Source organism: Paenibacillus sp. Paensp38 (genome assembly GCF_059491915.1).
Window position 1 is genome coordinate 230,200 of the sequence record NZ_CP168516.1, and the last position, 57,671, is coordinate 287,870.

The following is a 57,671-nucleotide window of genomic DNA, read 5'->3' on the forward strand; positions in this document are numbered from 1 at the left end:
GTTCACTTGAACTTATTTTAAGAACTTAAAAGAAAATATACAAGGTTCATATGGAATCGTAGCAGGTCGCCTACCTCCAATTTACACAGAAAATAAGGCATAATAGAACCCGCACGTCTCATTGCTTCACTTTACAAGCCTAGTTTGAGGGCGTATGATGAGTTCAAATGAACTTGAAATGTAATAAAGGGAGGAAAGCAGATGGAGTCTTTTACCCTTACTCGTCGTGATATGGCCCATTTGCTGCTGGCCATGGAAGGTCGCCGCGAATTGCAGCCTTTGGCCGTTCTGCAGGACGCCTGGAGGCGCACTCATAGCCATCTCGCCCGCTCCGGGAGCGCGATGCCGACATTTTTATACACCGATGTGACACCTGTGCTAGATAAAATCATCAAGGGAAAGCACAGCGCAGCCTTTTCGCTGCAAGAGATTGTTTCCCTGGGGCAACTGGTCGAGTACAGCCATGTCTCACTGGCATCTATGCAAAATTGGGTCAAACGCGACTTCAAGGAATTTCTCGGCGCTCCGAAGATCGGCAAAAAATACTCGGTCAACCAGGCAGCTATATTGCTCATTGTAGAAGATTTAAAATCATGTCTTGATTTTGAATCCATTCGTCAGCTATTTCATATCCTGTTCCAACAACCCGAAGATGATACGGACGATCTGATTCAGCCGGTCGATTTGTACGCTGCCTACTCAACTTTGTTTGAGGAGCTGGATGCGAACGGAGACCAACTGCTCGATGTTGCTGGTGCAGGCTATGTAAAGGATAACGGAGATTCCGTTACAGTACAGCAGCGTCAGGAAGGTGCGACAGAGGAGTTGCTGGTTCAGGCGGCTGATCAATACACCAGTCGTTTACAGCATTTGACCCCTAACCAGTGTGAAGCAGTGCGTAATACTTTGCTGGTGGCAGCAGTAGCGGTGCAAAATAGTTATTTTTTGTCCATGGCACGTCGGTATGTGAATGCGACGTTGTTTCTGGACTTCCAAGGGTAAATCAGGATTGGCATTAGAAGCCAATCCTATTTTTTTACTCTTTTTAGAGGATTGTCTACCCTTTTGGAGACTGAAAAAGTATACAAAAGAGGTATATACACTAAAACGCTGTCAAAGATACAATAAACATATATAATCCAGCAATTGGAAAAACTTTGAATATCTCTTCCAAAGCATCTGGATACACACACAGGAGGTAATGGCATGTCCGATGTCTCCATCATCATTTGTACCCGCAACCGGATCGAAGACCTGACACGCTGTATACAATCTATTGCAGTACAGCAGCAATTGGAGCATACGGCTGTAGAACTGCTGATTGTTGATGACGGCGATATTTCTGACCAACAGATCGAGCAGTACCGTCACATGGTATCCGGATTGCCTCAAAGCGTTTTGAAATATTATAAAAAAAGTCGTCCCGGCGTTTGGTTATCTCGCTATGAGGCCTTGTCCCTTGTGCGGTATGATATTGTGCTGTATTTTGACGATGATGCAGAACTGGACGATAAACTCTATATCCGGCGCTTGCTCGATACCTATGATCAGGATAAAACGATTGTGGGTGTTGGAGGGATTGCAAAGGGATTACATTCGAGCCGGGCAGGAAAGCTGCTGGGCGTTTTGACATTTCAGATGTCTTCATCCCTCGGCAAGCTCTCGCCTAGTAGTCTGGCAGGTTCTTTGCTGCGTTGGGGCGAAGCAACTGAGGTTTTCGATACAGAATTCTTTCATGGCTGCAATATGTCCTTTCGTAGGGATGCGCTTCGGGATATGAAGCCGTATCCGTGGATGACCAGTTATGCTGTGGCTGATGATTTGTACATGTGCCAGTTGGCGAGCCGTTACGGCAAATTGGTTATCAATCCTGACTTAACCATTATTCATCATGAATCTCCAAGCTCGCGCGATAAGGCGGGCAAAGTAGCCAAGGCTACAGCGATTAACCACTATTATTTTCTTGCCTTGAAAAAGGCTGGAGTGATTCAGTATGGAGCCCTTTTATGGACCTTATCCTACTTGATGCTCAAAGAAACGCTGCGTCGCAATTTTAATGCCGCAGATGGATACAAGCAGGGGGTGTTGTTCATTCTGAACCCGCGCAAGCAAAAATATAACGAATATTTAGGCCCGGCGGTTCAGTAATCTGTTTTTTTACACATTGACAGGATAAAGGGGGAGTATGATGTTAAGCTTGTCCATTGCTCTGTGCACCCGAAATCGGGTTGACGATCTGACCCGATGCATCAATTCAATTGCCATTGGGGGAGCACCGGAGGCATGTGAAACCGAGCTATGGATTATTGATGACGGAGAACTGCCGAAGCATGTGCTGGAACGCTATGAGCGTCAGTTGGGCAGAGCAGGAATTACCTACCGATATCATCGTAAGGAGCAGCCGGGATTATGGTTATCTCGTGTAAAGACAGCTGAACTTGCGCAGGGTGACATTATTTTGTTCCTTGACGATGATGTTGAGTTGCCGAGCAACTATTTAAATGAGTTGATGCGTACCTATGAAGCTTACCCGCAGGCTGCTGGTGTCGGCGGTATTGCACAGGGAATGAGTAACAGCTTCATGGGAACGATTCGATGCTTGCTGTCATTCCAGCAGTCTTTGTCCAAAGGGAGGTTGTCCCTCAGCGGTCAGTCCGGCTCGATGTATAACTGGCATAAGGCCAAGAAGACGTTTAGAACCCAGTTTTTTCATGGCTGCAATATGTCATTTCGCCGTGAGGCGATTCGCAGTCTGGAGCCGGTACCTTGGTTGCAAAGCTATAGCGTAGGCGAGGATCTGTTACTTTCGCGCATCGCAATGAAAAGCGGTCCGTTATACATTAACCCGGCGCTTACGCTGCTTCATCACGAATCGCCGTCCTCACGCGACAATATGGAGCAGGTTACTTATATGCGTGTGATGAATCATATTCATTTACTGCGTGATGAGGGATCTGGGCCGATTGGTTATGCAGCGCTATACTGGACGACGTTGTATCAGATTTTGAGAGAAAAGCCCAAGAAAAATCATACTGCCATTCAAGGCTATAGAAGAGCGTTGAAAGCAATCTTTTCAAGTCCAAAGGAGCTTGTTGGCGGGGGGCAGTTGCCTGAACGCAATTCCAAAAAAACGGTAGGCTGATGGAGGTGCGTCAAAAGACGCGATGCGAGCATAGAGACGAGAGGCTTAATAAGGAACAGGAGTTGGACGTAACATGAGCACATGGACAGCAGCAAGGAAAGTATTCACGGGTGACAGTCTCGCCAAAACGATCATGCGCACGAGCTTTAACAATTTTTTTGTGCTAATCGTCACGACCCTGACTTCCATCCTGACCGCACGTATGCTCGGAGTAGAGGGGAAAGGAGAACTGGCGGCAGTTCTGTTCTGGCCTACGCTGATCGGCAGTGTGTTGAGCTTCGGGTTACCAACGTCGTTAATTTATAACATCAAGAAGAAAACAGGCACGACGGAAGAATTGCTGGCGTTGTCGCTCTGGATTCAGTTGCCTGCCAGCTTGTTGGCAGGAGCGGTGGCCTGGATATGCATGCCGCTGTGGCTGAATGGTTATGGTGCGGACATCATCCAACTGTCCCAGCTTTATTGTGCGGCAGCCATACCGCTGGCAGTGCTTACAGCGCTGACGACAGCATTGTCGCAAGGGCTGGATCGATTTAGCGTATATAATGGTCTGTTGTTTTACTACCCACTACTGAATTTCATCGGTCTGGTGACACTGTGGCTGATGGGCTTGCTCAATGTGCAGCTGGCAGGAGCAGTGAATTTTGCCGCGAGTTTCCTAGCACTAGTGTGGGCGTTCCTCCGTTTGCGCAAGTATATGAATTTGCGTGCTTTCCGCCCATTTACCAGCCGCCAAGTGCTTCGTCCTTATTATAGCTATGGAGCGAGGGTTTACGGGATGGAGCTGATGGGGACGCTGTCCACACAAACGGACAAAATCGTTATTGTGGCGCTGCTATCACCCAAAGCGTTCGGTCTGTACTCTGTCGTCTACGCCTTGTCTCGTGTGTTCAATGTGGTGCAAAATGCCGTCACAAACGTTACCTTTCCCAAGGTGACGGGGATGGAGCACAGCAAGATTGTCGAAACGGTAGGTCGTGCTTTTCGCATCTCTATGGCTGCGATGCTAATCGTCATTGTGCCTGCTCTCTTCATTGGACGATACATGCTGGGTTTGCTGTACGGCCCCGCTTTTCTGGAAGCATCGCTAACGTTCTACCTGCTGTCACTGGAATGTATCATTGGTGGCGGCTCATGGATTCTGGCTTCGGCCTTTAACGCGCTGGGACGTCCGGGACTGGTATTGTTCCGGCAAATTGTAGCCTATGCGATCACCGTTGGTCTATTTTTTATTTGTACACCAATCTTTGGTCTGGACGGCATTGCGATTGCTTTGCTTGTAGGCGCTTGTGTACGGTTGGCGTTCTCACTGTTCTCGTTCCCCATGTTTTTCAATGTTCCGCTATCACGGATCATTTTTGATAAAAGTGATATTACATTTGTCATTCAGACTATACAAAAGAAGCGCAGGAAGGGAGAACTGAAAGATGCCGAATTTGCATCCCATGGCTAAACTGAAAAACAAGCTGAGCGTCATTCTCGACGTAGTCCCCCAAGGTTCGAATATCATTTATGTCGACTATCCCGTCTATAATAACGGTGGGGATGTACTCATCATGAAAGGCACTGAGGCGTTCTTCAAGGATAATGGCATCCGTGTCCGTGCCCGTTATAGCGCCATGGATATTCCCGATCAGCTTCAAATCCCGGGTGACTGGATTATCGTGTGTCACGGCGGCGGCAACTTCGGCGATCTCTATTCAAATCACCAAAATTTGCGGGAACGCATCGTTCGCGATTTCCCTAACCACCGAATTGTGATTATGCCGCAAACGATCCACTTTCAATCTGAACAGAAGGCTAATGAGGTCGCTGCCCTGTTTAATGCTCACCCGGATCTACATATGTTTGTGCGGGATACTCGCTCTTATCAGTGGGCTAAGGACAAGCTGAACCAGTGCAGTATCACACTATGTCCTGATATGGCTCACCAGCTCTGGCCATTGAAGCCGACTACGGAAACCGTGAAGGATGTATTGTATTTCCTGCGGACTGATATTGAAACGGTGGGTGGACAAAAGAAGTTCGATGACGAGGCAGATGCCGCTCACCGTCTGGACTGGGATACTTTGTTCACTCCGCTGGAAGTGAAGGGAATTGTCTATTTCCAGAAGTTTTACCGACTGGATAAGAAAATCGGCGGCCCGTTGCCCACGCGTACATTCTGGTACAAGTACACAGATCATCTCATGAACAAAGCGGTTACCCTGTTCAGCTCTTATCGCGAGGTTCGCACTTCACGGCTACACGGTCACATTCTGGCCTGCCTGCTTGATATGCCGCACGTTGTCATTGACAATTCCTACGGCAAGAACTCGCAATATTATAATACCTGGACACACCCGAATCCAAAGGCGAAGCTGTTTAGTGAAGCTCCAAGTGCGTTGGAGCAGCCATCTTAATAGTAAGAAAAATTATTTTCAAAAGCCTCCTGATCATTGAAATGATTTAGGAGGCTTTTATATAGAGACAAAATCATTTAATGTGATAAATAATAAAGGCAGTGTATATTTAATGACTTAATCTAAAAGAGTAGGACGCCCCCGTAGAGGTCTTTATTGCGCCAATTTCCCCCCCAAAAAAACGTCGCTTTATTTTGACAATTCATTTCATGAATAGATATAATTTATGGGATAAAACTTGCAGAAAACCGGGAAATCCCACAGTTTTTGCACCGCATCACATATTACATGGCAGTACATCACATGAAAATATATTTATTTTAATGAATCGAGGCTGACGAATGAGTAATCAATCGATGGACATGCTTCTCACGAAGGATATCGTGCGTGAAGGGGAGTCTATTTTGCGTACGAAGGTTGATCCGGTATGCTTGCCACTATCTGAAGAGGATCTTCAACAGATGCAATGGATGCTGGATTATCTGAAAAATAGCCAAAATGAAGAGCTGGCTACCCGCTATGAACTGCGCCCGGGTGTGGGGTTATCTGCAAACCAGGTAGGTTTGAACAAAAGAATGTGTGCTATTTATTATGAAGATGGGGACAAAACGGTAGAGTATGCGTTGTTTAATCCGAAGTTAGTCAGCCACTCCACGTCCATGATTTATTTGGAACAGGGTGAGGGGTGCCTGTCTGTAGATCGGTACGTAGCCGGATATGTACCGCGTTACGAAAAAATTCGTGTTAAGGCCAATTTACCAGACGGAACACAGGAGCTATTGACTTTCAAAGGTTATGCAGCGATTGTAGTACAGCATGAAATGGACCATTTGGACGGCATTATGTTCTATGACCGTATCAACCCGGAAGATCCGCACAAGCTGCCGCAGGGAGTGCATATCGAACCTTTTGTACGTAAATAGTTTAGGAATCGTAAAGTGTGGTGACTCTGTTCGCCACATTTTTTAAATTTTCTAAAAATATAGATATAGAGGTTACGAAGCATTAAACTGAAAACATGTTGATCGAGATGGAGGATGTGAAAATACACAAAAATGTAAGCGCTTATTTTAAGGGGGGGATGGCATGAATCGTGGAGTACGGCTTCTGATGAATAATATGCGTATGCGGAATAAGTTGCTGTTCTCCTACGTACTAATTGTCATGATTCCGGTGCTGGTGGTTGGCGGCTGCGTTACTTTTTATTTGCGAGAGCAGGCATTGAATAGTGCAATTGCCCAGACGGTAAACAATGTGGAAAAGATCAAGAGCCAGACGGCAAATTTACTGCGTGTGCCAACGGATATTTCAAATGGGCTCATGTTCGATAAAAGGCTGAGGGAGATGGCGAACCGACGGTATCCGGGTATGGTAGAGCTGATGAATGCGTATCATCAATACAAGGATTTTAATGAGTATACTCAGCAATATAGAGAAGTTGCTACCATCCGGTTCTATTCGTACAATCCGACGCTTGTCAATAATCTGGAGTTTATTCCAGTGGACTCTAACATTGAGCGGCAGCAGTGGTTCCAGACGGCCTTGAAGGGGACGGCGATTAACTGGTTTTACATTCAGGATAAGGAAGATAACCCGATTAATCGCCTGAGCCTGGTACGGCAAATTCCATTTCCCGAATACAATACCAAGGGAGTTCTGATGATATCGCTGAGCCAGACCGAGTTGAATCATATGCTGAGCAAGGAGCCTTTTGAAACATTGATTGCGGATCGTAACGGGATTGTGGTCGCAGCTACTCGTCCGCAGTCGGTGGGGCAGACGTTGGGCGATTTACATTTGGGCTTTGATGTCCAGCGTGCGGGTAAGGGGATATATGAAGCGAAAATCAACGGAATACCCTCCAACATCATCGTGGATGAGCTGCTGCCCGCCTCCAGTGTGAGCGGATTTACGATTATTTCAGTGTTTTCAACGGAGCATATTGTACAGGGAGCCAATCGAATCAGTCTGATTGGTGCTTTATGTGTCCTTGCAGTGCTGATTATGGCACTGATTCTGATCACCATCATTTCCTGGCTGATTACCAAACGCCTACAGCGGTTGAGCTATGAGCTGGGTAAGGTAGCCGCGGGCGATTTTCATGTGGTATCGAGTGTGGAGGGAAGGGACGAGATCGGGGATTTATCCCGCCGTTTCAACTATATGGTGAGTAGTATTCGCCAACTCATGGCGCAGGTCTATGAGACGAGTGAGCACAACAACAGGCTGGAATTGGCACAAAAGGATATCAAGTTAAAAATGATGGCCAGCCAAATTAATCCACACTTTCTGTTTAATGCATTAGAATCTATTCGAATGAAAGCACATCTGAATGGGGAAGCGGAAATTGCAACGACGGTGCGTTTGCTTGGCAGGCTGATGCGCCGGAATCTGGAGATTGGCAGTGGTAAAACGACGGTACTACAGGAGCTGGATATGGTGCGATCCTATTTGCAAATTCAGCAGTTCAGATTTGGAAATCGCTTGATCTATGAAGTGAATTTGGAAGAAGATGCGACGGACATGTCGATTCCTCCCTTAATCATACAACCGCTGGTGGAAAATGCGGTCATTCATGGACTGGAAAATAAGGAAGAGCCGGTTACCGTGAAGGTAAATATTGCAATAGAACAAAGAAAGTTGAAAATTAAAGTAGAAGATGACGGGATCGGCATGGAAGCTGGGCAACTGACCCGTCTGCTAGCTCGGATCAGGGGGACGGATGAGCCAGAAGGGAGCAGTATTGGCCTGCGTAATGTACATCAACGTCTGACATTGATGTATGGTGAACGTTATGGATTGCATATTGAAAGCGCATTACAAGTAGGAACAACCGTATACTTTTCCATACCAAGGGAGGAAGAGTCGAATGTATAAAGCGATGATTGTAGATGACGAGCCAGCGATTCGTGAAGGATTGTCCTCCATTATTGACTGGGGGGATTGTGGCTTCCGTATTGTCGATACGGCAGGGAATGGACGCGAGGCTCTGGATAAGTTCGGAGAGCATCGGCCGGAGCTAGTCATTGTAGATATTCGTATGCCCGGGATGAGTGGACTGGAGGTTATACGTAGTATACGTGAAAAGAACGGGGAGCCGTATCATTTTCTCATATTAAGCGGATATGCAGACTTTGATTATGCACGGCAAGCCATGGGCTTCGGAGTAGATGGCTATCTACTGAAGCCAGTTGATGAGGAAGAAATGACGACAGAGTTGAAGCGGGTACGGCAAAACATTGAGGATGAGAAAGAAGTCGGCAAATGGGGAAGTCCGCCTTCTCATGAGCGTAATTGGATCGAAGCTCTATTGTTTCCGGTTCATCGAGAGTATACTCGTAATGCTGTAGAAAGCAGCGATTCTCTGCACAGAGCATCCAAGCAGGCTGAACATCAAAGCGGTAACGGAAAACATGGACAACAGCCAGCGTTACCAGCATTGGACTGGAGTAGCTATCAGATTATTCTGATAGATTTACGTATACCTGACTGGGATCGGCAAGCCCGGCAGTCGGCAGCAAAGCAGCGGCTAACAGAATTGTGCCATGAGCAGGGTAGAGGTATCGTGTTTGAGGCGGGAATATATGTGGGCCTTTTGCTTCCCGCCACGTTAAAAACGGAGAAAGATGCTGTTCAGCTACTGGCTGTTTGGCGACAGGACCTAAAGCCGTGGGCAACGGAAATTTATGCGGCTGCCGGTGATCCTGTAGCCATTCTTAACGACATTCCCAGATCTTTTGAGCAGGCACTGCGATTATTGGAGCGTACGTTTTTGTTCCGGGCAGAAAGAGTCATGCTTCCTGGAGACCTACACGAATTGGAGACAGTCGAGACTGAAATGAGTGGAGCGTCTGATAGTGCCACAGATGATCCCCTACGTTATGCAGAAAAGCTGTACTATGCGCTAGATATGGCTAATAGTGAAGCTGCAACCCGTGTCATTAAGGAAATGGAAGTCCAATTTCCGCGGATTTATCGCACAGAATCCGCAATCAAGGCGGCATTCGCCCAAACATTCACACTGGCGTTGAACAAGTATGCAGCCGGACAGGATCACAGTCGAACCGTGCTGGAGGAGCACTCCAGCTTTATAACCGATGTATATGCTTATTCCACATTGGGCGAGCTGGTGGATCACTCGCTGGAGCATGTGTTGCAATGGATTGGACAGACTGATCCCGGTGGCAAGGACATCATCATGAAACAAATGATTGACTTTATACATGGTCATTACGATGAAAATTTGCGACTGGAGTTACTGGCAGATATGTTCAATTACAATAGTGGCTATTTGGGCAAGCTGTTCAAAAGTCATACTGGCGAGGCCTTTAATGTCTACCTGGATAAGGTGAGGATTGAGCGAGCGAGGGAGCTGCTTGCACAAGGAATTAAGGTACACCAGGTGGCGGAACGCGTAGGGTATGCGAATGCAGATTATTTTCATAGTAAATTTAAAAAGTATGCTGGAATGTCACCTTCCTCCTATCGTAATCGGGTTCAAAAGAACGGAGGAACAGATGGCTGTTGATAGAATCCCTAGGTTTAACGCTATGAAGTCTCTCTTACAGATGTCGGAGGTACGACCTCCGAACGAAGAGAGGCTTTTTTGCATGATGAAAAAAGATAGATCAATAGGAAATGTCACATTTATTATGGGATTTAGGCTGTTTTCATCAAATCGCCATCGTTATGACACAGCTTTGACACGATGTTCACATTTTCGATTCTATTTCATTTAAATTTATTCTATATAATGGGGATAATCTGAAGCCGGATCATGACACCATGGTGAAGGTAGTTGAGTGAGTCATTTTCTAAAAGGTGACCGCTGCATATGTAAGAATGTGAATACTGTCACAAATGTAGAAGACTTCAGATTACAGACACTATAAATCAATGTTAAGAGAAGTACAGGGGGAGGAGCAACATCATGGACGTATTGGATTTGGCACGGTTGCAGTTTGCAACCACAACGATTCTTCACTTTGTTTATGTGCCGATCTCCATTGGATTGTCGTTATTGGTGGCAATTATGGAGACTATGTATGTTATTAAGAAAAATGACTTGTACAAAAAAATGGCTCAATTCTGGGGAACGTTTCTGCTGATTAACTTTGCACTGGGCGTAGTCACCGGGATTTTGCAAGAATTTCAGTTCGGGATGAACTGGTCGGACTTTTCCCGTTTTGTGGGTGATGTATTTGGTACGCCGCTGGCGATTGAAGCGCTGCTTGCATTTTTCCTGGAATCGACCTTTATCGGATTATGGGTATTCGGTTGGGAAAGATTGTCCAAAACGGTCCATTTAATTTGTATGTGGTTGGTATCGATCGGTACGATGTTATCGGCATTATGGATTCTAGCTGCTAATTCCTTCATGCAGCGTCCAGTAGGCTATGAGATTCAAAATGGACGTGCAGAAATGAAAGATTTTGCTGCTCTGCTAACGAATGAACAACTGTTATGGGAATTCCCACATACATTGTTTGCTGCTTTTGCGACAGGAGCATTTCTGATCGCGGGTATCAGTGCATGGAAGCTGATGCACAAAAAGAATCTGGACTTTTTTAAACCTTCTTTCAAATTGAGCATTATTGTTGCATTAATTAGTGCCATTGCTATTCCGTTGTTTGGTCATGGACAGGCTCAATATTTAGTGAAAACACAACCGATGAAGATGGCTGCCAGTGAGGGCTTATGGGAGAACAGTGGTGACCCCGCTCCTTGGACCGTTATCGCATGGATTGATCCTGAAAAAAAGGAAAATACCTTTGAGATTAAAGTTCCTTTTGCTTTGAGTTTTCTATCCTATAGTAAATTTACTGGCTCTGTGCCCGGTATGAATGAGCTTCAGGCAGAATATGAGAAAACCTATGGTCCGGGCGACTATATCCCGCCAGTACGTACCACGTTCTGGAGCTTCCGTATTATGATTGCGGCGGGATGTGGGATGATTGCACTCGCTTTATACGGAGCTTACCTGACGTTCCGTAAAAAGCTGGAAGGTTCACATCGCTGGTTCTTCCGTCTTATGATATGGGGGATATCCCTTCCGTTCATTGGAAATACTTCAGGTTGGATCATGACTGAAATAGGTCGCCAACCGTGGACTGTATTTGGTTTGCTTCAAACGAAAGATTCTGTTTCGCCTACAGTTGTGGCAGGAGAAGTGCTATTCTCGTTCATCTCATTTACCACATTGTATTTAATTTTAACAGGTGTGCTGGCGTTTCTGTTTTACCGTACGGCTCGCAAAGGTCCAGATATTGAGCCACATCAGCAAACGGTAATTCATGATCCTTTTGCTCAAGGGGGTGACACCATTGTCGCTAAATGATTTATGGTTCTTATTGATCGCTGTGCTGTTTACGGGCTTCTTTTTTCTGGAGGGCTTTGATTTTGGCGTAGGAATGGCTACGGGATTGGTGCCGCGCAATGACCAACAAAAACGTTTGATGATCAATACGATTGGCCCATTCTGGGATGCCAACGAAGTGTGGCTGATTACAGCAGCAGGTGCAATGTTTGCCGCTTTTCCGCATTTTTATGCGACTATGTTCAGCGGATATTATCTCGTATTTGTGTTTATTTTGCTAGGTTTGATCTTGCGTGGAGTTTCTTTTGAGTTCCGCGGCAAGGCTGAAGGAAAATGGTGGACAGGAACGTGGGATGCCTGCATTCTGATTGGCAGCTTTCTACCACCGATGCTGTTCGGTATGGCTTTTGCGGCTTTGGTGAAAGGTGTACCTATTCAGCAAAACATGGATTTGAAAGCTGGATTTTCTGATGTATTCAATGGATACACCGTATGGATTGGGCTGACAGTGGTCGGGATGTGCCTAATGCACGGACTGACGTTTATTTCTCTGCGGACGATTGGAGAAGTACGGGATCGTGCTCGCGTGATGGCATCCAAATTTCTTCCGGTATTGGGCATTTTACTCGCTGGCATGGTGGTATGGACTTATTTGGCAACGGATTTATTTGCACGTCGCGGTCCCTTTATGTATGCTGCGGTAGCAGTCGGAATTGTCGCCTATGTGCTGACGTGGTACTTCCTGAAGCAGCGCCGCGAAGGATGGGCCTTCGGGATGACAGGTGCAGTGATTTTGCTGACCTTCGTTTCGTTATTCGTCGGTTTGTTCCCAAGATTTATGGTGAGCTCGATTAACAGTGCTTTTGATTTGACGATTTATAATGCAAGCTCCAGTCATTACACCCTGAAAGCCATGACGATTGTTGCAGCAACGCTTTTACCCTTTGTGCTGGCTTATCAGGCGTGGAGCTATTTTGTTTTCCATAAGCGTCTCAGTGAGAAGGATCATTTGGAATACTAATGGATAAGGCATGGTTTGAATTAAAGGGCATTCGGCCAGTGATGCTGCTACTGGCTGCCCTTTCCCTGCTCCAGGGGGCCGCGGTGATTGCACAAGCAGTCTTCTTGGCAAAGGCTGTTACGATTTTGTTTGAACAAAATCCGCTGGTGATGGCTTGGCCGTCGCTGGCGTTGTTTTTCGCTGCTTTTGCAACGAGGCATACGGCGATCTGGCTGCAACGCCGGACAGCAGGCCGTTTTGCTGAAGCTTCAGGCGCTTCCTTACGGGAGCGTCTGCTTGCACGTTTGTTCGAACGGGGGCCGGGTTTTGCAGCGCAGGAAGGTAGCGGCAAGTTGGTGACGCTGGCGCTGGACGGCATGGATCGTTTTCGCACGTATTTGGAACTGTCCATTCCTCGAATGATTGACATGATGGCTGTCACTATACTTGTACTTGTGTATGTTTTCACATTGGATGTCATTTCAGGTGTGATTTTGACGACTACGATGCCGATCCTGGTAGGCTTCTTTATTTTGCTCGGCTTGGCAGCGCGGAAGCAGGCAGACAAGCAGTGGCGTTCCTATCGTCTGTTATCTCATCATTTCACGGATTCGCTGCGTGGACTTCAGACACTAAGGTTTTTGGGTCGTAGCCAAGAGCATGGGGAAACGGTTGGGAAGGTCAGCGACCAATACCGCACGGCAACAATGCGCACGCTGCGGGTAGCGTTTCTTTCCTCATTTGCCCTTGATTTTTTTAGTATGCTATCGGTCGCTTTTGTTGCGGTAGGCTTGGGTTTGCGCCTGATTAGTGGCTCGGTGGGTTTGGAGGCAGCGCTTGCGGTGCTTATTCTGGCCCCAGAATATTTTATGCCCATACGCCAGTTGGGATCAGACTATCATGCTTCACTGGATGGTAAGGAGGCTTGGGGAGCAATCCGCTCCATTCTCAGTAAAGAAGATGACGCGACCGAGCCGAATAAACAGGCAGCTAACGATAAAGGATTGGACATCACGGGACAGGACATTCTTGAGCTGTCCGATGTGTGCCTCCTTAATGAAGACGGTTCGGCTCGGCTTGAACATGTGTCTGCCAATGTTGAACCGCACATGAACATGATCGGCATCGTTGGAGCTAGCGGTGCAGGCAAAACGACGCTGCTTAGCCTGCTTGGCGGTTTTGCTGATCCCACTTCGGGCGAACTGCTCCTGAATGGATGCAGATTGGCTGGGGATGCAAAAGCTGAATGGCAACGGCATATTGCGTATATTCCACAGCATTCATACCTGTTTAGCGCTTCTCTGGCAGATAATATTCGTTTTTATGAACCGGAGGCATCCAACCAGCAGGTGGAGTGGGCGGTTGACGCGGTTGGACTACGTGAACTGGTAGACGGTCTTCCGGGTGGAATGAATGAGTCCATTGGTGAAGCGGGTAGGACGTTGAGCGGAGGACAGGCGCAGCGGATTGCATTGGCGCGGGCGTTGCTCAGTAACCGTCCGGTCATTTTATTGGATGAGCCTACGGCGCATCTGGATATTGAGACAGAGTGGGAGCTAAAACAGACGATTTTATCGGTTTTGAAACACAAAAGAGTGTTTCTTGCCACCCACCGGCTACATTGGATGCCAGATATGGACTGTGTCTGGATGATGAATCAAGGTCGTCTGGAAGAAGTAGGTTCCCATCAGCAATTGATTGCCCGTAAGGGGGCATATTACCGATTGCTGACGGGGATGTCGGAAGGAGGGAACGGACGATATGAGAGTAACGGATAATAGCAGACAAGGCTGGTTTGTGACGTATCTGAGACAATATTTTTGGGCCTTTCTGCTAGCTGCTCTTTTGGGCGCGCTGGCCATTGGATGTGCGGGCGCGTTGCTTTTTACGTCCGGTCATCTGATTACCCGTTCGGCCTTAAAACCGGAAAATATATTAATGGTGTACGTTCCAATTGTGCTTGTGCGAACATTTGGTTTTAGTAAAGCGGTTATTCAGTACCTGGAACGCTTGGTAGGACATGATGCCGCACTGCGTCTGGTGTCCCGTATGCGGGTACGCTTATATCGGGCAGTAGAACCGCAGGCGCTGATGATCCGCAGCAAATTCCGTACAGGGGATTTATTGGGGTTGCTGGCAGAGGATATTGAGCAGCTTCAAAACATCTATCTGAAGCTAGTTCTGCCTGCGCTATCGGCTTTGCTGATTTATGCAGCAGGCATCTCGGCGCTCGGACGGATGGACGGAACCTTTGCCTTGCTTATGGCGCTATATGGAGGATTTTTGCTTTTTATTGCCCCAGCTATCTCACTATGGACCTCACTCGCCAAACGGCGAATGTTCAAGCAGGAACGGAGTAAAGCCTATCAGGACCTGACGGATGCTCTGTTCGGCATGAGTGATCTGGTGCTGAGCGGACGGACTGGGCATTTCCTGAGTACCTTTACACAACGGCACAATAGGGCTGCCGTGATGGAAAATTCACTTCGCCGGGGCGAGTGGCGTTCTCATTGGATGGCACAATGCGTTGTAGGCGGTGGGATTGTGATTATGACTGTGTGGGCCGGAGGCCTAGTAGCACAGAATCGTATAGAAGCCACATGCCTGGCATCCTTTGCCCTTGTGGCTTTTCCGTTGCTGGATGCCTTCGTTCGCGCTGGAGAAGCAGTGGTGCATGCACCGGAGTATCAGGATTCCCTTCGACGGTTGAAGGATTCGGAGAAAGACACACCTACACCTGTGTCATCATCGCTTCCGGTTACTGTGGATGCAGGACACCCAGCAGCAGGCGGCACAGCTGACACTATAGATGAGCAGGCTGCCGCTCTGGGATTGGGCCACGGAGGAGACCTGCTGCTGAACAACGTAAGCTACCGCTATGCGGCAACGCAGGAATGGAGCGTGCGTGGTATCTCCTTGCACGTACCGCAGGGGGGCAAGGTTGCATTGCTTGGTCGCAGTGGTGCGGGCAAGTCCACGCTACTGAATCTGATTCAGGGAGCATTGCAGCCTGATGAAGGGAGCGTCACTGTCGCAGGGATTCCCGTATACACAGGTGGAGCATACTCCAATCTATTTGCGGTGCTGAACCAGCAGCCGTATTTATTCGATACAACGGTAGCGAACAATATTCGGCTGGGACGACCCGATGCTACGCTGGATGAGGTGCGTGCAGTGACGAAGCAGGTAGGGCTTGGAACTCTAATTGATTCTTTGCCGGAGGGCTACGATACCCGAATGCATGAGACGGGCCTTCGTTTTTCCGGTGGAGAAAAACAGCGAATTGCACTGGCGCGGATTTTGCTGCAAAATCACCCGATTGTTTTGCTGGATGAGCCGACAGTGGGGCTTGACCCGCTGACAGAGCATGAGCTCATGCAGACGATGTTTCGTGTGCTGAAGGGCAAAACATTGATCTGGATCACGCATCATCTCACAGGAATGGAGCATATGGACGAGGTGATCTTTATGGAGCAGGGCACCATTTCCATGCGTGGCAGTCATGAGCAGCTGTGGCAGGAGCAGTCTCGTTACCGTAATCTGTATGAGCTGGATCATCCGAGCCTGTGAAATGAGGTATTTAAAATTTTGATTAACTTTTATATACTGGTTAGAGTTGATGCGTCACATGCAGACATTCAACTGGAGAGGCTGATATGAATGAAAACACTAATCTCTAAGCATTGGCATTTGATGCTGATTGGTTTTGTAGCCCTGAGCATGGGCGGGTTTGTCTTGTTTTATTTTCAGGGGAGCGTGTCGTCGTTTCCGGCCATTCAACCTAAACAAGCTCAGGAAGAGCCAGACAAAACTAAATATGAGATTGTTACAGTGGGTGTAAAAGGGGACGGTTTCTATCCTAAAAATATTGAAGTGAAAGCCGGCGTTCCAACCAAAATCAATTTCAAGAAAATGACATCCTTCACTTGCATTGATGAAGTGCAGTCGTTGAAGATCGGAATGGACGTTTACCTGGATCACGAAAATAATTATTTTACCGTCCAGGACTTGAAACCAGGCGTATATGAGTACAATTGCGGTATGTACATGTACTACGGGACCATCACAGTAAAATAAATCAAAAAAGCTTTCTGGCACATTGATGCCAGAAAGCTTTTTTTCCTTCAATCAATCATTAGGTTAATTGCGACAGTGTGTATATACCATCCACCACCTGTGGTGCAGTATGCATTATCCTTTTTGCATTATGCTTTATCCTTTACCCTTTACCTCTGATCAGCTTACATTGCTGATCTTTTGTTTTTTACAAGACTTCTTTCAGGGAATTTACATTAGAACGGAACAGGCGGAATGTGCTGGACAAGCGAAGCGGTCGCCTTAAAGCTTTCTGCAGGAAAGCTCGCATCGCAAGCATAAACTGTCCCCGGCTTTCTACCTTTGTGTGCTTATTCAAGAAATCCGGGGACAACAGCGATGGGAAGCACCATCCGCATGCGTAGTGGCACGAATGTAATTTTTTTCATCCCATATATCTAATTTTGAACTGATTTTTCTCCTAATTCGTCGGGTATCCGCTTCCAAGCCAGCAAAGTATGATAATAGTATCTAGAGATGAGGAGGAGCTTGTTATGGGATCTTCAACTGAAACCGCTTCCAACAATAGTGCTTTGATTCCTGAATCCAATAGGGGAAGACCACGCAAGGCTCGCGGCCCGAAGCCTGACCGTGGTAAAAAAGGCTTGTGGGACAGTGTGAAGCAGCAAAAGTATCTTTATTTTATGTCCATTCCTTTCGTCATATGGGTGTTTGTTTTCAGCTATCTTCCGCTTTGGGGCTGGACGATGGCGTTTCAAAATTATAAGCCAGCCAAATCTTTTACGGACCAGAAATGGGTAGGGCTGGATAACTTTATTGAGCTATTTCAGGATGAACGATTTTATCTGGTATTACGCAATACGCTAGCGATGAGCCTGATGGGGATTGTATTTGGTTTTGTCGTACCGATCTTCTTTGCAATTCTGTTAAATGAGCTGCGTGGTATGCTGTTCAAACGGTTTGTGCAGACAATATCCTACCTCCCGCATTTTGTATCCTGGGTAGTTGTGGCCGGCTTGGTCACCAAGATGCTGTCCATTGACGGAGGCATTGTCAACGATGTATTGGTAGCGCTTCATATTGTGGATGAACCGATTCAGTTCATGGCAAAGGGGAGCTGGTTCTGGTACATTGTAACCGCTTCCGACATATGGAAAGAGACAGGTTGGAATACGATTATTTATTTAGCTGCAATCACCGGAATTGATCAAGAACAGTATGAAGCATCGCGCGTGGATGGAGCGAGTCGTTGGAGACAGATGTGGCATATTACACTGCCGGGTATCCGCTCGACGATTGCCATTCTGTTCATTATGGCGATTGGACATCTGGTGAGCAATGGTTTTGAAAAGCAGTTCTTGCTTGGCAATAGTCTTGTGACGGATTATTCCGAGGTGCTGGATCTGTACGCGCTCAATTACGGGATTAATTTGGGGCGCTTCTCTTACGGGACGGCAATTGGTATTTTCAACTCGCTGGTTAGCATTCTGCTGTTGTTTACGGCGAACGGTATATTCAAAAAACTGACCAAAGAAAGCATCATGTAGGGAGGGAGAAGCGAAATGACGAATAAGGCATTTAATGCTACCCGGTCTGAGAAGCTGTTTGACCTGTTCAACTATATCCTCATGGCTCTGATCGTGGTGTTGACGCTGTACCCGTTTCTGAACGTACTTGCGATTTCCCTGAACAATTCAACGGACACGGTTCGTGGTGGTATTTATATATGGCCCCGCCAATTTACGCTCGAAAATTACAAAACGATTTTCCAGTACGATGGCCTTCTTCAGGGACTGCAAATATCTATTCTTCGTACTTTGGTCGGGACGGTACTCGGATTGATCTGCGCATCTATGCTTGCTTTTACATTGAGTCGGGTCGAGTTTCGTGCTCGTAAGTTTATTTCTACGTTTTTGGCGTTGACGATGTATTTTTCCGGCGGGATGGTGCCCGTGTTTATTTTGATGCGGGATTTGCATCTGCTAGGTTCGTTTTGGGTGTACATTTTTCCAGGCTTAATCAGTGCATTTAACGTGTTTGTCATTCGTTCCTTTATGGATGGTTTGCCGTATGCGTTGCAGGAGTCTGCCAAACTCGATGGAGCAAATGATTTTACGATTTACTGGAGAATTATTTTGCCGCTGTGCAAACCAGTATTGGCAACGATTGCTCTTTTTCTGGCAGTAGGTCAGTGGAATGCTTGGTTTGATACGTATTTATACAACGGTGGGGCGTCGCAATGGACGACGTTACAGTATGAGCTGATGAAAATACTGCAAAGTACGCAGCAAGGCGGCTCCAGTATGACGAATAGCAACGACATGGCTAAACAAATGGCTCAAATTTCACCAGAGTCGATCAAAATGGCAATCACGATTACGGTTACGCTCCCCATCCTGATGGTGTATCCGTTCTTGCAAAAGTATTTTGTAGGCGGTATGACGCTGGGGGCAGTGAAATCATAAAAGCCAGGATTCTGGCAGTAAATAGTAGTTATTTGCAGGAGAAGTCATCATAAGAATATAGGAGGATTTATACATGAAAAAACACTGGTCCAGATTTGCACTGATTCCCTTGCTCGCGGTGTCACTTACCGCACTCGCAGGTTGTGGGGGAAGCGATAAAGCAGCGAAGGAGAGCACATCCAGCGGTACAGACCCGATTACGTTTAGCTTCTTCGGAGCAGATACAAGCCCACAATGGAACGGAATGAAGGATGAAATAGGCAAGGAAATCACCAAGAAAACAGGTGTAACCTTGAATGCGGAATTTGATGTCAGCGGTGGAGGTGGAGATGACCGAATTGCTTTGATGGCAGCAAGTGGAGAATACCCGGACTTGGTTTCTCCTAAAGCGAATATTAATAAGCTTGTGGATGCGGGGGCCATGATTGATCTGACAGATCTGATCAACGATCACGCACCTAATCTCAAAAAGCTATATGGACCCTATATGGATCGTTTGAAATACAGTAATAAGGATCAATCCATCTATGTCCTTCCTACGTATGCAGGTGTGGGACAGGAAAGTTTTGACGCGACAGGGGGATTTGAAATTCAGCATAAGGTGCTCAAGGAGTTAGGTTATCCAAAGGTAAGAACGCTACAGGATTATGAAAACGTACTCAAAACCTATACTGCCAAGCATCCGACGATCAATGGCAAAAAAACAATCCCACTCACGCTGGATGCAGATGATTGGAGAATTATGATTACCGTAACGAATCCTGCCTTCCAGACGACTGGAGCGCCGGATGATGGTGAATATTTTATTGATCCCAAAACATTTGAAGCCAAACTTCATTACAAACGTCCAGAAGAAAAGGAATATTTTCGGTGGTTGAACCACATGTACAATGAAGGGCTGCTCGATAAAGATTCGTTTGTGCAAAAAAGTGATCAATACAAATCCAAAATTGCCAGCGGCCGTGTCCTCGGTCTGATTGACCAGGAGTGGGGGTATCAGGATGCTGAAAATGCATTAAAAGCGTCCGGTAAGGCTGATGCCAGCTACGCGCATTTTCCAGTTACACTTTCGGAGGAATACAAGGATCGTTCCTTTCAGGATATGGGCTTCGTGTCCGGTTATGGTGTAGGTATTACGGAAAATTGCAAGGACCCGGTGCGGGCTATAAAATTCCTTGATTATTTAGCTTCCGATGAAGGACAGGTGCTAGTGAACTGGGGGATCGAGGGCAAGCATTATGAGATCAAAGATGGCAAACGCATCATTCCGGCTGATGTGCTGGAGCAAAAAACGAACAATGCAACCAACTTCAGCAAATCCACGGGTATAGATTTGTACACGCTCATCAGCGGACACTATGGTGACGGCGTGAAGGACCCTACGGGTAACTACTATACTGCCAAATTCCCGGAGCAAATTATCGCGGCTTATTCGAAGCCGGAGAAAGAATCCCTTAAAGCATATGGCGTAAAAACGTGGAAAGATCTGTTCCCAGACAAGAAAGAATTTGATGTAAAGCCTTGGGGCGCAGCCTATAACCTGACAACAGACAATGAATCCAACTATAACGTTACATTCAAAAAAACGACCGACATTATCCGCAAACGTATACCCGAAGCTATTTTAGCACCAGCTTCCAATTTTGATACGGTATACGACAACATGATTAAAGAACTGGATGCCGCCGGAGCTGTCCAAATGGAACAGCAATACACGCAACTGGTGAAGGACAGAGTGGAGTTATGGAGCGGTAAGGCTTCTAAATAGCTGACTGCTGTTAACGAGATTTGAATGCCGGAATGACAGAGCGCTTGTCCTTGGGGTCCATACAGGATTAGCGCTCTGTTTAATCCTGATAGGGGAGGTTTTGATGTGATGAAAAGCGAAAAGCCACAATCCCTGCGTTTATGGTACCGCCAGCCTGCTGAGGTATGGGAGGAAGCATTGCCAGTCGGCAATGGAAGGCTGGGAGCTATGGTATTTGGCGGAATCAGAGAGGAGCATTTGCAATTAAACGAGGATACGCTCTGGTCCGGGTTTCCTAGAGATGGCGTTCAGTATGATGTATTGCGATATTTGCAGCCTGCCAGAAAGCTGATTGCAGATGGAAAATACAAGGAAGCGGAACAACTGATTAATACGAATATGCTAGGTCGCGATACGGAAGCCTATCAGCCTTTGGGAGATTTGTGGATTACGCAGGAGGGCCTAGGGGAAATTGTGCATTATGAACGGAAACTGGATTTGCTGACCGGAACCGCAGCCGTCACTTTTCAGAGTGATGGAGTCCGCTATACCCGTGAAGTTATCGCCAGTGCGCCAGATGGAATCATCATGGTGTCACTGACTGCGAATAAGCTTGGGAAGATCCATGCATCCGTGCGCATCACTTCCCCCCATCCTTGTGAAGACGAGGTTGGAGAGGATGTACATTTTGGTGATTCAACCAAATGGGATAGCGATAAAGAGGATGATCCATCCGAGGAGCCATCCGGGGACTTTATGACATTGACTGGACGAGCGCCCAGTCATGTCGAATCTAATTATCACGGTGATCATCCACAGTCTGTCGTTTATGAAAATGATTTGGGGATGGCTTTTGCAGTTCAGGCGAGGGTTATTCCCGAGGGAGGAACCTTGACGAAGGACACTGATGGTGCGCTGATCATCTCAGGCGCAGATAAAATCACGGTGTATTTGGCAGCAGCTACTGGATTTAGGGGATTTCACGCTATGCCGAATAGTGATGCAACGGAGTCAGCAGAAGCATGTCAAGTCATTTTAGACGGAGCAATTTCGCTGGGAACTGAGCAGGTGCGGCAACGCCATGAACAGGATCATCGAAAGCTGTTTGACCGCGTTGCATTAGAACTGGGAGGTGATACTCTAACCGACGAATTCGTTCTACCGACCGATCTGCGATTAGAACGTTATCAGAAAGGTCAGGCCGACCCGGGGCTGGAAGTGCTGTTATTTCAGTATGGCCGCTATTTGCTCATGGGTAGCTCGCGTCCGGGGAGTCAGCCTGCCAATCTTCAGGGCATCTGGAATGACCGGGTGCAGCCGCCGTGGAACAGTAATTATACAACCAATATTAATACTCAGATGAACTATTGGCCCGCAGAAGTATGCAATCTTGCCGAGTGCCATGAACCCTTGCTGCACATGATTGGAGAAGTGGCTCGTACGGGACGGAGGGTAGCCTCCATCCATTATGGTGCTCAAGGATGGGCGGCTCATCACAATGTAGATGTGTGGAGATACGCCGGACCTTCAGGGGGCCATGCCAGCTGGGCATTTTGGCCGCTTGGAGGTGTATGGCTAACTGCTCACCTATGGGAGCGCTATCTGTTTACCTTGGATACAGCCTATTTGGCAGAACAAGCTTATCCGCTCATGAAGGGGGCGGCAGCCTTTTGCATGGACTGGCTCGTAGAAGGCCCGGAGGGTCAGCTTGTGACGTCCCCATCCACATCACCTGAAAATAAATTCAAAACGACGGATGGCGAGGATTGCAGTATATCTATGGGCTCTACCATGGATATGACGCTGATTCGAGAGCTGTTGGGGAACTGCATTCAAGCTGCGGATCTGCTGGAACTAGACGATGAGTTCCGCAACCGCTGCGAGGAGACACGAGACAGATTAATGTCCTATCAAATTGGTCGCCACGGTCAGCTACAGGAATGGTTTGTCGATTTTGAGGAAGCGGAGCCTGGGCATCGACATGTTTCGCATCTATATGGGTTATATCCTGGTCGACAAATTCACATCCGTGATACCCCGGAGCTAGCTGAGGCGGCTCGCATATCGTTGCGTCGACGGCTTGATCACGGTGGTGGGCATACCGGATGGAGCTGTGCCTGGTTGATTAATCTGTACGCTCGACTGGAAGATGGCGACGCCGCACATCGGTATGTTCGCACGTTGCTGTCGCGATCGACCTATCCTAATTTATTTGACGCTCACCCGCCTTTTCAGATCGACGGTAATTTTGGTGCGACGGCGGGGATCGCAGAAATGCTGCTACAAAGCCGTCCGGGAGAGCTGACGTTACTGCCTGCCCTGCCAACGGCATGGCCGGAGGGACGGGTCAGTGGATTGAAGGGACATGGCGGGATGACGGTCGGCATGGAATGGTCCGGTTCCCGGCTTGTCCGTGCAGAACTGGCCACATCCATCTCAGCAGGAAGCTGCACGATTCGCAGTGCACATCCATTTAGCGCAGATGCTCGTCAGGCTCTGCCTGATCCTGAGCACGGAGGATTTATTTTGTCATGGATTTTTACCAAAGAACAGGAAATAACGAACGGACATACGATTATAATTGAAGGAGAGGAATAGACAATATGACCATTTTTCAATTTCCGCAGGACTTTATGTGGGGCACCGCGACGGCAGCCTATCAAATCGAAGGAGCTTATGAGGAGGATGGGAGAGGCTTGTCGATCTGGGATACCTTTGCCCATACGCCTGGCAAAGTATTCAACGGTGATAACGGCAATGTAGCTTGTGACAGCTATCATCGCTACGAGGAAGATATCCGCCTAATGAAGGAGCTGGGCATTCGTACATACCGTTTTTCCGTGTCCTGGCCGCGTATATTTCCCAATGGTGACGGTGAAGTCAATCAAGAAGGATTGGACTATTATCATCGCGTAGTCGATTTGTTGAACGAAAACGGGATTGAACCGTTTTGTACACTGTACCATTGGGATCTGCCTCAAGCGCTTCAGGATGCTGGAGGATGGGAGAATCGTCACACGATTCAAGCATTTGTCCAGTATGCAGAAACGATGTTCCGCGAGTTCCACGGTAAAATACACCATTGGCTAACATTCAATGAACCGTGGTGTATCGCCTTTTTATCCAATATGCTGGGTGTTCATGCCCCAGGTCTGACAAATCTTCAGACAGCCATTGATGTAGGACATCATCTGCTAGTTGCACATGGTCTTTCTGTGCGCCGCTTCCGTGAGCTGGGCACCAGTGGCCAGATCGGTATCGCTCCCAATGTCTCATGGGCTGTCCCTTACAGTACATCTGAGGAAGATAAAGCTGCTTGTGCGCGCACCATTTCCCTGCACAGTGACTGGTTTCTTCAACCTATTTATCAAGGCTCGTATCCTCAGTTTTTGGTAGACTGGTTCGCGGAGCAGGGAGCTACCGTGCCTATTCAGGATGGTGATATGGATATTATTGGCGAGCCTATTGATATGATCGGTATTAATTACTATAGTATGTCGGTTAATCGCTTTAATCCTGAAGCCGGGTTTCTTCAATCTGAAGAAATCAATATGGGGCTACCTGTAACAGATATCGGCTGGCCAGTGGAGTCGCGTGGGCTGTACGAGGTACTGCATTATTTGCAAAAATACGGTAACCTCGATATTTATATCACAGAGAATGGGGCTTGTATCAACGATGATGTCGTGAATGGCAAGGTTCAGGATGACCGTCGCATTTCGTATATGCAGCAGCATTTGGTGCAGGTACACCGGGCGATTCATGACGGCCTTCATGTCAAAGGATATATGGCATGGTCACTTATGGACAATTTTGAGTGGGCAGAGGGATATAATATGAGATTTGGCATGATTCATGTCGATTTTCGCACACAGGTCCGCACCCCGAAGGAAAGTTACTATTGGTATCGAAATATAGTAAGTAATAACTGGTTGGAGACCAGACGTTAAACGAAGAGCAATTTTTTTAAAAAATATAGCAAAGACGGATCTGTCTTCATTCCCTTTTGTTTGAATACTGGGTCTTCCGGGGTAATAATAGTCAGGATATGCAGAGGGTTGTTTCAGGTATGTAGAGACCAAAGGGAATAAAGAAGCAAGATGTGTGCATACTGACAAAAATACCGAACGAGGGCGTTAAAATTATTTTGGACCGAAGGGAGTGGAGGGGATGGCTGCAAATTTTAGAAAATCAGGATCAACTGACGGGCAGATGAGCCGTACGGTATCTGTTATCGCTTTGATCGCTTGTATTGCAGGTATTATCCTTATTTTGCTTGATATAGGAAATTTGACTGATCGAAATATATATTTAATGACAGGCATTGGCTGCGTTGTTGCCGGGATTTTTATTTTTCTCGTTGGGAAATCATTTGTCATTGCACGCAAGAAGGAAGACCAGGAAAACGGTCGCAGTTAATAAAATTAAAAATGATTTAAAGCAAATATATACTGAAAACAACAACGTGGGGCTTCGAGCAGTGTAGGATGATAACTGTAGGGAGTCCCGCTTTTTTCTTTAATATAACTTCTTTAAGATACACAAATAACGTTTTTAATATGTCATCTTTGAATTATAATATATTTTGAATTTGCAAGAGAAATTTTATTTTTAGAGATATTTTTCACAAAAATCGGACAAATAATCGACAATTCTGTTAACAATAAAAAAAGTGGCCGCTTTTCTGCTATCTTATATAGGGGCAACATTACAGGAGTTCGTTAAGTTTTGAGTAATTTATTATTTAAGGAGAGGGGAACAACATGAACAAAAAACCAAAAGCGATTATTGCGTTGGTTTTGACCGTGCTCACGGTAGCATTGCTCATTTGGACGTGTTTTTATGCTGGCGGAAAATACGTTGTTTTCGATCCGAAAGGACCCATTGGGCAAGCACAAAAAGAGCTGATCATTCTTACAACGGCATTGTCTGCGCTAATAATTGTACCGGTCATGATTTTGACTTTCTTCATCATTTGGCGGTATCGTGATACACCGACAAACAAGGTGAAGTACCAACCCCACTGGGATGACAGCAAAAAGCTGGAGACCACATGGTGGGCTATTCCAATTATCGTTATCTGTATTATTGCGGTTATTACTGCAAGATATACCTACTTGCTGGAGCCTTCCAAGCCGTTGGCAAGTACGCAAAAGCCAGTAACCATTCAAGTGACTTCACTGGACTGGAAATGGCTCTTTATGTACCCAGAGGAAGGTATAGCTACAGTTAACCAAGTTCACATTCCTAAAGGTGTTCCAGTCCGTTTTGAACTGACTGCTGACGCACCGATGAACTCGTTCTGGATTCCGCAATTGGGCGGACAAATCTACACCATGTCAGGCATGGCTATGAAACTGCATTTGCAGGCCGATCACGAAGGAACTTACTTTGGTTCGGGTGCAAACTTTAGCGGTGAGCATTTTGGACAAATGCGTTTTGATGTAGAGGTCCAGTCGGATGAAGAGTATAAAAACTGGGTCGCTGACATCAAGAAGCAGTCTAAGCCGCTGACGAAAGACGGCTATTTGGCGCTTGCAAAACCAGGTTTGTCCCAGCCTGATGAGTATTCTTCGATTCCAGATGGCTTGTTCAAAGAGATTGTCAACAAGTATGTAGTGGAAGGGGCTCCTAACCCCCATGCTGGACATGGCGGAGCTACATCCACAGAAGATTCAACCAAGTCCGGCACAGAAGATCATGCTGGAATGGACATGAGTCATATGAATATGAGCGGACACAATTAAATGATTATAAGGAAGGAGGCCCCCAATGCTTGACAAAATAAAAGAGTTTGCATCCACTTTCTTCGTTACTGGAGACCCAATGATCTATGGAGCGGACGTCTCCATCGCATTAGCGACGATCGGGATCGTGTTTGTGCTCACTTATTTCAAAAAATGGGGCTGGCTTTGGAAAAACTGGTTGACTACTGTTGACCATAAAAAAGTCGGTATTATGTATATTCTTGCGGCCATCTTGATGTTATTCCGCGGAGGCGTGGATGCATTATTGATGCGTGTTCAACTGGCTACACCGGATGTGACACTTCTGCATCCTGAGCATTACAATCAGATTTTCACAACTCACGGCACGATCATGATCCTGTTTATGGCGATGCCGTTGATGTTTGGTTTGTTTAATATCGCCGTACCCCTTCAAATTGGTGCGCGCGACGTTGCGTTTCCTTTCCTGAACGCATTGAGCTTTTGGCTTTTCTTTATGGGAGCGATGTTGTTCAACTTGTCCTTTGTTATCGGCGGTTCGCCAGATGCAGGGTGGTTGAGTTATCCACCGCTTTCAGAACTGCAATTTAGTCCTGGCGTCGGTCAGAACTTCTATATCTGGGGTATTCAGATTTCTGGTATAGGTTCATTGGCTACGGGGATCAACTTTATTGTGACCATTATTAAAATGCGTGCACCTGGTATGACTTGGATGAAAATGCCTGTCTTTACGTGGTCCGTATTTTCGTCATGTGTTATTATCATTTTCGCATTCCCGATTCTGACGGTTACTTTGGCATTGCTGTTCCTTGACCGCTTTGGAGGAGGACACTTCTTTACGCTTGATTTCGGCGGTAACCCGATGATGTATATCAACTTGATCTGGATGTGGGGTCACCCTGAGGTATACATTGTAGTTTTGCCTGCCTTCGGTATTTATTCCGAGGTCATCAGTGTATTCTCCAAAAAGAAATTGTTTGGCTACAAATCCATGGTTTACGCTATGTTCATGATTGCGATCCTGTCCTTCTTCACCTGGGCGCATCACTTCTTCACGATGGGATCAGGCGCAGATGTTAATGCATTCTTTGCGATTTCGACGATGGTTATCGCTATACCGACAGGGGTTAAAGTATTTAACTGGCTGTTCACGATGTATCGGGGTAAGATTACATTCAAGACCCCTATGATGTGGTCAATTGCTTTTATTCCGAACTTCTTGATTGCTGGTTTGACGGGCGTCATGTTGTCTGTAGCGCCTGCTGACTTCCAGTTCCATAACAGTTACTTCTTGATCGCTCACTTTCACTCCGCTCTGATTGGTGGTGTAGTGTTTGGTTACTTGGCAGGTCTGTACTATTGGTGGCCTAAAATGTTCGGTTTCACATTGCCTGAAACGCCTGGTAAATGGGCTTTCTGGTTCTGGAACATCGGTTTCTATGTATGTTTTATTCCACAATATTCTCTCGGTCTGATGGGTATGACGCGTCGTCTGAGCACTTATGGCTGGGATACCGGCTGGCAGCCGCTTAACCTCGTTTCGACCGTTGGGGCATTCCTGATGGGGATTGGGTTCTTGTTCCAGGTTCTTCAAATTCTTCTGGGCATCAAGAATTACCGCAAGCTGAAGGATACAACAGGCGACCCTTGGGGTGGCCATACGTTGGAATGGTCGATACCTTCACCTGCACCGGAATACAATTTTGCTACCATTCCACAAGTAGAAGAACGTGATGACTGGTGGGCAGAAAAAGATAAACGTGCAAAAGGTATTTTCAGAAAGCAACCGCCAATTGAAGCGATTCATATGCCGAAAAACTCGGCGATTCCATTCATTATGTCGGTATTCTTTTTCATTGCAGGTTTCGGGTTCGTATTCGGATGGTCGTTCTTCTATATTCCAGGGCTGATCGGTGTGGCAATTTGTATGATTTGCCGTTCGTTCTTCTCCTACGATGGCGACTACTATATCCCTGCGGATGAAGTAAAACGCACGGAAGCGGCAATAAGGGGGTCTGTATAATGGCACAAGCTGCAGCACATCACAGCCATGATCATGACCACGGGCATCACGATCCGCAAGAGCTGAAGATGCTTGGTTTTTGGATCTTCCTCGTAACGGACGTAATCCTGTTCAGTACCTTGTTCGCAACCTTCGTTGTCCTTCGGAATAACACGGCCGGAGGACCAGGTGGCGCAGAGCTGTTTAACATGACGGGCGTTATTATTGAAACGTTCCTCTTGCTCACGAGCAGCTTCACAAGTGGTCTGGCTGTGTTGGCTATGAACAAAGGAAGCATGAAGGGATTAATCAGCTGGTTAATCGTAACAGCGATCCTGGGTCTTGGTTTTATCGGTTTTGAAGTTTACGAGTTTGTTGAAATGGTACACGAAGGAGCCAATTTTGGAACCAGTGCGTTCTTGTCGGCATTCTTCACTCTAGTCGGAACGCACGGACTTCACGTTTCGTTAGGTCTGGTTTGGATGATTGGACTCATGTTCCAGTTGAAAAAACGCGGGCTTACACCAGAGACGAAGGGGAAAGTTTCGGCATTGAGCTTGTACTGGCACTTTTTGGACGCTGTCTGGATCTTCTTGCTGACAGTCGTCTATTTGATGGGGGTGATGTAGATGGCACAGCATCAATCAGGAGCGGGTTCGCATGGTCATGATGATTCTCACGGTTCAGTGAAATCCTATGTTATCGGGTTTATTCTGTCCATCGTACTGACCATCATTCCTCTCTTCGTGGTGATGAATCATATGTTGAGCCGCACTTCGACCATGGTTGTTATTTTAGCCGCGGCAGTGCTGCAATTTCTGGTTCAGCTTTTCTTCTTCATGCACATCCGTGAAAGCAATGGACCACGTTGGAATGTTATGACCTTGATTCTTGGTGTAGTGATCCTGTTGACCGTCGTTGGTGGTTCAGTATGGATTATGGAATACAACATGGTAGCACACTAAAAATCACACAAGTACAAACTAATTAGGAAAGAAGGAGCGGACTTAGAACCGCTTCTTCTTTTTTTGTGTTGCTTATTAAAATTAAAACTGTGGCTTCTTGAACTCAAGTTTACATATGTGTAAAATGGAATTGTATAACAGTAGAGTGAAAACGATAATACTAGTGGAGAGCGGAGGGAAAAGTAATGAACACAGAATTACTGTTTAAACCTTTTAAGGCAGGTAATTTAACTCTTCCCAATCGGATTGTTATGGCGCCAATGACACGAAATTTTTCTCCTCAAGGTATCCCAGGGCCTGACGTGGTGATGTATTATCGTCGGCGTGCAGAAAATGCGGTTGGTTTGATTATTACGGAGGGAACTGCTATTAATCATCCCGCAGCTGTAGAGCACACCAGCATTCCTAATTTTTATGGTGAGGGATTAAAGGGGTGGGCCAAGGTAGTCGAGGAGGTTCATGCGGTAGGTGGCAAGATTATACCGCAGCTCTGGCATGTGGGTACAGCTCGCCAAATAGGTGCGGATAACCAACCGAATCCCGAGGCATTGCCTGTCGGTCCGTCCGGTATTTCTCCTGCCGGTGAAAAGGTAGTTGAGCCGTTGACCGAGACCGAGATTGCTGATATTATCGCAGCCTATGCTCAGGCCGCTGCCGATGCCCAGCGAGTGGGTTTTGACGGTATTGAGCTCCATGGAGCACATGGCTATTTAATTGATCAGTTTTTCTGGGACAAAACGAATAAGCGTACCGATCAATATGGAGGCAATCTGGTCCAGCGTACTCGGTTTGCGGTGGAGGTCATTGGGGCTTGTCGTCGTGCAGTAGGGCCGGATTTCCCAATTATACTGCGATTCTCCCAGTGGAAGATGTACCACTATGAAGAAAAGCTGGCACAGACACCTCAGGAACTTGAACAGTTTCTCGCTCCATTAGTGAAGGCAGGAGTGGATGTATTCCATTGCTCAAGCCGCCGTTTTTGGGAACCGGAATTTGAAGGGTCCGATCTAAACCTGGCAGCTTGGACGAAAAAGATAACAGGTAAGCCAGTTATTACTGTAGGCTCCATTGGCTTGGAGAAGGCGTTTTTGAGTGATTTTGAAAAAAATAATAATCGTCAAACCGAACAATCCAGTAGTGTAGAGGCAAGATTAGAACAACTCGTGGGGCAAGTAGAACGAGAGGAAGCTGATCTGGTTGCGGTTGGACGTGCTTTGCTGGTTGATCCAGCGTTTGCGGTGAAGTTACGTGATCAACAAATAGAAGAAATTATTCCTTACAGTGATGAAGTATTAAAGACGCTGAATTAAGCTTTATGTACTGTAAAGCTATAGCGTTAGGCAAGCATTTGAGACTTGGAAGTCTTCTGTTACAGGGCAAGCTGTAATATAAGCTATTCGTAAACTCTACGAATTTGCTATAATAGGAGCATCAAGTCGAAATACACGGGGTGAAAAGGATGAATTCTGAAACGGAAGCTTTGGATTGCGAGCCGGCTTGTCACGGTTCAGATCAGGAAATCGAGCGCATAAAATCTTCCCTTGTTGAGGATTCCATCGCATACAAAATGTCGGAGCTGTTTAAAGCTTTGGGTGACCCGACACGAATCAAGCTGATTTATGCCCTGGCACAAAAAGAACTGTGTGTTCATGATCTGACCCAGGTGCTCAATATGGGACAATCTGCGGTATCCCACCAGCTTCGTTATTTGCGCAACCTGCGTATTGTCAAACGACGCAAAGAAGGCAAAACGGTGTTTTATTCACTGGATGATAATCATGTGGAGCAGATCTTTTTGCAAACCCATCAACACATATCACATCAATAATCTTTTGGGATAAAACAACAGAGGGCGCCAAGCGATTGGCGCTCTTTTGGCGTTTGTCCGTTGAAGTCGATTTTTTTGTTAAAAAGGGCTAGATGTCATTGACTTTTGACCCTGATCCTGAATATAATGACCTTAATAAATAATATATGAACAGTTGCTCATATATAGTTAATTGGAGGCCAATGATTATGGATGCTCTAAAAAGAACGGAACGGCATGAATGGATTTTGGAAGGTTTGGATTGCGCCAACTGTGCGCTCAAGATTGAAAATGGAGTCAGTAAAATAGAAGGGGTCATGGATTGCTCGGTCAATTTTGTTACGAAAACGTTGACGATGACCACAAGTTCGGATCAAAAAGAAGAGGTTTTTCGCCAGACGGAACGGAAGGTTCATAGACTTGAGCCACATGTTCGGATGGTGGTAAAAAGTGCCCGGGGCCACCTACATGAAGACAGTCGAAGCCATGCTGGTGCAGTACAATCAGATAGCGTAGAGGATTGTGCATGCGGTCATGAGCATAATGATGAAGGTGAAGGACATACACACGAGCATCACAACCACCATGCAGAGCACAAACATGGTGAATCCACCCATGCTCATTCACATTCGCATGGAGATGATAGCCACGCTGGGCATACGCATGATCACGGTACGAACGGTATGCGCCGCATGATTGCGCGTTTGGCTATTGGTGCGGTCGTTGCGGCTGTTGCCTGGTGGTTACCTGTCGAAGGTGTAGGCAAGCTGGCCCTATTTTTACTGGCATATATCATCGTTGGCGGTGATGTTGTCTTGCAGGCTGCACGCAGTCTGGTGCGTGGAATGGCCTTTGACGAGTACTTCCTGATGACGCTGGCTACTGTTGGTGCATTTGCGATTGGGGAATACCCGGAAGGCGTAGCTGTCATGTTCTTTTATCAAATCGGAGAACTGTTTCAAGGTGTTGCAGTTAACCGTTCACGTAAGTCCATCAGTGATCTGATGGATATTAGACCGGACTATGCGAACCTGAAGACGGCTGAGTCCGTACGGAGAGTGTCTCCAGAAGACGTTCGCATTGGGGATTTGATTGTGATTAAGCCAGGCGAGAAGATCCCACTGGACGGTAAAGTTGTAGATGGTAAATCGCATGTGGATACCTCTGCGTTGACTGGTGAATCGGTGCCTCGTACTGTGGAGCCAGGAAGTAGCGTGTTGAGTGGATTTATCAATACGAACGGGCTTCTAACGGTAGAGGTTAGCAAAGAGTTTAGTGAATCCGCGGTCTCTAAAATTTTGGAATTAGTGCAAAATGCGAGTGCCAAAAAAGCGCCGACTGAAAAGTTTATCACGAAATTTTCCAGATACTATACTCCCGTAGTGGTTATTGTAGCGCTGTTGTTGGCGGTTGTTCCACCGCTTGTTGTGCCAGGTGCACAATTTGCAGATTGGGTGTACCGTGCGCTTGTTTTCCTCGTTATTTCTTGTCCATGTGCGCTGGTAGTATCTATTCCATTGGGCTTCTTTGGGGGAATCGGGGCAGCCTCCCGTTCAGGTATTCTGATCAAGGGCGGGAATTATCTTGAAGCTCTGAATCATGTAAAATACGCTGTTTTTGATAAAACAGGCACACTCACCAAAGGTGTTTTCCGTGTAACAGGGATTTATCCTGCCGGGGATTTTACAAACGAAACCCTGCTCGAAACCGCCGCTTTGGCGGAGCTGCATTCGACACATCCTATTGCTGCATCTTTGCGTGAATCCTACGGTAAAGAACTCAGAGCAGAACGGGTTCAGCAGTATAGTGAAATATCCGGTCACGGGATTCAGGCACAAATAGATGGTCGTCTGGTATCGGCCGGGAACGCCAAGCTGATGGAGCGGGAACATGTTGCTTTTAACGTGGCGCAGCAAGCAGGGACGCTGGATGAAGGAACGGTCGTACATGTGGCGGTAGACGGAACGTATGCCGGGTGCATTCTGATTTCAGATGAGGTTAAGGAAGACGCAGCCCAAACGGTTACTTCACTGAAAAAGTTGGGTGTGGTGAAAACCATCATGCTGACGGGTGACAATCGGACAGTTGCCGAGAATGTAGGACGACAGCTGGGTTTGGATGAAGTAAGGGCAGAGCTGTTACCTCAGCACAAAGCCGAAGCCATCGAGCAGTTGTCTGCAAGTAAAAAAACGAGCGACAAAATTTTGTTCGTGGGCGATGGAATCAATGATACACCCGTACTGGCGCTGGCCGATGTCGGTGTAGCGATGGGTGGCTTGGGTTCGGACGCTGCGATTGAGGCGGCAGATATCGTAATCATGAACGACGAGCCTTCAAGGCTGGTTACGGCCATCCATATCGCCAAGCGCACACGTCGTATCGTATGGCAAAACATCATTTTTGCACTAGGTGTCAAAGCTGTGTTTCTTACGCTGGGAGCATTCGGTATTGCTACGATGTGGGAGGCTGTATTTTCCGATGTAGGTGTAACATTGCTAGCCGTATTGAATGTGATGCGTGTATTGAAGGTTCGTTCTTACGAGTAAAAAATAAACACCCCCGGGTTAACATCGGATGTAGGCATCCTGTGAAAACCGGGGGTGTTTATTTTATAGGTTCCTTTTTCGAGTGGTCTTGTACCAGCAGTATAGAGATTACTTGTGGGTTGTAGGGGAGCTGTGCCCAGATGTATAAATGCGTGGCGTGCCTAATACGTTAAGGTAGGGGCTTTACAAGTAAGGCCCATGTAAGATTCGGTTGCTCCATTATGAGTAAGCGTTTTCCTTATTTGGAGGGGTACTCAAATTCGTGTGTGCCAACTTGCTGACGGAAGAAAGGATGGATTAATAGCATGGAGGCTAAACTGATGCATGTATTCGCAGAGCTGTTGGGCGGCAAAAACAGCCGGGATCTCAAAGATCCAGAGTCGGTTATGGAGACTGCTGCACAGAGGTTGGCTATGGAGACGCTAAGGGCAGGCAGCCATGAAGTATCTGCTACGCAGGGGGAAGATCCGTTGGGCTGGCTGGTTGGTTTAGCTGAGCAGGGCGTAATCAGCCGAGCGGAGGCTTTGATGGCTGCGAATCCCGAATTACTTGGGGAAACGATGCTGAATAGCGGCAACGATATTGGGCAAGCAATGGGTACACTCCTAAAATGGAGCGATGAATACAGACGTACCTTCATACGGATTTATGCCGATGCTCCTACAAGTATGAGTCGTATAAGTACAGAGACAGCATCAGAAATAGGCAGTTTCGACGGTTATAGTCTTCTGCATGGCCCCTTGTCACAGGCCTCTGGCCGCGTTGGGGAATTATGCTATGCCTATCTGGACGTAGCTGAGTCTGGACAGACGATTCATGCCCCTGACGGGGAGCCCGACCCCATCCTTATTCCCGGCTCTCGTGCATCTGACACGTACAAAACCTTTAACCAGGCATCTGGCCTGCCTGGATTGTGTGAGCATTTGTCCCGCCGGATTATCAGCTTGCTGGAAACAGAGTATGAAGGCTTATTCGAGTCTCTGAACGGATCGCCACTCACTGTTGCCCTAATGGAGCAGAACAATGCAGTGGGTATTGGCAGCTTGCAAGATATGCAGCTGGAGGCATTACTGCGTGCGGCGTTGCGGAGCGTGCGGCAGGGGGGAGAACCCAAGCTGGAGATTATGGTACGCAATCCGGCTGACGTGGACGAATTCCGGGCAACCCGAGACTGGATTGACGGCGTTGCGGAGCAGACCTTATGCGGACGTCTTCGGTGCATTCCATATCGGGTAGGCGTGCTTTTGACAGTTGCCCCGTCTTTGGTGCCTAACATAAGCCCAACATGGAACAAGGAAGCCGCACGGTCGGAGGAGTCAGCCAACCCCAATAACATATCCAAAGTGGGTGCACGACATATCAAGCAGGTGGCTCAAGCTGCAGATCTGACACGTTTTGCCGATACGGTCATTTTAGAAGTCATACCAACTCCATCCGATGATATTAGGACTGAGGATCAGTTGATTCCACCCGGTGTCGATGGTCATGAGAATACTAGTGATACGATAAAATGCATAATGGAAGCTGTTCGACGTGTAAAGCCCGAGCTTCCTTTATGGGTAGCAATAGATGAAATTAACCAGTCTCTGGATGGGATTTCGATCTGGGAGAATGAGCTGACGGGGGTCATTTGCCCGGACACAGCAGTTCCCGCCGCACGCCTTGCAGCTGCGCGTTTGGGACTGCAACAGCCCGCAGATCGTCAGCGCACTTCTGGGGCTGCACACAACCATGCGTGGAAGTTTCCTTTAGCCTGAAGATAACCTGAATTCATGTAATAGAGGATTTTGCAAAAATCCAATAAGCGATTTTCAAAGAACAAAATATAGATCGAAATGGCCTAGTTCGTCTATATATTACACTTTGGAGCGACTGGAATCGATTTTTGCAAATCCTGAATCGGATGCTCTAAATATGGAGGATACCTGCGGTGTTTGCGCGGGTATCTTTTTTTATTTAGACCATTGCTGGTTTACAAGTGGAAAAGAAAAGGTATATAATAAAACAAAAGTTTCTCTAAACCAAAATAATTGTATAGACGCAAAAATGATTATCATTCTCATTTGCTAAACATGCTGCTTCGGGCTTCCCGAAGCAGCATGTGCTATTTTAGGGCACTTAACAATGGATATCATTCTCAATGAGATGCTAGTACAAGGAACAAAATATGGAAAGGAACGTGACATGATGCAAGCTGTTCAACGATTACAAGATACATTGTCTCCCTCTAACCGAACCCTTTCAAAAAACAGTGGCAGCGGACGACCCGGTCCGAATCGTAAGCCGCAATTTCAGCTTAAAAGTATGCTGAAAAACAAGGAGATGCAAGCTGCTCTAGGTAGTGGATTGCTGATGTTGATGGCATGGGGAGTCTCACATTGGTGGCAATGGCTATCGGTCATTCTGTATGTGGTGTCCTATGCCCTTGGGGGCTGGTCCAAAGCCAGGGAAGGAGTCGAAACACTGATCCGAGAACATGATCTGGATGTTAACCTGCTCATGATTGCTGCCTCCCTAGGAGCTGCGGCCATTGGCTATTGGAATGAAGGAGCCATGCTGATCTTTATTTTTGCACTCAGCGGTGCGCTGGAGAGCTATACCACCGAGCGTAGTAGTAAGGATATTTCTGAGCTTATGGCGTTGAAGCCGGAAACGGCTTTGCGCTTGTCTCGCGAGGGGACCGAAACGGTCGGCATTGAGCAGCTGTTGCCAGGCGACCTGCTGCTGGTGAAGCCGGGCGAACTGATTCCGGCGGACGGCCGAATCTCTAAGGGCGTTTCGGCAGTGAATCAGGCATCGATTACCGGTGAATCTATTCCGGTAAATAAGGTGGAAGGTGACGAGGTATATGCGGGCACCATTAATGGAGAAGGGGTGCTATATGTGGAGGTTAGTCAGTCCTCAGAGAACACTTTATTTTCGAAAATCATTCGTATGGTGGAAGAGGCTCAGACCGAAGTTCCTGATTCCCAGCGTTTTATTAAAACGTTCGAATCGGTGTACGCTCGAATTGTTGTTGCTGTCACGCTGATCGTCATTGCCGGTGCACCCATAGCATTAGGCTGGACGTGGGCAGCAGCGTTTTACAAGGCTATGGTGTTCCTCGTCGTGGCCTCCCCCTGTGCGCTCGTATCATCCATTATGCCAGTAATGCTATCGGCCATTTCCAACCGTGCCCGACGGGGCATCCTGTTCAAAGGTGGTGCACATGTGGAGAATATGGCATTGACTTCTGTTGTTGCTTTTGACAAAACAGGCACGTTAACGATGGGGTCACCTGTCGTCACGGATTGGATTACCGCCGCAGAATACGATGCCGATGAGTTATTGCATATGGTCGCCACAATTGAAAGCTATTCTTTGCATCCACTGGCGCGAGCGATTGTAGCCAAAGCCGAAGCTGATTTGGGACAGAGAGATCTTCTTCCAACCGAAGAAGTGCAGGCACTCACCGGATGGGGAATGGAAGGCATCATAGGTGGGGTGAAGTGGAAAATTGGGCGTACAAATGTACTGGATGAACCTGGTTCTCTGGCAGAGCCAAAGTGGATGGAGAGTCGGGCCCGGCTGGAAGCTGAGGGCAAAACCGTATCCATCATCCTCGCGAATGATCGGATTGCCGGAATGCTGGCACTACGCGACGAGCTGCGTCCGCAGGCCCAAGAGTCCGTGAAACGACTGCAAGCGCAGGGTATCCGGGTTGTCATGCTAACCGGGGACCGTCCAGAAACGGCCGCTGTGATCGCGGCGCAGGCCGGAGTTGACGCCGTGTATGCTGGCTTAATGCCGGAGGACAAAGTCAGCCATATTCGCATGCTGCGGGAGCAGTACGGGCATGTCGTCATGGTCGGCGACGGTGTGAACGACGCTCCTGCGTTGACAGCGGCAACCGTAGGACTAGGCATGGGGATGCATGGCAGCGGAGCCGCACTGGAGGTCGCAGACGTTGTGCTGATGAACGATGGAATCGAGGAGATTGCTCCGACGGTAGCACTGGCCCGCAAGGCGCAGCGGGTGGTTAAACAAAATATGATCTTTGCGGTAAGTGTCATTTTGCTGCTTGTGATCAGCAACTTTGTGCAAGATATAGCCCTGCCATTTGGGGTTATTGGGCATGAAGGTAGCACATTACTGGTTATTTTGAATGGCCTGCGCTTATTACGGTCATAGGGCTAATAATCACAAGAAGGAGCATTCATCCTCTTAAAAATTCAAGGGGTGAATGCTCCTTCTTTTGCAGCCTCGCAACGCTGTACGTCTATCTTCGTCGTGGCGTAGACCGTCGTAAGAACAAGGAAAACAATAGCCCTGCCAGCGCAATCCCTGTAGCAATGATAAAGGCATCATTAATGCCATGGATCGTCGATTCCGTAACAGCATTTCGGTACACCTGTTGTAGCGCTAACGATGAACCACTTTCTGTTGAAATGCCCGCCGTTTGCGCGAGGGTTTGTCCCAACTGTGCTACCCCTTCGGTTAAAGGAACATTGGCGGTGGTAGCGACATTCGCATAATCCGCTACATGAATCGTGGTTCGGCTGCTCATTACAGTAATGAGCCAAGCGGTACCGATAGACCCGGCAATTTGCCGTACTGTATTGGACATGGCTGTACCATGGCTACCGAGATGGGGAGGCAACTGGTTTAGCCCTTCCGTCTGGACGGACATCATCAGCAGTGACATTCCGAAGCTGCGAATCGTATAGATGATCATAATATGTCCGTAGGTGGTGGCGTCGGTTAGCAGACTGAACTCCCATGTCGTGACTGCCGTAATGATCAGCCCAATGATCGCCAACGGCCTTGCGCCTATACGGTCAAATACTGCCCCTGATATGGGTGACATCACACCCATCAGCAGTGCACCCGGCAACAGCAGCAGACCGGATTGCAACGGTGTAAAGCCGCGTATATTTTGCAAATAGATTGGCAGCAGCAGCATACCGCCAAACATCGTCATGTTGACGGTAGCCCCGACTAAGGTTGATACAGTAAAAATATCATATTTAAACACACGGAACTCCAGCATCGGCTGTAGCATGTTCAGCTCGCGCACGATAAACAATACAATAAACACAATCCCGGCAGCGAGTGTGAGTATTACTGTATTGCTACCCCAGCCTTTGTCCCCAGCTGAACTAAAGCCATACAGCAGGAAGCCAAACCCAAGGGTGGAAAAGACGGTTCCCAGCAGGTCAAAGTTCGGTTTCGTTAGCTTGGATACATTTTTGAGCCAGCGTATGGCAAACAGAATATCAATGACCGCCAGCGGAATAACAAGTAAAAATAGCAGCCGCCAGCTGTAATGCTCCACAATATAGCCGGATAAAGTTGGTCCAATCGCCGGGGCAAACATCATGGCGATTCCCATAGTACCCATGGCAGCGCCCCGTTTTTCTGGAGGAAACACAGTCAGGAACACGTTCATCACCACAGGCATGATGATGCCTGCTCCGCTGGCCTGGATAACACGTCCAACCAGCATAGGCGCAAAGCCGGTACTGGCAGCACAGACGACAGACCCGGCAGTAAATAACCCCATCGCGGAGATGAACAGCGCACGTGTTCCGAAGGACTCAATCAGAAAAGCAGTGATAGGAATCAAAATCCCGTTGGTTAGCATATATCCGGTGGAAAGCCATTGAACGGTTGTGGCAGACACATTGAAATCATTCATTAAGTGTGGAATGGCCACGTTAAGCAGCGTTTGATTCAAAATCGAAATGAAGGCGCCTAGCAGCAGCACGGACAGAATACGTCCGACGGACATTTTTTGATCCATGACAGCCCCCTACTTGTGAACTCTGATAGTCGCACTCATTCCCGGGATAATACCCAGCCCCTTGTAACCTTGAATGGAAATATTGACAGGCACGACCTGCGTCACCTTGGTATAGTTGGCAGTGGTGTTGGAAGTGGGCAGTAGTGAAAAAGTCGATGCGGTCGCCAGGCCGATCTTTTCGAGTTTACCGCTCAGGGACGTATCCGGGTAAGCATCAATATATACATCTACGGTTTGTCCTACTTGAAGATCCTGTACAGCCGTTTCGTCTATATTGGCGGTAATCCATAAATTGTTTAGATCAAAAGCCTTCGCTAAAGGCGTGCCTGCCCCAACAATTGAGTTGTTGACCGCAGATTGCTGCACGATGGTACCATCGGTTGGAATCGTAACGCTAATTCGGCTTCCGCCTCCTTCTACATTACCCAGTGTGCTTCCAGCGGTGTAGGTTTTACCAACTTCAGCATTCCAGCCTGTGAGCTTGCCAGCGCCTGGAGAGGCAACGGTAACCGCTTGTCCACTCACTTGGGCATTATCGGTTTTTATGTAGTTGGCGGATTGATTGTAGTAATAGGCGGCGGCTCCACCTCCTGCCAGAATAATGATAATAACTAGCAAGTTGACTAATATGGCGCGTGAATTCATGTGTTAACATGCCTCCCTAGTTCTTGGATTTTCAAAGTATGCGTCAAACGATTCATAATATTCAGATGGATTTTGGGCAAGGTTAAGAGCGCATGCGAAAAGGATGATTTTGCTGACAAAGGATGATGCGCATAATGACGACGACCAGAATCATGATTGTATATGACAGTGAAAATGGGCATACCGAACGTCTCGCACGCTCAATTGCAGAAGGAGCACACCTTGAGCACACGGAAGTGTTGTTAAAGCATGTAAATGAGGCCGATGTGAATGAGCTAGTGAGTGTGGATGCGATCCTATGGGGTTGTCCGGGGCATTTTGGTACGATCAGCAGCGGTCTGAAAAGCTGGATTGATAAGCTGGGGTATCTGTGGGCGCAGGGCAAGCTGGTGGACAAAATCGGCGCTGTGTTTTGCACAACCGCTACCGTTCATGGTGGATTGGAATCCACACTTCTGAATTTGATTACTCCAATGCTTCATCAAGGCATGATTATTGTAGGACTGCCCGCCAATATTACGGAAAATGCATTATACGGCTCCTATTACGGCGTAGGGATAACATGTCCGGTGGAGACTGACCCCAATGGACCACCTAATCTTCCAACGGGTGATGATCTTGCACTAGGCCGCTCTTTGGGCAAACGGGTCGCTGAAATAGCGGGACGGTACCGTAGCGCTGAAAGAGAATAGGAGGCTACCGATGACCATTGCTTTTATCGTAGTAGCTGCGGTTGCCTTTATTTTTTTGCTGGTATTTAATACGAAGATGACGCGCAAGTCCTCTTCCAAGACTCGCTCTACCGAAGAGGACTCACGGCAAAGAAGCAAACGTCCTTATCCTGTACAGGTGGAACCCGAGGCGCGTGAATGGATAGATCCTGCGCAAGAGACGCCTCCTAAGGATATCGATGTCGAAGAGCATCATGCGGAGGAACAACACAAGGTGCCTGATATCCAGACGGATAAGAAGGTGGAAAAAGATCGCGAGAATATTAAAGATGCTTACGGAGATCAGGATTATCGTGCGGCTTTACGTGGTTTTACCAAAAAGGACGAAGAAAAGGAAAGACGTTCTCCAATATCCAATGGAGAGAAGGAGACTTACAAAAGTGAGGACGAGCAGTACCGTGAAGCACTGCGCTCCATGAACCAAAAAAAATGACGTATCTCCATATGAACATGCCAAAAAGGCTGCTTATCTGTCTGGATTACAGGCAGATAAGCAGCCTTTTTGTGTTGCTCGGCTATAGCCATTCGGTTAGCCCAATCATCGTAATTAAGCCGAGAATAAAAGAGAATGTGGCGATCCGCTGGTTGCCATCCCCGTGACTCTCGGGAATCAGTTCCTTGTAGACGATAAACATCATGGCTCCGGCGGCAAAAGCAAGGCCGTAAGGTACCAGTCCGTTCACCCAGCTACTCAAATAAAAGCCGATCAGACTCGTAATGATTTCCACAGCTCCGGTGAGGGTAGCAATGCCCAAGGCCTTGAAACGGCCGATGTTTTGATTCACAAGGAACAACGCTACGATAAAGCCTTCCGGGGCATTTTGCAGGCCGATAGAGAAGGCGATCAGATTGCCGAGATTGTGAGTCTCACTCGCATAGCTGACCCCAACAGAGAGTCCTTCCGGTAAATTGTGCAATGTAATAGCTGCGATGATGAGAAAAGATTTGGATTCCAGTTGAAAGGTCTTGGAATCTGGGTCCTCCAAATCCGCATGGGGAATGTACATCTCCATCACCAGTAATACGAGGCAGCCGAGCAGAATTCCCGCAGTCAGCACGAACCAATTGGAATGCTGGATCGCTTCGGGAATGAGGTTATACACGGAGGCAGAGGTCATAATTCCTGCGGCATAAGCCAACAGAACATCGCGAAGCCGATGCGTGATATTACGCATAAACAGTATGGGCACGGCGCCGAGTCCAGTGGACAGGGCAGAAATAAAGCTACCTACAAAAACGTCATTCATAATCGGGATAATCCCTCCATACCTGATTTATCTTTAAGCTTCGCTTCATGAAAACTTCATTTGACTGTTTACAGCTATTTCCGCATAATGAAATTAGGATTTAGAATCAGTCTAAGTCATAAAAAGCTACAAAACAAGTGATTCGTTTTTGTAATATCCGGGTGTCCACATTTTGGGATAAGCTTCTGGCGGAATTACTTTTAGAGTATATGCAGTTGCCCAGCGCCCGGTTCCGAAAACTCGTTATATAATACTTATGATATTTTAGGAGGAACCAAGATATGTACAAGTCCATTATTATAGGTACCGGCCCTGCCGGTTTGACCGCTGCAATTTATCTGGCACGCGCTAACATGAGCCCACTGGTGATCGAAGGACCACAGCCAGGCGGACAATTAACTACGACTACGGAAGTTGAAAATTTCCCAGGTTTTCCGGAAGGAATCATGGGACCCGATTTGATGGATAATATGCGTAAGCAAGCGGAGCGTTTTGGCGCTGAATTCCGCACAGGCTGGGTAAACAAAGTAGACACAACTGCTCGTCCATTTACTTTGGATGTAGAGGGTTTGGGTGAACTGGTTACTGATACGCTGATTATTTCCACAGGAGCGACTGCCAAGTACCTGGGTATTCCCGGTGAACAGGATAATATCGGACGTGGCGTAAGCACTTGCGCAACATGCGACGGCTTCTTTTTCCGTGGCAAAGAAATTGTTGTCATCGGCGGCGGAGACTCTGCACTGGAAGAAGCCAATTTCCTGACTCGTTTTGCCTCTAAAGTAACGTTGGTGCATCGTCGTGAAGAAATGCGCGCCTCCAAAATTATGCAGGATCGTGCTCGTGCGAACAACAAAATTGAATGGGCGCTTAATCGTACTCCTGTAGAAGTGATTGCGGACGAGAACGGAGTCACTGGCTTGAAAGTGCTGAATAATGCAACAGGTGAAGAGGAAGTTATTACGGTTAGCGGCGTATTCGTGGCGATTGGTCATCATCCGAATACGGGCTTCCTCGAAGGACAAATTACAACGGATGCGAACGGTTATATCGTCGTAAATCCGGGTACTTCCGAAACAAACGTGCCTGGCGTATTCGCTTGTGGCGACGTACAGGATACACGCTACAGACAAGCAATTACCGCAGCAGGTAGTGGCTGCATGGCTGCTATGGACAGCGAGAAATACATCGAAAGCCTGGAGCACAGCGCACTGGCCCTGTAATGATCCACGCAAGTTTGAATAAATATGATGTAACAAAATAAATGATGAGGTGATATTCATGGAAAAAGCAATCGTATACACATCTACAAACTGCCCGCATTGCCGTCAAGTAAAAAGCTACTTGAGTGAAAAAGGCGTGGAGTACGAAGAACGCAACATTGAAACCAATGAAGCTTTTGCTCAAGAGGTTTGGGATATGGGCATTCGTGCCGTTCCATTGACTTTGATCGGAGAAGAACGTATTTCCGGTATGAACAAAACCAAGTTTGAAAAAGTGTTGAACGCTTAATCCAACCTAACAGCAGACGACGGTCCTATGATCGTTATATGGTTAAGAAAAGGCTCCTATCGCAGCTACATACTGCAATGGGGGCCTTTTTACTTATAAGGACACGCGTACACGCCCGAGAAAAGGAGCGGTTGCTGCATAGGCGGCGCCTAGCATCGTCGAACGGCTGCCAAGCGTGGAGAAACGAATCTGTAGTTGCCGACGGTGATAGGGCAAGGCACGTTCGTCAATCACTTCACGCATACTTTGCTCCAACCAAGGTCTGGCTTCCGCCAGTGGACCGCCAATGATAAGCATCCCGGGGTTAAGGCTGTTCACAATGCTGGTAATACCCACACCCAAATATCGTCCAATATCTTCAAGGACGCTTAATGTACTCGCTTCACCTTGCTGAGCAAACGGCAGTAATTCCGCTGTATTATGTGCAGGCAGTTTCAATGTGGATGATGCATACGCCTTCTCTGAAGCATACAGCTCCCAGCAGCCGCGACTACCACAGGAGCAGAGCCGTCCGTTCCAATCAATGGTCATATGACCCGTCTCTCCGGCGTACCCCCAAGCTCCTTGATACGGTTTGCCGTCAATGATAATCCCGGCCCCGATTCCAGACCCTGCACTGATGTAGACCAGATCCCGCACCAGCTGTCGGTGATCGCCGTCCATACCATAGTACAACTCGCCCTGCGCGCCGACGTTGGCTTCGTTATCTACTACGACGGGCAGACCTAGCTCAGCCTCAAGCTGCTGCCGCAGCGGAACCCCTTCCCAGCCCAGATTGGGTGCGAACAGCACGGTTCCGGTCTCATCCACCATACCCGGTACCCCCAGTCCAATGCCGACAATACCATGAGGGGAGGGAGGAGTGACCTGCATAAGCTCCTGAACGAGCTTTCGAATCTGTTCCATAACAAAGGCGGGATCATGCTGGGTTAGAGAAAAGGTAAGCTCCGTTTCAATGGTACCTGCCAGATCGGTCAGAGCGCCCTTGATGTACTGTACGCTGACCTCAATACCGAGTACAAAGCCTGCACGGCTATTGAACAGCAGCATTAAAGGCTTACGCCCACCGCTGGATTCTCCTAATCCTGTCTCATACACCAATCCATCGGTAATGAGCTCTGCCACCAGATTGGAAACGGTTGCCTTGTTTAATCCAGTTTGACTGGATAACTGTGCCCGGGATAGCGGAGCATGAAGGCGAATACGCTCCAGCACAATGGATTTATTCAGCTTTTTGACAAGCGCCTGATCGCCAGTGACATTCATGGTTCATTCACTTCCTGTTGGTGTAATTCCTGATATTATATCATAAAAACAAACTTAGTTTAAGCAATAGACAAAGTCTTTTGGCTGTGCTAGAATCGTTTTTGTAAACGTTTACTATAAAGGAGGAACTTATAATGGCTTATTTCGAACAGGTATCTAAAATTAACTTTGAGGGCAAGCAATCCGACAATCCTTTTGCGTTCAAATTTTATAATCCACAGGAAATTATAGCGGGAAAAACGATGGAGGAGCATTTACGTTTTAGCATGGCCTACTGGCATACACTGGTTGCAGGCGGCTCCGATCCTTTTGGTGTAGAAACAGCGGAACGTCCATGGTCCAAGTTTACCGGGCTGGATTTGGCGAAGGCACGTGTGGAAGCTGCCTTTGAACTGCTGGATAAGCTGAATTTACCTTATTTCGCTTTCCACGATGTGGATATTGCACCGGAAGGCGCGTCATTGAAGGAATTTTACAGCAATCTGGATACCATCGTGGATCTGATTGAGGACCATATGAAAGCTACGGGGAAAAAACTGCTGTGGAACACGGCGAACATGTTTAGCCATCCACGTTATTTGCATGGTGCTGCCTCGACTTGCAATGCAGATGTATACGCACACGCAGCTGCTCAGATTAAAAAAGGACTGGAAGTGGGCAAACGTCTGGGCGCAGATAACTATGTTTTCTGGGGAGGCCGTGAAGGCTACGAAACACTGCTGAACACGGATTTGAAGCTGGAGCAGGACAATTTGGGACGTATGTTCCATATGGCCGTAGACTATGCGCGTGAAATTGGCTTTGACGCTCAGTTCCTGATTGAGCCAAAACCGAAGGAGCCAACGAAGCATCAGTATGATTTTGATGCTGCGACGACGATTGCTTTCCTGCAAAAATATGATCTGGATCAACATTTCAAGCTTAATCTGGAAGCTAATCATGCCACCTTGGCGGGTCATACTTTCGATCATGAAGTGCGTGTAGCACGGATTAACGGCATGCTGGGATCACTGGATGCAAATCAGGGAGATTTGCTGCTGGGCTGGGATACGGACGAATTCCCAGTCGATCTGTATGATGCGACCCTGACGATGTATGAAGTGCTGCAAAATGAAGGCTTGGGCCGTGGTGGTATCAACTTTGATGCCAAGGTGCGCAGAGCATCGTTTGAGCCAGAAGACTTGTTCCTCGCGCACATCGCAGGTATGGATACGTATGCGAAGGGGTTGAAGGTAGCTGCCAAACTGATCGAGGATCGTGTGTTTGAGGACTTTATTGAGAAGCGCTACAGCAGCTTTAAAGAAGGTATTGGAGCAGACATCGTATCCGGAAAAGCAACGCTTGCTTCTCTGGCTGAATATGCTCTGGCGAATGAAACACCACGTAAAAACGTATCCGGTCGCCAGGAATATCTGAAAGCAACATTAAATCAATACATTTTGGCTGACTAATACCAGAATTCTATATATGTAATAGAAGCTGCACGATAACAGGGAAGGAGGTACTCCAATGCAGGAGAAGCTAAATCAGGAGCAGGAGCGCTATGTCATCGGCGTAGATTTGGGTACCAGCGCGGTCAAAACGGTGCTGGTTAACCGCAAGGGGCAGGTGGCTTATGAAACCTCTCAGTCTTATCCGCTCCATCAGCCGAAGGCAGGATATAGCGAACAGCATCCTGAGGACTGGGTCAGTGGCACGTTAGCATCACTGAAACAGCTTGTGGAGAAGGCCGGAATCGGCGGCACAGATGCCGTAGACGGTATTAGCTTTTCGGGACAGATGCACGGGCTTGTGCTGACTGACAAGGAAGGCCAAGTGCTTCGTCCGGCTATTCTGTGGAATGACACGCGTACGACAGCACAATGCCGTCGTATTGAAGAACAGCTCGGGTCGGACCTGCTGAATATCGCACGTAATCGCGCGCTGGAAGGCTTCACGCTGCCCAAGCTGCTGTGGGTGCAGGAGCATGAGCCAGACGTGCTGGCCCGTGCGGCACATTTTATGCTACCCAAGGATTATGTGCGCTACTGTCTGACAGGAGAGCTGGCGACGGAGTATTCGGATGCGGCGGGTACGCTGCTGCTGGATATTGCGAACAAGCAGTGGAGCGAAGAGATCGCTGCCGCGTTTGATCTGCCGTTGTCGCTGTTCCCATCGCTGGTGGAATCCTTTGATCAGACGGGTACGCTATTGCCGGAGATTGCGGAGCAGAGCGGGCTTTCGCCTGAAACGAAGGTCTTTGCAGGTGGGGCGGACAACGCATGCGGCGCGATTGGTGCCGGCATTTTGAGTGAAGGCCGCACCCTATGCAGCATCGGCACCTCAGGGGTTGTACTTTCTTATGAGGAACGCAAGGATATTGATGTGCAGGGGCGGGCGCATTTTTTTAATCATAGTGAGCAGGATGCTTATTATATTATGGGGGTTACGCTCGCGGCCGGATACAGCTTGACTTGGTTTAAGGATACCTTTGCACCAGAGCATTCTTTTGATGCACTATTGGCAGATGTGAATTCTATTGAGCCGGGCAGCCAAGGGCTGCTGTTCACGCCTTATATCGTTGGCGAACGTACACCTCATCCGGATGCAACCATTCGAGGCAGCTTTATCGGGATGGATGCGGGACATAAGCTTGCGCATTTTACACGAGCGGTACTGGAAGGAATAACGTTTTCGCTCAAGGAATCTATAGATATTCTTAGAGGGACGGGCAAAACGGTGAATGAAGTGATTTCCATCGGCGGCGGTGCGCGTAATGAGGCATGGCTGCAAATGCAGGCAGATATTTTTAACGCGGATATCATCAAGCTGGAAAGCGAGCAGGGACCTGCCTTGGGGGCGGCCATGCTGGCTGCTTATGGTAGTGGCTGGTTTGAATCTCTGCAAGCGTGTGCTGAAGCATTTCTGCATGAAGCAGCGAGATATTCGCCGAACCCGGACCGTGTGGCACAGTATGAAGGTCTATACGAGCTGTATCGTGAAGTTTACTTGCACACGCGAGAGCTAAATGAGCATTTGGCAGTGTATCGCTGAATACGGTGAGCTTTAAGCGTAAATAAGAAGCGGCTTCGGGTGTAAGAAACCCCCGAAGCCGCTTTTCATGTGATGATGAGTTGGAATTAAATACTTTTCTTGATTTTCGCATAATCTTCATGCATAGAGCTGGCTGCACAACCCGGACATGACTTGCTCGACGAACACCCCGCACAGGCGCCTTGACGGCTTTTTCGCAAAAATCGTACCAGCACCCACGCACTATAACCGAGGATCGCCAATAAAATGATGATATTGATCATGGAATTCACTTCCTTTTATTTACTATAGGGCCTGACTTTAACCCCAACCTAATAATCTGCCGCATTGATAGATCAAGACGGCAATGATATATGCAACGGCCAAAGGATAGATCACAGAAAATGCGGTCCAACGCCACGAAAGGGTTTCTTTACGAATGACCGCTACCGTAGCCAGACACGGAACATACAACAGAATGAACACCATAAAGCTAAGAGAGGCAAGCGGTGTAAAGGCATGTCTGACTTGTAGTTCAAGTCCCTGCATATCAGGAACGTGGTAAATAATATTCATCGTTGATACGACAACTTCCTTGGCCATAAAGCCTGTGAGCAGGGAAGCCCCTGCTTGCCAGGTGCCAAAACCGAGAGGGGCTAGTAATGGAGCGAACCAACCTCCAACGGTGGCAAGCAGGCTGTCATCCATTTCTACCCCGAAGCCCTGCGGACCGAAATTGGACAAGAGCCAGATGCCAACCGAGCCTGCAAGAATAATGGTTCCGGCTTTACGGACGAAGCCTTTAACCTTCTCCCATGTGCTGCGGAATAGTGTAAGAGCCTGCGGCACTCGATAGGGAGGAAGTTCCACGATGAAGAGGGAGGGCTCACCCGACAAAATGGATACTTTGGAAAAAATTTTGGCAAGTATAAGTGAAACGACGATTCCTAACACATACATCAGCATGATGATGCTTGCCGCATGTGTTGGGAAAAACACACCCGCAAACAACGCATATACCGGCAGGCGGGCCGAACACGACATAAAGGGCACCAGCAACGTGGTAATGAGACGCTCTCTGGGCTGTTCAATGGTGCGTGCTGCCATAATCGCAGGGACATTGCAGCCAAATCCGATGATGAAGGGAATGAAGCTTTTCCCGTTCAAGCCCACGGCTTGCATCAGACGATCCATGAGTATCGTGACCCGTGCCATATACCCGGAGTCTTCGATCACCGAGATAATCAGAAATAAAATAGCAATTTGAGGCAGAAAAACAAGCACACCCCCGACTCCAGCCACGATGCCGTCCACGACTAGACTTTGCGTAAAGGCAGACGCGTTCAAGTGGACGAGTAATTCAGAAATCCAACTGCTGAGTGCACCTGAAAAAAATCCATCCAGCATATCTGAAAGGATCGTACCCGCCCAATCGAAGGTGAACTTGAAGGTAGCGTACATCAGCAGCAAAAAGATCGGAATCCCCAGATACCGGTGAGTTAATAGTGCATCTAGCCTATCCGTTAGGCTGTGCGGCTTGAGCTTGGAGGTGTCGAGTGCCTTGGTACACAGATCAGCAATCCATGCTGTTCGTACAGAACGAATATGCTGAGCAGGCGTGATGGCACAGCCTTCACTGAGCAGGTCTTCTTCGCAATGGCGAATACGCGCAGTTACTTGTTCACGCTGCACCTCATCTGTCATCCATTCCATGACGACAGGATTGTTTTCCAGACATTGCAGTGCGGCCCACCGGAGTTGCGGTACAGATGCATCCGGCAGTAAGTTGCAAATATCATGAATAGCCGCTTCGACGGCAGGGCCGTAATCCAGTTGAAAAGTATTGGATGCATGTCTTACTTCTCGAAGAGATGCGAGCATTTGCTTACTTCCACTACCTGTGCGCGCCACCATAGGAATGATGGGAACGTTCAATTGTTCAGCCAACAATTCCTTGTTTACGCGAAGACCCGTGGCATCAGCTACGTCAGTCATGTTTAAGCCAAGTACAAGGGGACGGCCATATTCCAGTAGTTGTACGGTCAGATAGAGATTACGCTGGAGCTGGGAGGCATCCACGATATTGATCAGGGCCGCAGGCGGCTCTTCCAGCAAATATCGGGTTGCGACACCTTCATCCAGCGAAAGAGGGAGTAAAGAGTAGGCACCTGGCAAATCCACCAATACGGCAGACTTGTCACGCAGGAGCCCTGTTTTCTTTTCCACGGTGACGCCGGACCAGTTCCCTACTTCTGCATACGTACGAGTCAGCTTGTTGAATAATGAGGTTTTTCCTGTATTGGGATTGCCAAATAGAGCGATCATGTCCATGTCGGAACGACCTCCAGTTGTTTCACTTGATTTTGACGGAGGCCGACCAGTTGGCCGTTGCATTCAATGACGATCGGGCCGCCCAATAAACTGATTTTTTTTAAGCGTATGATGGAACCTTCGTTGATGCCCATGTCTGTCAAGCGGCGGCGCAATGAGGGATGAAGAGGGTCAAGGGATTGCAAACGCACAGTCTGACCTAGTGGCGTACGAAGAAGTGAAATACATTCTGGCATGGTGTTCAGCCTTTCTGATCTAGAATGAGAATCAATATCATTTACTTCCGATGCCAGTACCATATCATGAGGATACTTAGATTGCTGTGATAAAATTCGCTGCGAACGACATGTTTGCCCCTTGCTCCCATCTGTTATATCGCCGAGTATGTGTGTCGCAACCTGTCTTTTTAACTGTCCCATTACTCGTCTGCAACCGACAAAACTAGAGCGTTTGGGGCAACTGTTTTTATGGTAAGATAGAGCTGTTTATAACTATGCTAAGAAGGGCAGGAACGCTCTGTATGAACAGAAAAATCGGGGTTAGGCTTGTAAAATGTCTGGTTGCGGGTGCAGCGCTGGCTGTGTTGCTGCCGCAGGCTGTGGAGTGGGGCAGCAATGTGTATGCGGCGTCGATCAAGCCGGCTCCATCGGTATCATCGCAGCAGCTTCAGAACAAGCTTTTACAGGCAATGGCTACGCGGAGTGAAACGCTGACCTTTACATATCAAGGGCGAGTGAACGGTCTCAAACAGCAATTACAGACGGCCATCCAACAGGCCATGGAGAGCGATCCGTATGTGAATTATACGATCAAAAGCTACGCATTCAGCTATACAGGCACAACGACCTCCGCTCAGGTTACGATTCGTTTAAGCTACCGGGAGACGAAGGAACAGACAGCTTATGTGGATAGCACAGTTAAAGCGGTGCTGGGGGATATTATTACGAAGGGAATGACGGATCATGAGAAGGTGAAGGCCATCCATGATTGGATCGTCGTTCGCCTGAAGTATGATGAAGCACAGCAAAAGTACACAGCCTACGATGGCCTGAAAACGGGAAGCACGGTCTGCCAGGGTTATTCACTGCTAGCCTATAAAATGCTGGAACGTGCAGGCATTACGAATCGGATTGTGGAAGGTAGAGCAGGGGGACAGCTGCATGCATGGAATCTTGTTTTATTAGATGGTCGATGGTATCACATGGATACGACATGGGATGATCCAACCCCAGATCGCGCGAACGAAGTAAGCACTTCATATTATCTGCTGACGGATACCGAAATGCGGCGGGATCACTCATGGGTGAAACCGTATCCTCAGGCGAATACATCGTATCGGGAAACCTTATCAGCACTGGTAGCTGCCGGAGGATCAAAGGCTGCTGTGTATCAAAAACTGTACAATACCCTCGAATATCCGCTGCAAGATGGTAAGGGTCTGGTTAAATCATCCGCCGACATCAAGGAACAGGTGCGTAAGATTGTAAATAAAGGAGGGACGACGCTTACCTTCGCCTATCAGGGAACAGAGCGAAGTCTCAAGGAGGATTTACAGTCCTTATATCAACTCGGCTTAAAATCCATTTCTTATCAGATTACGGACCTTGGAAGTACCGGCAATCTTCGGGTAACCCTGAAATGGACCTAATCATCTGCTGTAAAAAGCTACATTAACAAAGGAGTATTTTATTTATATGCACAGGCGTTCCTTTACCTATTTGCTTGGCACGCAGACCATGTCCAATGCGGCCGACATTCTTTATATTATGGCACTTGTGTCTTTGGTTTTTCATGAAACAGACTCCATCTTCTCTTCGGTGCTCGTTCCGTTGCTGCGAATGGGGGCACAGATGATCAGCGGCTTTTTAGCACCGCTCATTTTGGCCCGATTCCAGCTTCCTTTTATTTTATTCGTTTCTCAGTTCGGGCAACTGGCTTTCTTTGCTGTTCTGCTGGGCCACTTGTGGTCAGCAGGCACGGAGCCGATATGGGTGATTGTGTTTACGTTGGTGGCAGCCATGTCCTTTCTGGACGGATGGACTACGCCTGCGCGTAATGCGCTGATTCCTCGCCTTGCGTCCGGGGAAGGACTTATGCGGGCAAACAGTCTGGTATCGGTCAGCGATCAGACGGTGCAATTAGCGGGGTGGGGGCTTAGTGGTGTGCTCGTAGCCATGCTAGGTTCGGAAAAAACACTACTGGTTGCTGGCGGATTATATATGATAGCCATGATCTTCACCAGCCTGATTCGAGATCCACTAGAGGGCAAAGCTCATTATTTGCTGCAACCTGGAACAAGGGTGCGAGGTGGAGATGTCTCAGTTTTCGAAGCTCTAACTGAACCCGGGCAAGGGCATCATGACTTGCCTCCTGCACAGTTGGAAGATACACTATATGGCCCGGAATCTGAGAGCCCCACACTACCTCCCAAGCGTAAAAAGGAAATACTTCGTGAAGGCTGGAGCCTCATCGGAGCCAGTCGCAGACTGAAAGCTCTTATTTTTATGGATATGATTGACCTTCTAGGGGGTTCGGTTTGGGTAGGCGCGTTCACGCTTGCTTTCGCTCAGCAGGTCTTGCACAAAAGTGAGGCATGGTGGGGATACATCAATGCAGCGTATTTTGCAGGAGCGATTGGCGGCGGTATCGTGGTCCTCGCCTGCGTCAAGTATTTGCAGCGCAGACTGCTGCCCGCCATGTTGGCGGGGATGGCAGGTTATGGGCTGCTGACAGCTTGGTATGCACTGAACACATTACCGCCACTAACGCTGCTTATCGTGCTGTTGATGGGACTACCTGCGGAAATGTCCGTCGTATCCCGCCGTACGATGATGCAAATGAGTGTGTCTGTACATGATTTGCCTAAGGTGCTGTCCGCCCAGGCTACGCTGACAAGCCTAACGTTTTGTATTTCGCTGCTTTTAATGGGCTGGATTGCAGATCATTTGGGTATCGTTAATTTGTACTTGTTTTCAGCAGGGTTGACGCTGATTGCTGTCATATACGGTATTTTTAGTCGTCGTGCCTTATCTATGTCTTTATCAGCTGAAGTAGCTGCTTCTTCCAAATAAACAGAAAAAGAAAAAGAAAAGGCCCGTCTCCGGGCATATACAGGTGAACATGCGGATAAACAGTCTTGGACCAGGTTTACCAGCGTGTTCTCCCTGATATGTGGAGACGGGCTTTTTTTAATGTCTTCTATTATTTATCCGAAGAAGCATCCGGGCTCAAATCACATTCTTTTAATGGCACGATTTTAGTACGTTTGGTCCATTTGTAGCCGAGCCACAGCAGAAGGAATAGCGGCACACTCATGTACGTAGCGATCATCGTTTTCCAGTCAATCTCCTGTCCGGTGAAGGCATCCGCCCCTTGCCCGATAATGACAATGATACACAGAGCGAAGGCGAACAACGGGCCAAATGGGAACCAACGGGCTTTGTATGGAAGCTCACTCAGACTGTGACCCTGTGCATTAAAGGCACGGCGGAAACGATAATGGCTGACTGCAATTCCGACCCACGTAATAAATCCGCACATTCCAGAAGCATTCAGCAGCCAGTTATAGACTACACCGTCTCCATACAGGGAGGCGAGAAAGGCTAGCATACCGACAGCGGTCGTGATCAGCAGCGCGTTCATAGGAATGCCGCGTCTATTGATACGTCCGAGGAAACGCGGGGCTTTACCTTCTCGTGCCAAAGCGTACAGTACCCGAGTGGCCGCGTACATACCCGAGTTACCTGCCGACAATACGGAAGTCAAAATAACGGCGTTCATAACAGAGGCAGCAATCGCAAGCCCTGCTTTTTCAAATACGAGCGTGAACGGGCTGACCCCGATATCACTGATATCTCCCCGCAGCAGATTCGGATTGGTGTACGGAATGATCAATCCAATCACGAGAATTGCGAGAATATAAAAGAACAAGATGCGCCAAAAGATTTGACGGATGGCGCGCGGCACATTTTCACGCGGATTTTCGCTCTCTCCAGCGGCTACCCCAATCAGCTCCGTTCCCTGAAAGGAAAAGCCCGCTGCCATGAATACGCCCAGTACAGCAAAGAATCCACCATGGAACGGGGCGTCTCCTACCGTGAAGTTGGCAAAGCCGACCGCAGGACCACCCATAATGCCGAAGATCATCAGCACACCTACAGTCAAAAAGATGACCACAGTCACAATTTTAATCATGGCGAACCAGTATTCAGACTCACCGTAGCCTTTGACGGTCAACGCGTTCAGTGCGAAGATTACGGCCAGGAATAACAGACTCCACCAGGCAGAGTGACTTTCCGGGAACCAGTATTTGATCAGCACGGTCGCTGCTGCCAATTCGGCAGCAATCGTCACCGCCCAGTTGTACCAGAAGTTCCAGCCCATGGCGAAACCAAAAGCCGGATCGACGAAGCGACCTGCATAGGTGTTAAAAGAGCCGGATTCAGGCATAAATGTAGCCAACTCACCGAGGCTGGTCATAAGGAAGTAGACCATGAGGCCAACTGCTGCATAAGCCAGCAGGGCACCACCGGGTCCAGCTTCGGCAACTGCGCCTCCACTGGCGAGGAACAGACCTGTTCCGATAGAACCGCCGAGGGCGATCATCGTCATATGGCGGGCTTTGAGACTTTTACGCAAGGTTCCGTCAGATGTTGCTCTGTGTTGCACGTTCAAACACTCCTTCATGAAATTGTATTTCATGTCAGGGCAAGAGCTAGAAGGAGGGGGAGTATATAAATCAAAAAACCGCAGGGAATACGCCTGCGGTTTTGTCTATGCATTCCGCACCATACCTTCTTCTATAACAAGATAGCTCAACACACGTGTCTGTGTTAGGACAGCGTGTGACAGTTCTGCTCCTTTCGGTTAGCAGCCCCAGCATTCGGAGTATTTACAAAGAGTCAGCTCCGCATACTTCGGCGGGTGTACCTTTCCACTGGAATCTCAGACGGCTCTTATCGTCTCCTCCGGTGTACCGATTACATCCGCGACCTCTACCTCATCATAAAACAGGGTTGATGAGGTGTATGACATGATATTTTATTGTATAGCGAATTACAGTATATCGTACCTGTACATCTTCTGACAATCGACAATTTTTTGAAAATCACTCGTAGAATCTTAAATTAAGAGTTCCGCTTGGCCATCTGCTGCCAAACTGTGCCCGCGGCTTGTTCGCCTGATTCGATGCGTTCCAGCGCCATTTTAGCCTGTAGACTGACCTCGAATTCGGGATCATCGACCGCCTTCTCCAACGCATCACGCGCATCCTCGGTTCCCACCTCGTATAAAAAACGTGCCGCCCGCCAGCGCACCAACTTGCTGCTATCCGACAGGGCTCCGATCATTGCACTGGTAGCGACCGGATCGCCGATGTCCGACAACGTGTCGCCTGCGGTGCGGCGTACTGCCGCTGAAGGATCGCGCAGCGCCTCGGCTAGCAGTTCCATCGCCTCCGGTGAGCGAATATCGCCCAGATAGACGACGCCCAGTCGCCGCAGCTGCATTTTGTCGTCATGCAGCGCTTGCCGGATAAGCGGCAAATGCTCGGGCGTCGGGTCCAGCCGATCCAGCGCAGCGTAGCGTGTACGCCAATCTTCGTGTTGCAGGGCCTGCTCCAGCTCGGCATCGCTCCACTCGCGGCGTTCCTCCACGAATTCGCTGTTGTTTGCGCCGTGGGCAATCGCTTGTTGGATAATCTGCTCCAGCCGCTCTTGTGGAAAGGCTGCCTCCAGTTCCTGCTCAACCTCACGTGCAATGTCCGGCAGTTCACCATAGCGGACGCCGTAATCACTCAGCTTGCGTTCCTTAATCAGCGTTGCGCTCGCTACACGGGTAACGGCTTGCACAAAGCGGTCGGACAAGGAGATTCGTTCCTCCTGATGCCCTGCCTTGACTCGAATTTGCATAGGAAGGCCGCGAAAAAATTGCACAAAAACCTGTGCCTCGCCAAACGCTTCTCCAGAGGTTTCCTCTGGCAAATCCCAATTGGCGTCAGCGCCTTCCTCGCCTAGCTGATCTCGGACTTGACCCAGAATGGTAGACCAATCTGCATTCCCTTTGCGGTCAAGGGCTACAAAATCGGTCGTGTGAAACACGCTTTTGACCCCTTCAATGCCCAGCATGCGCCGGATAAATGGGGGAGCGGAACGCTCATTGTCTCGTGTATATGTTCTGCGGATACCCGCTTCCAGTCGCTCATCCAGATGCAGCATCATGGTGTTCGGACTGGGAGTTGGCTCGATAGATGTTATTTTCATAGCTCAGTACAGCCTCCTGTTCAAAAGTTCTCCATATATAGCTTATCTGTATTGTAACTCATTCTGCGAATCTCTCCAAAGAGAAGTTGGCGTTTCCGAGGAAAACACAATGACATATCTCACACTAATTCAGGTAAACATGTCTGATGAATATGGAGGTTTTTTAATAAAAACAGGATGCTATATAAGCCGAACTCGGAAAATTAACATGAAAACGGAGTAGGCGGAATGGTGCTGTACAAGCGTAGCGGTCGCTTTGGTCCCCGGATTTTTACCCTAATCATAGGCCTTATTCTAGAAATCCGGGGGCGGTGGCGATGGGAAGTAGCATCCGAATGCGCAGGGAGGCGATAAATCCCACAGACAGAACTGCCGCCAGCAGCATAAATGTAGTCATCTGATTGCCGCCATTCCCCATCAAACGAATGGAGAGCATAGGAGCTAGACTTGTACCGGCAAACAGGATGAAGGTATATAGTGAGACAGCTATAGCCCTCGCTGCACCGCCGAGCTGGCCGACGATTGCTATGAGTGAAGGAACACTCAGGGCAATGCCGCTGACAAAGCATACACTCAACACCACGATAGTCATAAGAGAGTGTGTCATTCCCATCAGCGCCAAACTCAGAATGGAAAGAATAAGAGCTGTACGTAATATAAGGTGCACACCGTATTTCTGGGCTAGCTTTCCGGCGAATGGTGAAAGGAGCA

At 48.0% G+C, this 57,671-nt stretch carries 46 protein-coding genes and 1 riboswitch (1 of these 47 running past the window's edge); of the genes, 36 read left to right on the forward strand and 10 right to left on the reverse strand.

Annotated elements, in window-relative coordinates; translation table 11 throughout:
* Positions 1–201: 201 nt before the first annotated feature.
* The 28 genes from ACEN8J_RS01020 (at position 202) to ACEN8J_RS01155 (ending at position 38,344) form a co-directional block, all read left to right on the forward strand.
* Entirely contained in the window at positions 202–1,002 is an 801-nt protein-coding gene (locus ACEN8J_RS01020; RefSeq protein ID WP_039273781.1) for a DUF1836 domain-containing protein, read from the forward strand.
* A 204-nt stretch (positions 1,003–1,206) separates the two neighbouring features.
* On the forward strand, positions 1,207–2,148 hold the full coding sequence (locus ACEN8J_RS01025; RefSeq protein ID WP_029519255.1) for a glycosyltransferase family 2 protein: 942 nt from the start codon (positions 1,207–1,209) through the stop codon (positions 2,146–2,148).
* Positions 2,149–2,188: 40 nt separating this feature from the next.
* Complete coding sequence (locus ACEN8J_RS01030; RefSeq protein ID WP_029519253.1) at positions 2,189–3,142, forward strand: glycosyltransferase family 2 protein; 954 nt, start codon at positions 2,189–2,191, stop codon at positions 3,140–3,142.
* Between the two features lie 73 nt (positions 3,143–3,215).
* Positions 3,216–4,595: a lipopolysaccharide biosynthesis protein gene (locus ACEN8J_RS01035; protein ID WP_028541812.1), complete on the forward strand. Its 1,380-nt coding sequence runs from the start codon at positions 3,216–3,218 to the stop codon at positions 4,593–4,595.
* A complete protein-coding gene (locus tag ACEN8J_RS01040; protein WP_029519250.1) occupies positions 4,570–5,544 on the forward strand; it encodes a polysaccharide pyruvyl transferase family protein in 975 nt (324 codons plus the stop codon). The genes ACEN8J_RS01035 and ACEN8J_RS01040 overlap by 26 nt, the downstream gene beginning before the upstream one ends.
* Before the next feature lie 341 nt (positions 5,545–5,885).
* Positions 5,886–6,467 (forward strand): peptide deformylase, encoded by a 582-nt coding sequence (gene def / locus ACEN8J_RS01045; RefSeq protein WP_495594174.1) that lies wholly within the window; start codon positions 5,886–5,888, stop codon positions 6,465–6,467.
* Between the two features lie 163 nt (positions 6,468–6,630).
* Entirely contained in the window at positions 6,631–8,421 is a 1,791-nt protein-coding gene (locus tag ACEN8J_RS01050) for a cache domain-containing sensor histidine kinase (protein ID WP_495594175.1), read from the forward strand.
* Positions 8,414–10,072 carry a response regulator gene (locus ACEN8J_RS01055; protein WP_495594176.1) on the forward strand — a complete coding sequence of 553 codons (1,659 nt, stop codon included), beginning with the start codon at positions 8,414–8,416 and terminating at the stop codon, positions 10,070–10,072. Before ACEN8J_RS01050 ends, ACEN8J_RS01055 begins: the two co-directional genes overlap by 8 nt.
* Before the next feature lie 402 nt (positions 10,073–10,474).
* On the forward strand, positions 10,475–11,881 hold the full coding sequence (locus ACEN8J_RS01060) for a cytochrome ubiquinol oxidase subunit I (protein ID WP_495594177.1): 1,407 nt from the start codon (positions 10,475–10,477) through the stop codon (positions 11,879–11,881).
* Positions 11,868–12,881 carry a cytochrome d ubiquinol oxidase subunit II gene (cydB, locus tag ACEN8J_RS01065; protein WP_495594178.1) on the forward strand — a complete coding sequence of 338 codons (1,014 nt, stop codon included), beginning with the start codon at positions 11,868–11,870 and terminating at the stop codon, positions 12,879–12,881. The genes ACEN8J_RS01060 and cydB overlap by 14 nt, the downstream gene beginning before the upstream one ends.
* Entirely contained in the window at positions 12,881–14,638 is a 1,758-nt protein-coding gene (gene cydD, locus ACEN8J_RS01070; protein WP_069011656.1) for a thiol reductant ABC exporter subunit CydD, read from the forward strand. Before cydB ends, cydD begins: the two co-directional genes overlap by 1 nt.
* The gene (gene cydC / locus ACEN8J_RS01075; RefSeq protein ID WP_069011657.1) at positions 14,622–16,430 is read left to right on the forward strand and encodes a thiol reductant ABC exporter subunit CydC; all 1,809 of its coding nucleotides are present in this window, start codon (positions 14,622–14,624) and stop codon (positions 16,428–16,430) included. The genes cydD and cydC overlap by 17 nt, the downstream gene beginning before the upstream one ends.
* Before the next feature lie 90 nt (positions 16,431–16,520).
* Positions 16,521–16,937 (forward strand): cupredoxin domain-containing protein, encoded by a 417-nt coding sequence (locus tag ACEN8J_RS01080; protein WP_209949899.1) that lies wholly within the window; start codon positions 16,521–16,523, stop codon positions 16,935–16,937.
* 512 nt (positions 16,938–17,449) lie between these two features.
* Positions 17,450–18,463, forward strand: a complete 1,014-nt coding sequence (locus ACEN8J_RS01085; protein ID WP_029519240.1) for an ABC transporter permease — start codon at positions 17,450–17,452, stop codon at positions 18,461–18,463.
* Between the two features lie 15 nt (positions 18,464–18,478).
* The gene (locus tag ACEN8J_RS01090) at positions 18,479–19,381 is read left to right on the forward strand and encodes a carbohydrate ABC transporter permease (protein WP_029519239.1); all 903 of its coding nucleotides are present in this window, start codon (positions 18,479–18,481) and stop codon (positions 19,379–19,381) included.
* Positions 19,382–19,454: 73 nt separating this feature from the next.
* Complete coding sequence (locus ACEN8J_RS01095) at positions 19,455–21,149, forward strand: ABC transporter substrate-binding protein (RefSeq protein WP_039273751.1); 1,695 nt, start codon at positions 19,455–19,457, stop codon at positions 21,147–21,149.
* 105 nt (positions 21,150–21,254) lie between these two features.
* Complete coding sequence (locus ACEN8J_RS01100; protein WP_495594179.1) at positions 21,255–23,726, forward strand: glycoside hydrolase family 95 protein; 2,472 nt, start codon at positions 21,255–21,257, stop codon at positions 23,724–23,726.
* Between the two features lie 5 nt (positions 23,727–23,731).
* Positions 23,732–25,078 carry a GH1 family beta-glucosidase gene (locus tag ACEN8J_RS01105; RefSeq protein WP_029519234.1) on the forward strand — a complete coding sequence of 449 codons (1,347 nt, stop codon included), beginning with the start codon at positions 23,732–23,734 and terminating at the stop codon, positions 25,076–25,078.
* 220 nt (positions 25,079–25,298) lie between these two features.
* Positions 25,299–25,547 (forward strand): hypothetical protein, encoded by a 249-nt coding sequence (locus ACEN8J_RS01110; protein WP_029519233.1) that lies wholly within the window; start codon positions 25,299–25,301, stop codon positions 25,545–25,547.
* 344 nt (positions 25,548–25,891) lie between these two features.
* Positions 25,892–26,875 (forward strand): ubiquinol oxidase subunit II, encoded by a 984-nt coding sequence (gene cyoA / locus ACEN8J_RS01115; protein WP_029519232.1) that lies wholly within the window; start codon positions 25,892–25,894, stop codon positions 26,873–26,875.
* 25 nt (positions 26,876–26,900) lie between these two features.
* Entirely contained in the window at positions 26,901–28,877 is a 1,977-nt protein-coding gene (locus ACEN8J_RS01120; RefSeq protein WP_025723659.1) for a cbb3-type cytochrome c oxidase subunit I, read from the forward strand.
* On the forward strand, positions 28,877–29,485 hold the full coding sequence (cyoC, locus tag ACEN8J_RS01125) for a cytochrome o ubiquinol oxidase subunit III (RefSeq protein ID WP_013373104.1): 609 nt from the start codon (positions 28,877–28,879) through the stop codon (positions 29,483–29,485). Before ACEN8J_RS01120 ends, cyoC begins: the two co-directional genes overlap by 1 nt.
* Positions 29,486–29,821: a cytochrome o ubiquinol oxidase subunit IV gene (cyoD, locus tag ACEN8J_RS01130; protein ID WP_029519230.1), complete on the forward strand. Its 336-nt coding sequence runs from the start codon at positions 29,486–29,488 to the stop codon at positions 29,819–29,821.
* A gap of 185 nt (positions 29,822–30,006) precedes the next feature.
* Positions 30,007–31,131 carry an NADH:flavin oxidoreductase gene (locus ACEN8J_RS01135; RefSeq protein WP_495594180.1) on the forward strand — a complete coding sequence of 375 codons (1,125 nt, stop codon included), beginning with the start codon at positions 30,007–30,009 and terminating at the stop codon, positions 31,129–31,131.
* Positions 31,132–31,280: 149 nt separating this feature from the next.
* Positions 31,281–31,649 carry an ArsR/SmtB family transcription factor gene (locus ACEN8J_RS01140; protein ID WP_007432172.1) on the forward strand — a complete coding sequence of 123 codons (369 nt, stop codon included), beginning with the start codon at positions 31,281–31,283 and terminating at the stop codon, positions 31,647–31,649.
* Between the two features lie 188 nt (positions 31,650–31,837).
* A complete protein-coding gene (locus tag ACEN8J_RS01145; RefSeq protein ID WP_495594181.1) occupies positions 31,838–34,174 on the forward strand; it encodes a heavy metal translocating P-type ATPase in 2,337 nt (778 codons plus the stop codon).
* 305 nt (positions 34,175–34,479) lie between these two features.
* On the forward strand, positions 34,480–35,931 hold the full coding sequence (locus tag ACEN8J_RS01150) for an aldolase/citrate lyase/malate synthase family protein (RefSeq protein WP_029519225.1): 1,452 nt from the start codon (positions 34,480–34,482) through the stop codon (positions 35,929–35,931).
* A gap of 430 nt (positions 35,932–36,361) precedes the next feature.
* On the forward strand, positions 36,362–38,344 hold the full coding sequence (locus ACEN8J_RS01155) for a heavy metal translocating P-type ATPase (RefSeq protein ID WP_049817084.1): 1,983 nt from the start codon (positions 36,362–36,364) through the stop codon (positions 38,342–38,344).
* A gap of 88 nt (positions 38,345–38,432) precedes the next feature.
* Here the strand turns inward: ACEN8J_RS01155 and ACEN8J_RS01160 are convergent, their stop codons facing one another.
* Positions 38,433–39,956 carry a DHA2 family efflux MFS transporter permease subunit gene (locus ACEN8J_RS01160; protein WP_029519221.1) on the reverse strand — a complete coding sequence of 508 codons (1,524 nt, stop codon included), beginning with the start codon at positions 39,954–39,956 and terminating at the stop codon, positions 38,433–38,435.
* A gap of 9 nt (positions 39,957–39,965) precedes the next feature.
* Positions 39,966–40,601, reverse strand: coding sequence for an HlyD family secretion protein (locus tag ACEN8J_RS01165; RefSeq protein ID WP_025724158.1), 636 nt, complete (start codon positions 40,599–40,601; stop codon positions 39,966–39,968).
* A gap of 134 nt (positions 40,602–40,735) precedes the next feature.
* Here ACEN8J_RS01165 and ACEN8J_RS01170 point away from each other — a divergent pair, with 134 nt between their 5' ends.
* Positions 40,736–41,293, forward strand: coding sequence for an NAD(P)H-dependent oxidoreductase (locus ACEN8J_RS01170; RefSeq protein WP_165149444.1), 558 nt, complete (start codon positions 40,736–40,738; stop codon positions 41,291–41,293).
* 10 nt (positions 41,294–41,303) lie between these two features.
* Positions 41,304–41,765, forward strand: coding sequence for a hypothetical protein (locus ACEN8J_RS01175; RefSeq protein ID WP_165149442.1), 462 nt, complete (start codon positions 41,304–41,306; stop codon positions 41,763–41,765).
* An 82-nt stretch (positions 41,766–41,847) separates the two neighbouring features.
* Here the strand turns inward: ACEN8J_RS01175 and ACEN8J_RS01180 are convergent, their stop codons facing one another.
* Positions 41,848–42,579 carry a ZIP family metal transporter gene (locus ACEN8J_RS01180; RefSeq protein ID WP_013311970.1) on the reverse strand — a complete coding sequence of 244 codons (732 nt, stop codon included), beginning with the start codon at positions 42,577–42,579 and terminating at the stop codon, positions 41,848–41,850.
* Between the two features lie 281 nt (positions 42,580–42,860).
* Between ACEN8J_RS01180 and trxB the strand changes: the two genes are divergently transcribed.
* Both trxB and ACEN8J_RS01190 read left to right on the forward strand, forming a co-directional pair.
* A complete protein-coding gene (gene trxB / locus ACEN8J_RS01185; protein WP_013311969.1) occupies positions 42,861–43,802 on the forward strand; it encodes a thioredoxin-disulfide reductase in 942 nt (313 codons plus the stop codon).
* Between the two features lie 58 nt (positions 43,803–43,860).
* Positions 43,861–44,091 (forward strand): glutaredoxin family protein, encoded by a 231-nt coding sequence (locus ACEN8J_RS01190; protein WP_007432162.1) that lies wholly within the window; start codon positions 43,861–43,863, stop codon positions 44,089–44,091.
* Between the two features lie 93 nt (positions 44,092–44,184).
* Here ACEN8J_RS01190 and ACEN8J_RS01195 read toward each other — a convergent pair whose 3' ends face one another.
* Entirely contained in the window at positions 44,185–45,357 is a 1,173-nt protein-coding gene (locus ACEN8J_RS01195; protein WP_165149440.1) for an ROK family transcriptional regulator, read from the reverse strand.
* A 134-nt stretch (positions 45,358–45,491) separates the two neighbouring features.
* Between ACEN8J_RS01195 and xylA the strand changes: the two genes are divergently transcribed.
* Together xylA and xylB are read left to right on the forward strand one after the other, a co-directional pair.
* The gene (xylA, locus tag ACEN8J_RS01200; protein WP_495594182.1) at positions 45,492–46,808 is read left to right on the forward strand and encodes a xylose isomerase; all 1,317 of its coding nucleotides are present in this window, start codon (positions 45,492–45,494) and stop codon (positions 46,806–46,808) included.
* Positions 46,809–46,866: 58 nt separating this feature from the next.
* A complete protein-coding gene (xylB, locus tag ACEN8J_RS01205) occupies positions 46,867–48,390 on the forward strand; it encodes a xylulokinase (RefSeq protein ID WP_495594183.1) in 1,524 nt (507 codons plus the stop codon).
* 86 nt (positions 48,391–48,476) lie between these two features.
* On the opposite strand, the gene ACEN8J_RS01210 is transcribed toward xylB, so the two are convergent.
* The 3 genes from ACEN8J_RS01210 to ACEN8J_RS01220 are packed head-to-tail and all read right to left on the reverse strand — an operon-like array spanning position 48,477 to position 51,119.
* A complete protein-coding gene (locus ACEN8J_RS01210; protein ID WP_080658679.1) occupies positions 48,477–48,653 on the reverse strand; it encodes a FeoB-associated Cys-rich membrane protein in 177 nt (58 codons plus the stop codon).
* A gap of 37 nt (positions 48,654–48,690) precedes the next feature.
* Positions 48,691–50,700, reverse strand: a complete 2,010-nt coding sequence (gene feoB, locus ACEN8J_RS01215) for a ferrous iron transport protein B (protein WP_029519211.1) — start codon at positions 50,698–50,700, stop codon at positions 48,691–48,693.
* A complete protein-coding gene (locus ACEN8J_RS01220; protein ID WP_239645267.1) occupies positions 50,691–51,119 on the reverse strand; it encodes a FeoA family protein in 429 nt (142 codons plus the stop codon). Before ACEN8J_RS01220 ends, feoB begins: the two co-directional genes overlap by 10 nt.
* 101 nt (positions 51,120–51,220) lie before the next feature.
* Between ACEN8J_RS01220 and ACEN8J_RS01225 the strand changes: the two genes are divergently transcribed.
* Positions 51,221–52,348, forward strand: a complete 1,128-nt coding sequence (locus tag ACEN8J_RS01225; protein WP_029519208.1) for a transglutaminase domain-containing protein — start codon at positions 51,221–51,223, stop codon at positions 52,346–52,348.
* A gap of 46 nt (positions 52,349–52,394) precedes the next feature.
* Positions 52,395–53,771 (forward strand): MFS transporter, encoded by a 1,377-nt coding sequence (locus ACEN8J_RS01230; protein WP_029519207.1) that lies wholly within the window; start codon positions 52,395–52,397, stop codon positions 53,769–53,771.
* A 130-nt stretch (positions 53,772–53,901) separates the two neighbouring features.
* Here ACEN8J_RS01230 and ACEN8J_RS01235 read toward each other — a convergent pair whose 3' ends face one another.
* From ACEN8J_RS01235 to ACEN8J_RS01245, 3 genes are all read right to left on the reverse strand, one after another.
* Positions 53,902–55,368: an amino acid permease gene (locus ACEN8J_RS01235; protein ID WP_029519205.1), complete on the reverse strand. Its 1,467-nt coding sequence runs from the start codon at positions 55,366–55,368 to the stop codon at positions 53,902–53,904.
* A gap of 134 nt (positions 55,369–55,502) precedes the next feature.
* A riboswitch (Lysine riboswitch) is annotated at positions 55,503–55,705 on the reverse strand.
* Positions 55,706–55,826: 121 nt separating this feature from the next.
* A complete protein-coding gene (locus ACEN8J_RS01240) occupies positions 55,827–56,960 on the reverse strand; it encodes a virulence factor (protein WP_165149432.1) in 1,134 nt (377 codons plus the stop codon).
* A gap of 289 nt (positions 56,961–57,249) precedes the next feature.
* Positions 57,250–57,671: the 3' portion of an MFS transporter gene (locus tag ACEN8J_RS01245; RefSeq protein ID WP_495594184.1), read on the reverse strand. It continues 817 nt past the right edge of the window; only the last 422 of its 1,239 coding nucleotides appear in the window; the start codon falls outside the window, past its right edge — the gene reads right to left on this strand; the stop codon is at positions 57,250–57,252.

What these genes read in the sequence shown, in the direction of transcription:
- ACEN8J_RS01020 (WP_039273781.1), top strand. Translation starts at nt 202, where the DNA reads ATGGAGTCTTTTACCCTTACTCGTCGTGATATGGCCCATTTGCTGCTG.
- ACEN8J_RS01025 (WP_029519255.1), top strand. Translation starts at nt 1,207, where the DNA reads ATGTCCGATGTCTCCATCATCATTTGTACCCGCAACCGGATCGAAGAC.
- ACEN8J_RS01030 (WP_029519253.1), top strand. Translation starts at nt 2,189, where the DNA reads ATGTTAAGCTTGTCCATTGCTCTGTGCACCCGAAATCGGGTTGACGAT.
- ACEN8J_RS01035 (WP_028541812.1), top strand. Translation starts at nt 3,216, where the DNA reads ATGAGCACATGGACAGCAGCAAGGAAAGTATTCACGGGTGACAGTCTC.
- ACEN8J_RS01040 (WP_029519250.1), top strand. Translation starts at nt 4,570, where the DNA reads ATGCCGAATTTGCATCCCATGGCTAAACTGAAAAACAAGCTGAGCGTC.
- def (WP_495594174.1), top strand. Translation starts at nt 5,886, where the DNA reads ATGAGTAATCAATCGATGGACATGCTTCTCACGAAGGATATCGTGCGT.
- ACEN8J_RS01050 (WP_495594175.1), top strand. Translation starts at nt 6,631, where the DNA reads ATGAATCGTGGAGTACGGCTTCTGATGAATAATATGCGTATGCGGAAT.
- ACEN8J_RS01055 (WP_495594176.1), top strand. Translation starts at nt 8,414, where the DNA reads ATGTATAAAGCGATGATTGTAGATGACGAGCCAGCGATTCGTGAAGGA.
- ACEN8J_RS01060 (WP_495594177.1), top strand. Translation starts at nt 10,475, where the DNA reads ATGGACGTATTGGATTTGGCACGGTTGCAGTTTGCAACCACAACGATT.
- cydD (WP_069011656.1), top strand. Translation starts at nt 12,881, where the DNA reads ATGGATAAGGCATGGTTTGAATTAAAGGGCATTCGGCCAGTGATGCTG.
- cydC (WP_069011657.1), top strand. Translation starts at nt 14,622, where the DNA reads ATGAGAGTAACGGATAATAGCAGACAAGGCTGGTTTGTGACGTATCTG.
- ACEN8J_RS01080 (WP_209949899.1), top strand. Translation starts at nt 16,521, where the DNA reads ATGAAAACACTAATCTCTAAGCATTGGCATTTGATGCTGATTGGTTTT.
- ACEN8J_RS01085 (WP_029519240.1), top strand. Translation starts at nt 17,450, where the DNA reads ATGGGATCTTCAACTGAAACCGCTTCCAACAATAGTGCTTTGATTCCT.
- ACEN8J_RS01090 (WP_029519239.1), top strand. Translation starts at nt 18,479, where the DNA reads ATGACGAATAAGGCATTTAATGCTACCCGGTCTGAGAAGCTGTTTGAC.
- ACEN8J_RS01095 (WP_039273751.1), top strand. Translation starts at nt 19,455, where the DNA reads ATGAAAAAACACTGGTCCAGATTTGCACTGATTCCCTTGCTCGCGGTG.
- ACEN8J_RS01105 (WP_029519234.1), top strand. Translation starts at nt 23,732, where the DNA reads ATGACCATTTTTCAATTTCCGCAGGACTTTATGTGGGGCACCGCGACG.
- ACEN8J_RS01110 (WP_029519233.1), top strand. Translation starts at nt 25,299, where the DNA reads ATGGCTGCAAATTTTAGAAAATCAGGATCAACTGACGGGCAGATGAGC.
- cyoA (WP_029519232.1), top strand. Translation starts at nt 25,892, where the DNA reads ATGAACAAAAAACCAAAAGCGATTATTGCGTTGGTTTTGACCGTGCTC.
- ACEN8J_RS01120 (WP_025723659.1), top strand. Translation starts at nt 26,901, where the DNA reads ATGCTTGACAAAATAAAAGAGTTTGCATCCACTTTCTTCGTTACTGGA.
- cyoC (WP_013373104.1), top strand. Translation starts at nt 28,877, where the DNA reads ATGGCACAAGCTGCAGCACATCACAGCCATGATCATGACCACGGGCAT.
- cyoD (WP_029519230.1), top strand. Translation starts at nt 29,486, where the DNA reads ATGGCACAGCATCAATCAGGAGCGGGTTCGCATGGTCATGATGATTCT.
- ACEN8J_RS01135 (WP_495594180.1), top strand. Translation starts at nt 30,007, where the DNA reads ATGAACACAGAATTACTGTTTAAACCTTTTAAGGCAGGTAATTTAACT.
- ACEN8J_RS01140 (WP_007432172.1), top strand. Translation starts at nt 31,281, where the DNA reads ATGAATTCTGAAACGGAAGCTTTGGATTGCGAGCCGGCTTGTCACGGT.
- ACEN8J_RS01145 (WP_495594181.1), top strand. Translation starts at nt 31,838, where the DNA reads ATGGATGCTCTAAAAAGAACGGAACGGCATGAATGGATTTTGGAAGGT.
- ACEN8J_RS01150 (WP_029519225.1), top strand. Translation starts at nt 34,480, where the DNA reads ATGGAGGCTAAACTGATGCATGTATTCGCAGAGCTGTTGGGCGGCAAA.
- ACEN8J_RS01155 (WP_049817084.1), top strand. Translation starts at nt 36,362, where the DNA reads ATGCAAGCTGTTCAACGATTACAAGATACATTGTCTCCCTCTAACCGA.
- ACEN8J_RS01160 (WP_029519221.1), bottom strand. Translation starts at nt 39,956, where the DNA reads ATGGATCAAAAAATGTCCGTCGGACGTATTCTGTCCGTGCTGCTGCTA.
- ACEN8J_RS01165 (WP_025724158.1), bottom strand. Translation starts at nt 40,601, where the DNA reads ATGAATTCACGCGCCATATTAGTCAACTTGCTAGTTATTATCATTATT.
- ACEN8J_RS01170 (WP_165149444.1), top strand. Translation starts at nt 40,736, where the DNA reads ATGACGACGACCAGAATCATGATTGTATATGACAGTGAAAATGGGCAT.
- ACEN8J_RS01175 (WP_165149442.1), top strand. Translation starts at nt 41,304, where the DNA reads ATGACCATTGCTTTTATCGTAGTAGCTGCGGTTGCCTTTATTTTTTTG.
- ACEN8J_RS01180 (WP_013311970.1), bottom strand. Translation starts at nt 42,579, where the DNA reads ATGAATGACGTTTTTGTAGGTAGCTTTATTTCTGCCCTGTCCACTGGA.
- trxB (WP_013311969.1), top strand. Translation starts at nt 42,861, where the DNA reads ATGTACAAGTCCATTATTATAGGTACCGGCCCTGCCGGTTTGACCGCT.
- ACEN8J_RS01190 (WP_007432162.1), top strand. Translation starts at nt 43,861, where the DNA reads ATGGAAAAAGCAATCGTATACACATCTACAAACTGCCCGCATTGCCGT.
- ACEN8J_RS01195 (WP_165149440.1), bottom strand. Translation starts at nt 45,357, where the DNA reads ATGAATGTCACTGGCGATCAGGCGCTTGTCAAAAAGCTGAATAAATCC.
- xylA (WP_495594182.1), top strand. Translation starts at nt 45,492, where the DNA reads ATGGCTTATTTCGAACAGGTATCTAAAATTAACTTTGAGGGCAAGCAA.
- xylB (WP_495594183.1), top strand. Translation starts at nt 46,867, where the DNA reads ATGCAGGAGAAGCTAAATCAGGAGCAGGAGCGCTATGTCATCGGCGTA.
- ACEN8J_RS01210 (WP_080658679.1), bottom strand. Translation starts at nt 48,653, where the DNA reads ATGATCAATATCATCATTTTATTGGCGATCCTCGGTTATAGTGCGTGG.
- feoB (WP_029519211.1), bottom strand. Translation starts at nt 50,700, where the DNA reads ATGGACATGATCGCTCTATTTGGCAATCCCAATACAGGAAAAACCTCA.
- ACEN8J_RS01220 (WP_239645267.1), bottom strand. Translation starts at nt 51,119, where the DNA reads ATGGGACAGTTAAAAAGACAGGTTGCGACACACATACTCGGCGATATA.
- ACEN8J_RS01225 (WP_029519208.1), top strand. Translation starts at nt 51,221, where the DNA reads ATGAACAGAAAAATCGGGGTTAGGCTTGTAAAATGTCTGGTTGCGGGT.
- ACEN8J_RS01230 (WP_029519207.1), top strand. Translation starts at nt 52,395, where the DNA reads ATGCACAGGCGTTCCTTTACCTATTTGCTTGGCACGCAGACCATGTCC.
- ACEN8J_RS01240 (WP_165149432.1), bottom strand. Translation starts at nt 56,960, where the DNA reads ATGAAAATAACATCTATCGAGCCAACTCCCAGTCCGAACACCATGATG.